The sequence below is a fragment of the Pseudomonas sp. AL03 genome (genome assembly GCF_029960815.1).
Lineage (GTDB): Bacteria > Pseudomonadota > Gammaproteobacteria > Pseudomonadales > Pseudomonadaceae > Aquipseudomonas.
Genome location: NZ_JASBRE010000001.1, coordinates 401558 through 459228 on the forward strand (window position 1 = coordinate 401558; position 57671 = coordinate 459228).

General features: G+C 59.2%; 44 protein-coding genes and 1 pseudogene (2 of these 45 running past the window's edge). 28 read left to right on the plus strand and 17 right to left on the minus strand.

The features are described 5' to 3' along the window. From ispG to QK293_RS01860, 7 genes are all read left to right on the plus strand, one after another. Positions 1 to 14, plus strand: partial view of a flavodoxin-dependent (E)-4-hydroxy-3-methylbut-2-enyl-diphosphate synthase gene (gene ispG / locus QK293_RS01830; protein WP_010457850.1) — the final stretch only. It extends 1096 nt beyond the left edge of the window; only the last 14 of its 1110 coding nucleotides appear in the window; its start codon lies off the left edge, out of view; the stop codon is at positions 12 to 14. A 23-nt stretch (positions 15 to 37) separates the two neighbouring features. Continuing rightward, complete coding sequence (gene hisS / locus QK293_RS01835) at positions 38 to 1327, plus strand: histidine--tRNA ligase (protein WP_282375262.1); 1290 nt, start codon at positions 38 to 40, stop codon at positions 1325 to 1327. A gap of 42 nt (positions 1328 to 1369) precedes the next feature. Beyond that, positions 1370 to 2011, plus strand: a complete 642-nt coding sequence (locus QK293_RS01840) for a tetratricopeptide repeat protein (protein WP_282375263.1) — start codon at positions 1370 to 1372, stop codon at positions 2009 to 2011. Beyond that, a complete protein-coding gene (gene bamB / locus QK293_RS01845; RefSeq protein WP_282375264.1) occupies positions 2004 to 3155 on the plus strand; it encodes an outer membrane protein assembly factor BamB in 1152 nt (383 codons plus the stop codon). The genes QK293_RS01840 and bamB overlap by 8 nt, the downstream gene beginning before the upstream one ends. Positions 3156 to 3295: 140 nt before the next feature. Continuing rightward, the gene (gene der / locus QK293_RS01850; protein WP_282375265.1) at positions 3296 to 4765 is read left to right on the plus strand and encodes a ribosome biogenesis GTPase Der; all 1470 of its coding nucleotides are present in this window, start codon (positions 3296 to 3298) and stop codon (positions 4763 to 4765) included. 225 nt (positions 4766 to 4990) lie between these two features. Then, entirely contained in the window at positions 4991 to 6139 is a 1149-nt protein-coding gene (locus QK293_RS01855) for a pyridoxal phosphate-dependent aminotransferase (RefSeq protein ID WP_282375266.1), read from the plus strand. Further along, entirely contained in the window at positions 6127 to 6918 is a 792-nt protein-coding gene (locus tag QK293_RS01860) for an amidohydrolase (RefSeq protein ID WP_282375267.1), read from the plus strand. The genes QK293_RS01855 and QK293_RS01860 overlap by 13 nt, the downstream gene beginning before the upstream one ends. A gap of 93 nt (positions 6919 to 7011) precedes the next feature. Here QK293_RS01860 and leuA read toward each other — a convergent pair whose 3' ends face one another. Then, a complete protein-coding gene (gene leuA / locus QK293_RS01865) occupies positions 7012 to 8691 on the minus strand; it encodes a 2-isopropylmalate synthase (RefSeq protein ID WP_282375268.1) in 1680 nt (559 codons plus the stop codon). Between the two features lie 398 nt (positions 8692 to 9089). On the opposite strand from leuA, the gene QK293_RS01870 reads away from it, so the two are divergent. Continuing rightward, positions 9090 to 9446, plus strand: a complete 357-nt coding sequence (locus QK293_RS01870) for a hypothetical protein (RefSeq protein WP_282375269.1) — start codon at positions 9090 to 9092, stop codon at positions 9444 to 9446. A 133-nt stretch (positions 9447 to 9579) separates the two neighbouring features. On the opposite strand, the gene QK293_RS01875 is transcribed toward QK293_RS01870, so the two are convergent. Together QK293_RS01875 and xseA are read right to left on the minus strand one after the other, a co-directional pair. Beyond that, complete coding sequence (locus tag QK293_RS01875) at positions 9580 to 10401, minus strand: peptidoglycan DD-metalloendopeptidase family protein (RefSeq protein ID WP_282375270.1); 822 nt, start codon at positions 10399 to 10401, stop codon at positions 9580 to 9582. 3 nt (positions 10402 to 10404) lie between these two features. Further along, complete coding sequence (gene xseA / locus QK293_RS01880) at positions 10405 to 11784, minus strand: exodeoxyribonuclease VII large subunit (protein ID WP_282375271.1); 1380 nt, start codon at positions 11782 to 11784, stop codon at positions 10405 to 10407. A gap of 94 nt (positions 11785 to 11878) precedes the next feature. Between xseA and QK293_RS01885 the strand changes: the two genes are divergently transcribed. The 4 genes from QK293_RS01885 (at position 11879) to guaA (ending at position 16612) form a co-directional block, all read left to right on the plus strand. Continuing rightward, positions 11879 to 12646 carry a sulfite exporter TauE/SafE family protein gene (locus QK293_RS01885; protein WP_282375272.1) on the plus strand — a complete coding sequence of 256 codons (768 nt, stop codon included), beginning with the start codon at positions 11879 to 11881 and terminating at the stop codon, positions 12644 to 12646. Positions 12647 to 12707: 61 nt separating this feature from the next. Then, complete coding sequence (locus tag QK293_RS01890) at positions 12708 to 13256, plus strand: sugar ABC transporter ATPase (RefSeq protein WP_282375273.1); 549 nt, start codon at positions 12708 to 12710, stop codon at positions 13254 to 13256. A gap of 208 nt (positions 13257 to 13464) precedes the next feature. Further along, positions 13465 to 14934 carry an IMP dehydrogenase gene (gene guaB / locus QK293_RS01895; RefSeq protein ID WP_282375274.1) on the plus strand — a complete coding sequence of 490 codons (1470 nt, stop codon included), beginning with the start codon at positions 13465 to 13467 and terminating at the stop codon, positions 14932 to 14934. A gap of 100 nt (positions 14935 to 15034) precedes the next feature. Beyond that, the gene (gene guaA / locus QK293_RS01900) at positions 15035 to 16612 is read left to right on the plus strand and encodes a glutamine-hydrolyzing GMP synthase (protein ID WP_201114635.1); all 1578 of its coding nucleotides are present in this window, start codon (positions 15035 to 15037) and stop codon (positions 16610 to 16612) included. Between the two features lie 75 nt (positions 16613 to 16687). Here guaA and QK293_RS01905 read toward each other — a convergent pair whose 3' ends face one another. Both QK293_RS01905 and treR read right to left on the minus strand, forming a co-directional pair. Next, positions 16688 to 21250, minus strand: coding sequence for a membrane-targeted effector domain-containing toxin (locus QK293_RS01905; protein WP_282375275.1), 4563 nt, complete (start codon positions 21248 to 21250; stop codon positions 16688 to 16690). Between the two features lie 99 nt (positions 21251 to 21349). Continuing rightward, complete coding sequence (treR, locus tag QK293_RS01910; RefSeq protein ID WP_282375276.1) at positions 21350 to 22054, minus strand: trehalose operon repressor; 705 nt, start codon at positions 22052 to 22054, stop codon at positions 21350 to 21352. A 237-nt stretch (positions 22055 to 22291) separates the two neighbouring features. On the opposite strand from treR, the gene treP reads away from it, so the two are divergent. The 7 genes from treP to tadA all read left to right on the plus strand — a co-directional run bounded on the left by treP (position 22292) and on the right by tadA (position 31636). Further along, positions 22292 to 23734: a PTS system trehalose-specific EIIBC component gene (gene treP, locus QK293_RS01915; protein WP_282375277.1), complete on the plus strand. Its 1443-nt coding sequence runs from the start codon at positions 22292 to 22294 to the stop codon at positions 23732 to 23734. A 34-nt stretch (positions 23735 to 23768) separates the two neighbouring features. Beyond that, positions 23769 to 25415: an alpha,alpha-phosphotrehalase gene (gene treC / locus QK293_RS01920; RefSeq protein WP_282375278.1), complete on the plus strand. Its 1647-nt coding sequence runs from the start codon at positions 23769 to 23771 to the stop codon at positions 25413 to 25415. Positions 25416 to 25521: 106 nt separating this feature from the next. Next, the gene (locus QK293_RS01925; protein WP_282375279.1) at positions 25522 to 26745 is read left to right on the plus strand and encodes a carbohydrate porin; all 1224 of its coding nucleotides are present in this window, start codon (positions 25522 to 25524) and stop codon (positions 26743 to 26745) included. Between the two features lie 62 nt (positions 26746 to 26807). Further along, the gene (gene ptsP / locus QK293_RS01930) at positions 26808 to 29336 is read left to right on the plus strand and encodes a phosphoenolpyruvate--protein phosphotransferase (RefSeq protein WP_282375280.1); all 2529 of its coding nucleotides are present in this window, start codon (positions 26808 to 26810) and stop codon (positions 29334 to 29336) included. A gap of 2 nt (positions 29337 to 29338) precedes the next feature. Continuing rightward, positions 29339 to 29629, plus strand: coding sequence for a PTS transporter subunit EIIB (locus QK293_RS01935; RefSeq protein ID WP_282375281.1), 291 nt, complete (start codon positions 29339 to 29341; stop codon positions 29627 to 29629). Between the two features lie 139 nt (positions 29630 to 29768). Further along, a complete protein-coding gene (locus QK293_RS01940) occupies positions 29769 to 31145 on the plus strand; it encodes a multicopper oxidase family protein (protein ID WP_282375282.1) in 1377 nt (458 codons plus the stop codon). Next, entirely contained in the window at positions 31145 to 31636 is a 492-nt protein-coding gene (gene tadA, locus QK293_RS01945) for a tRNA adenosine(34) deaminase TadA (RefSeq protein WP_282375283.1), read from the plus strand. The genes QK293_RS01940 and tadA overlap by 1 nt, the downstream gene beginning before the upstream one ends. Before the next feature lie 73 nt (positions 31637 to 31709). On the opposite strand, the gene cmoB is transcribed toward tadA, so the two are convergent. The 7 genes and pseudogenes from cmoB to QK293_RS01980 all read right to left on the minus strand — a co-directional run. Further along, complete coding sequence (gene cmoB / locus QK293_RS01950) at positions 31710 to 32666, minus strand: tRNA 5-methoxyuridine(34)/uridine 5-oxyacetic acid(34) synthase CmoB (RefSeq protein ID WP_046049261.1); 957 nt, start codon at positions 32664 to 32666, stop codon at positions 31710 to 31712. Further along, entirely contained in the window at positions 32663 to 33442 is a 780-nt protein-coding gene (cmoA, locus tag QK293_RS01955; RefSeq protein WP_282375284.1) for a carboxy-S-adenosyl-L-methionine synthase CmoA, read from the minus strand. The genes cmoB and cmoA overlap by 4 nt, the downstream gene beginning before the upstream one ends. Positions 33443 to 33533: 91 nt before the next feature. Next, positions 33534 to 34178 carry a lysoplasmalogenase gene (locus tag QK293_RS01960; RefSeq protein WP_282375285.1) on the minus strand — a complete coding sequence of 215 codons (645 nt, stop codon included), beginning with the start codon at positions 34176 to 34178 and terminating at the stop codon, positions 33534 to 33536. Positions 34179 to 34180: 2 nt separating this feature from the next. Beyond that, positions 34181 to 34573, minus strand: coding sequence for a protease inhibitor I42 family protein (locus tag QK293_RS01965; RefSeq protein ID WP_282375286.1), 393 nt, complete (start codon positions 34571 to 34573; stop codon positions 34181 to 34183). 132 nt (positions 34574 to 34705) lie between these two features. After that, the gene (lon, locus tag QK293_RS01970; RefSeq protein WP_282375287.1) at positions 34706 to 37123 is read right to left on the minus strand and encodes an endopeptidase La; all 2418 of its coding nucleotides are present in this window, start codon (positions 37121 to 37123) and stop codon (positions 34706 to 34708) included. Positions 37124 to 37815: 692 nt separating this feature from the next. Then, positions 37816 to 40227 carry a glucose/quinate/shikimate family membrane-bound PQQ-dependent dehydrogenase gene (locus QK293_RS01975; protein ID WP_282375288.1) on the minus strand — a complete coding sequence of 804 codons (2412 nt, stop codon included), beginning with the start codon at positions 40225 to 40227 and terminating at the stop codon, positions 37816 to 37818. Positions 40228 to 40408: 181 nt separating this feature from the next. Beyond that, positions 40409 to 40549 (minus strand): annotated as a pseudogene (locus tag QK293_RS01980) (porin); the annotation flags it as partial. A gap of 284 nt (positions 40550 to 40833) precedes the next feature. On the opposite strand from QK293_RS01980, the gene QK293_RS01985 reads away from it, so the two are divergent. Together QK293_RS01985 and QK293_RS01990 are read left to right on the plus strand one after the other, a co-directional pair. Next, complete coding sequence (locus tag QK293_RS01985) at positions 40834 to 41064, plus strand: VF530 family protein (RefSeq protein ID WP_282375289.1); 231 nt, start codon at positions 40834 to 40836, stop codon at positions 41062 to 41064. A gap of 2 nt (positions 41065 to 41066) precedes the next feature. Further along, positions 41067 to 41720, plus strand: a complete 654-nt coding sequence (locus tag QK293_RS01990) for a Pr6Pr family membrane protein (protein WP_282375290.1) — start codon at positions 41067 to 41069, stop codon at positions 41718 to 41720. 50 nt (positions 41721 to 41770) lie between these two features. Here the strand turns inward: QK293_RS01990 and QK293_RS01995 are convergent, their stop codons facing one another. Together QK293_RS01995 and QK293_RS02000 are read right to left on the minus strand one after the other, a co-directional pair. Continuing rightward, complete coding sequence (locus QK293_RS01995) at positions 41771 to 42556, minus strand: siderophore-interacting protein (RefSeq protein ID WP_282375291.1); 786 nt, start codon at positions 42554 to 42556, stop codon at positions 41771 to 41773. Further along, complete coding sequence (locus QK293_RS02000) at positions 42553 to 43128, minus strand: PadR family transcriptional regulator (protein WP_282375292.1); 576 nt, start codon at positions 43126 to 43128, stop codon at positions 42553 to 42555. The genes QK293_RS01995 and QK293_RS02000 overlap by 4 nt, the downstream gene beginning before the upstream one ends. A gap of 504 nt (positions 43129 to 43632) precedes the next feature. Between QK293_RS02000 and QK293_RS02005 the strand changes: the two genes are divergently transcribed. The 7 genes from QK293_RS02005 (at position 43633) to QK293_RS02035 (ending at position 51073) form a co-directional block, all read left to right on the plus strand. Continuing rightward, a complete protein-coding gene (locus tag QK293_RS02005) occupies positions 43633 to 44112 on the plus strand; it encodes a CS1 type fimbrial major subunit (protein ID WP_282375293.1) in 480 nt (159 codons plus the stop codon). Between the two features lie 110 nt (positions 44113 to 44222). Then, positions 44223 to 46745, plus strand: a complete 2523-nt coding sequence (locus tag QK293_RS02010; protein ID WP_282375294.1) for a CS1-pili formation C-terminal domain-containing protein — start codon at positions 44223 to 44225, stop codon at positions 46743 to 46745. A 2-nt stretch (positions 46746 to 46747) separates the two neighbouring features. Continuing rightward, on the plus strand, positions 46748 to 47965 hold the full coding sequence (locus QK293_RS02015; RefSeq protein WP_282375295.1) for a hypothetical protein: 1218 nt from the start codon (positions 46748 to 46750) through the stop codon (positions 47963 to 47965). Positions 47966 to 47990: 25 nt separating this feature from the next. Then, positions 47991 to 48485, plus strand: a complete 495-nt coding sequence (locus tag QK293_RS02020) for a CS1 type fimbrial major subunit (protein ID WP_282375296.1) — start codon at positions 47991 to 47993, stop codon at positions 48483 to 48485. Between the two features lie 32 nt (positions 48486 to 48517). Continuing rightward, positions 48518 to 49729: a hypothetical protein gene (locus QK293_RS02025; protein ID WP_282375297.1), complete on the plus strand. Its 1212-nt coding sequence runs from the start codon at positions 48518 to 48520 to the stop codon at positions 49727 to 49729. A 43-nt stretch (positions 49730 to 49772) separates the two neighbouring features. Continuing rightward, on the plus strand, positions 49773 to 50516 hold the full coding sequence (locus QK293_RS02030; RefSeq protein WP_282375298.1) for a molecular chaperone: 744 nt from the start codon (positions 49773 to 49775) through the stop codon (positions 50514 to 50516). 56 nt (positions 50517 to 50572) lie between these two features. Further along, positions 50573 to 51073: a CS1 type fimbrial major subunit gene (locus tag QK293_RS02035; RefSeq protein ID WP_282375299.1), complete on the plus strand. Its 501-nt coding sequence runs from the start codon at positions 50573 to 50575 to the stop codon at positions 51071 to 51073. A 153-nt stretch (positions 51074 to 51226) separates the two neighbouring features. On the opposite strand, the gene QK293_RS27565 is transcribed toward QK293_RS02035, so the two are convergent. The 3 genes from QK293_RS27565 to QK293_RS02045 all read right to left on the minus strand — a co-directional run. Continuing rightward, entirely contained in the window at positions 51227 to 52567 is a 1341-nt protein-coding gene (locus QK293_RS27565; RefSeq protein WP_348775342.1) for an NEL-type E3 ubiquitin ligase domain-containing protein, read from the minus strand. 416 nt (positions 52568 to 52983) lie between these two features. Then, positions 52984 to 56025, minus strand: coding sequence for a DUF6543 domain-containing protein (locus QK293_RS27570; protein ID WP_348775341.1), 3042 nt, complete (start codon positions 56023 to 56025; stop codon positions 52984 to 52986). A 150-nt stretch (positions 56026 to 56175) separates the two neighbouring features. Further along, positions 56176 to 57671, minus strand: partial view of a transglycosylase domain-containing protein gene (locus QK293_RS02045; protein WP_282375300.1) — the final stretch only. Its footprint extends 1624 nt past the window's final position; only the last 1496 of its 3120 coding nucleotides appear in the window; its start codon lies beyond the right edge, outside the window; the stop codon is at positions 56176 to 56178.

Consider the following 57671-nt stretch of genomic DNA (forward strand, 5'->3'; position numbering starts at 1 on the left):
TCGCTCGCGGCTGATCGAACGAATTTAAGGATTTTAAGTGAGCAAGTCTCTGCAAGCCATTCGTGGCATGAACGACATCCTGCCCGAACAGACTCCCCTGTGGCGTCATTTCGAGGGCACTGTCTCGCGTTTGCTGGATAACTACGGTTACAAGCAGATCCGCATGCCGATCGTCGAGTTCACCGAGCTGTTCAAGCGCTCCATCGGTGAAGTGACCGACATCGTCGAAAAAGAGATGTACACCTTCGACGACCGCAACGGCGATTCCCTGACCCTGCGCCCTGAAGGCACGGCGGCCTGCGTGCGTGCGGTGCTTGAGCACGGCATCACCGGCGGTGGCCAGGTGCAGAAACTCTGGTACATCGGCCCGATGTTCCGCCACGAACGTCCGCAGAAAGGCCGTTATCGCCAGTTCCACCAGATCGGTTGCGAAGTCTTCAACCTCGACGGTCCGGACATCGATGCTGAGTTGATCGTACTGACCTGGCGCCTGTGGGGCGAGCTGGGCATCCGTGATGCGGTCAAGCTCGAGCTCAATAGCCTGGGCACCGCCGAGTCCCGTGGTCGTTATCGTGAAGCGCTGGTCGAGTTCCTCTCGGCTCGCCTGGACAAGCTGGACGAAGACAGCCAGCGCCGTCTGAAGACCAACCCATTGCGGGTTCTGGATACCAAGAACGCTGACACTCAAGCCGTGCTGGTCGACGCGCCGAAAATGGCCGACTACCTCGACGAAGAGTCTCGTGTGCACTTCGAGGGCCTCAAGGCTCGCCTGGACACCGCCGGCATTCCTTACGTGATCAACCCGAAGCTGGTACGCGGGCTGGATTACTACAGCAAGACCGTTTTCGAATGGGTCACCGACCAGTTGGGCGCTCAAGGCACTGTGTGTGCCGGTGGTCGTTACGATGGTCTGGTGGAGCAGATGGGCGGCAAACCGACCCCTGGCGTTGGTTTCGCCATGGGTATCGAGCGCCTGGTGCTGCTGCTTGAAACCCTGGAGCAGATCCCGGAAGAAATCTCCCGTCAGGTCGACGTCTATCTCTGCGCCTTCGGCGAAGCCGCCGAGCTGGCCGGTCTGGCGCTGAGCGAACGTGTTCGTGATCAATTGCCCAACCTGCGCCTGCAAGTGAATGCCGGCGCCGGCAGCTTCAAAAGCCAGTTCAAGAAGGCCGACAAGAGCGGTGCGCTGTACGCGCTGATCCTCGGTGACGACGAAATGGCCCAGCAAGTGGTAGGTTTCAAACCCCTGCGTGGCCAGGGCGAACAACAAAGCATTGCCTGGGATGCGCTTGCTGCACACCTGGCCACCTGCGTCGTGCAGGGTTGAAGCTGTCATAAACAGCCGATTTAGCGATTAAGGAGTATTGGGGTGTCGAGTACCGAAGACGAAAACCTGGCGGATTTGAAGGACTGGTGGACACGCAACGGCAAGCCCCTGGTCACTGGCGGCCTGTTGGCGCTGGTCATCGTGTTCGGCTGGCAGGCTTTTCAAAAGTATCAGAGCAATCAGTCGCAAGGCGCCTCGATGCTCTATCAGCAATTGCTGGAAACCACGCTGACGCCTGACGGCAAGCCTGATGCCGCCCGTGTTTCGGACTTGGCCGGCAAGCTCAACAGCGAGTTCGGTGGCACCGCTTACGCGCAATATGGCAGCCTGTTCGTGGCGAAAGTCGCGGTCGACAGCGGCAAGCTGGATGACGCAGCCATCGAGCTGAAGGCCGTTACCGCCAAACCGGCCAACCCGGCATTGGGCGAAATCGCCCGTCAGCGCCTGGCGCAGGTGCTGGCCGCGCAGAACAAGGCCGATGAAGCCCTGAAACTGCTCGAAGGCGATGCCGACAAAGCATTCCTGGCCACTCGCGAAGAGCTCAAAGGCGACCTGTTGGTGCAATTGGGTCGTACCGACGAAGCGAACACGGCGTATCAAAAAGCCAAGGCGGCACTGTCGGATGAAGCGGCGGTCGGTGGCCTACAAATCAAGCTGGACGACCTGGCCAAAGGGGATGCGTGACGTGATTCGTTGGAAACATGCAGCATTGCTGGCTCTGGCCATATTGGCCGCGGGTTGCAGCAGCAACAGCAAAAAAGAACTGCCACCGGCCGAGTTGACCGACTTCAAAGAAGAAGTGGTTTTGCAAAAGCAGTGGAGTCGTTCGATCGGTGACGGTCAGGGCAAAACGTACAACATGCTGGTTCCGGCGATCGATGGCGATACCATCTATGCCGCCGACGTCACCGGTGTGGTGATGGCGATGGATCGCAGCAATGGCGACGTCAAATGGAAGAAAGATCTCGAGCTGCCTGTTTCCGGCGCCGTTGGCGTGAGTTACGGTCTGCTCATGATCGGTACGATCAAGGGCGAAATCGTTGCCCTTGACGCCAGCAGCGGCGAAGAGAAATGGCGCGCTCGCGTGTCCAGTGAAGTCCTCGCGCCGCCGGTCAGCAACGGTGACGTGGTGGTGGTTCAGACTCAGGATGACCGTCTGATCGGTCTGGATGCCGCTACCGGTACCCAGCGCTGGTTGTATGACAGCACTCCAGCGGTATTGACCCTGCGCGGCACCAGTGCGCCGATCGTCACCAACCGCCTCGCGGTGGCTGGCCTGTCGACCGGTAAAGTGGTCGCTCTCGATATCTCCAACGGCGTGCCGGTATGGGAACAACGTGTAGCGATTCCACAAGGTCGTTCGGAACTGGAGCGCGTTGTCGATATCGACGGTGGCTTGCTGCTGTCCGGCGGTACGCTGTATGTCGCCAGCTATCAGGGTCGCGTTGCGGCACTGGATCTGGAAAGCGGTCGTCAGCTCTGGCAGCGTGATGCTTCCAGCTACGCCGGTGTCGCCCAGGGGTTTGGCAGCGTTTACGTGAGCCTGTCTTCGGGCACCGTTGAAGGCGTCGACGAACGTTCCACCACAGCCTTGTGGAGCAACGATTCGCTGGCCCGTCGTCAACTGTCGGCTCCGGAAGTGTTCTCCAGCTATGTTGCAGTCGGTGATATGGAAGGTTACCTGCATCTGCTGAGTCAGGTTGACGGTCGTTTCGTCGGCCGCGAGCGCATTGACAGCGACGGCCTGCGTGCCCGTCCGTTGGTAGTGGGTGACACGATTTATCTGTATGGCAACAGCGGCAAACTGGAAGCCCTGACCATTAAGTAAAGGTTTGACTATGCTTGGGGTTAGTTCCCCAAGCGGCCCCGTTCTGCGGGGCTCGCAGCGCTCACAGGCGCTGCCCCGAGCACCAGCCGCTGCCTCGCAGCGGCTTTTGTATTTTCTGAAATAACGAAGTGGAGAGCCGCATGGTTCCCGTAATCGCCCTGGTGGGCCGACCGAACGTCGGCAAGTCCACCTTGTTCAACCGCCTGACCAGGACTCGCGACGCCATCGTCGGCGACTTGTCCGGTCTGACCCGTGATCGCCAATACGGTGAGGCCAAGTGGCAAGGGCGTTCCTACATTCTGGTCGACACCGGCGGTATCTCCGGTGACGAGCACGGTATGGACGAAAAAATGGCCGAGCAGTCGCTGCTGGCCATTGAAGAAGCGGATGTCGTTCTGTTTCTGGTAGATGCCAAGGCCGGTTTTACCGCCGCCGACCAGATGATCGCCGAGCATTTGCGCAAACGTAACAAGCGTTCTTACGTGGTTGCCAACAAGGTCGACAACATCGACCCTGAAATGGCCCGCGCCGAGTTCGCCCCGTTGGGCATGGGCCACGCGATTCCGATCGCCGGTGCCCACGGTCGTGGCATCACCCAGATGCTGGAAATCGCCCTGAGCACCTTCCCGAAAGACGATGACGAGCCAGAAGAAGGCGAGGAAGAGATCGTTGCCGAAGGCGAGGAAGCCAAGCGCATTCCTGGCCCAAGCGAAAAAGACGGGATCAAGATCGCCATCATCGGCCGGCCAAACGTCGGCAAGTCGACCCTCGTCAACCGCATGCTCGGTGAAGACCGTGTCATCGTTTATGACGAGCCCGGCACCACCCGCGACAGTATCTACATCCCGTTCGAGCGTAACGACGAGAAGTACACGCTGATCGACACCGCCGGTGTGCGCAAGCGCGGCAAGATCCACGAAGAAGTCGAAAAATTCTCCGTGGTCAAAACCCTGCAAGCCATCAAAGACGCCAACGTGGTGATCTTTGTGATGGACGCCCGCGAAGGCGTGGTCGACCACGACCTCAACCTGCTGGGCTTTGCCATTGAGTCGGGTCGTGCGCTGGTGATCGCGATCAACAAGTGGGACGGCATGACGCCGAGCGAGCGCGACTTCGTGAAGGTCGAGCTGCAACGTCGACTGTTCTTCGTTGACTACGCCGACATTCACTTCATCTCGGCCCTGCACGGCACGGGTGTGGGCAACCTCTACGCCTCCGTACAGAACTCGTTCAAGTCTGCGGTCACCCGCTGGCCAACCAACCGCCTGACCACGATTCTGGAAGATGCGGTTGGTGAGCACGCGCCGCCGATGGTCAACAACCGCCGGATCAAGCTGCGTTATGCCCACTTGGGTGGCGCGAACCCGCCGATCATCGTGATTCACGGTAACCAGATCGAGAAGGTGCCGAAGTCTTACGTGCGTTATCTGGAAAACACTTACCGTCGTGTCTTGAAGCTGGTCGGTACGCCGATCCGCATCGAGTTCAAGGGCGGCGAGAACCCGTACGAAGGCAACAAGAACTCGCTCACCGACCGTCAGGTCAACAAGAAGCGTCGCATGATGTCGCACCACAAGAAAGCTGACAAGAAGCGTAGAGACAAGCGCTGATTCACGGTCGACCTGGCTTCTGTAGGAGCGAGGCTTGCCCGCGAAGAACGATGACGCGGTGTACCTGATACACAGCAGTGTGGCCATCGCGGGCAAGCCTTGCTCCCACAGGACCGGGTTCAAGAAAGGGCGCTTAAGGCGCCCTTTTTTTATGGGCGCCGTTTGGGCTATCCTCGGACTCTCCCGCGCCGTCGTTAGCGCCGGGTGTAGAGCAGGGAATCAACGATGATCACCAGTAAGCTGCCGAATGTCGGCATCACTATCTTCACTCAGATGTCTCAGCTCGCGGCGCAAACCGGGGCGCTGAATCTGTCCCAGGGTTTTCCCGATTTCGATGCCCCGCAAGCCCTGTGTGATGCGGTCGGTCGGCATATTGCCAGTGGCCACAACCAATATTCACCGATGACGGGACTGCCGGCGCTGCGCCAGCAGATTTCGATGAAGATCGCTCGCCGCTACGGCGTCAATGTGGATGCCGACCATGAAGTGACCGTCACTCCCGGCGCAACCCAGGCGATCTTCTGTGCGATTCAGGCGGTTATCCACAGCGGTGACGAGGTGATTGTCTTCGATCCGGCCTACGACAGTTATGAACCCTCGGTTGAGCTGGCCGGAGGTCGTTGCGTGCATGTGCAACTCGGTTTGAATGACTTTGCCATCGACTTCCAGAAGCTTGCCGAAGCGATTACGCCGCGCACCCGGATGATCGTTCTCAACTCTCCGCATAACCCAAGTGGCGCGCTGATCAGTCGTGCCGAGCTAGATCAGTTGGCGGCGTTGATTCGGGATCGCGACATCTACATCGTCAGCGACGAAGTCTACGAACACCTGGTCTTCGACGGCGTGCCTCACGTCAGCGTGCTGAATCACGAAGAGCTGTATCAGCGCGCCTTCGTAGTCAGTTCTTTCGGCAAGACATACCACGTCACTGGCTGGAAAACCGGCTACGTGGTCGCGCCGCCGGCTCTCACCGCCGAGCTGCGCAAGGTTCACCAATACGTCAGTTTCTGCGGCGTGACGCCGCTGCAATATGCCTTGGCTGACTACATGGCCGAGCACCCGGAACACGTCGAGGAACTGCCGGCGTTCTATCAGGCCAAGCGCGACCTGTTCTGCGATCTGCTGACGCCGTCGCGCTTCAGCTTCACCCGAGTGGCCGGTACTTATTTCCAGTTAGTCGATTACTCGCAGATCCGTCCGGACCTCGACGATGTCGAGATGACGTTGTGGATGACCCGTGAACATGGTGTGGCGAGCATCCCGATCTCGGTGTTCTACCAGACTCCGCCCGAAGGCCAGCGCCTGGTGCGCCTGTGCTTCGCCAAACGCGAGGAGACCCTGCGTGAAGCAGCGGAAAAACTATGCGTGATCTGAGCGCGCTACCCAATCTGAACATTGCACTGATCCAGACCACCCTGGCCTGGCATGATCGTCAGGCCAATCTGGAGCATTTCGAGCAGTTGCTGGAACAGGCTCGCGGCGCTGACCTGATCATTCTGCCGGAGATGTTCACCACCGGTTTTTCCATGGAGTCGGAAACGCTCGCCGAGCCCGAAAATGGTCCGACCAGCAAATGGCTGCGGGTGCAGGCAGCGAAACTGGATGCGGTGATCACCGGCAGCGTGATCGTCCAGGCGGCTGACGGCAGCCATCGCAATCGCCTGTTGTGGGCGCGGCCGGACGGGGAGGTGTGGCACTACGACAAGCGCCATCTGTTTCGCATGGCCGGTGAACACAATCACTACACCCCCGGCGAGCGCCAGGTGCAGTTCGAACTCAAGGGCTGGCGAGTGCGGCCACTGATTTGCTACGACCTGCGCTTCCCGGTCTGGAGCCGCGATTCTCAGGATACCGACCTGTTGCTGTACACCGCCAACTGGCCGGGTGCACGGCGTCAGCACTGGAACCGTTTGCTGCCAGCGCGGGCGATCGAAAACCTCTGCTACGTGGCGGCGGTGAATCGGATCGGCACTGACGGTAAAGGCTTTGCGTATACCGGTGACAGTCAGGTATTGGATTTTCAGGGTGAGACATTGCTCAGCGCAGGCGAAGCGGATGGGGTGTTCAAGGTCGTTCTGAGCGCTGCGGATCTGGCGGCCTATCGCACGCGGTTTCCGGCGAATCTGGATGCGGATACCTTCGAGTTCACGTAACCGATCGTTCCCACGCTCTGCGTGGGAACGATCAGGGCAAACAAAAAGGCCCCGAGGTTCTCACCCCGGGGCCTTTTGCATTTCAGCGAAGGCTTACGCCGCTTTCGCTTCCGGCTGGCTCAGCGAGCGGTTCAGTGCGCTGAACAGGGCCTTGAAGCTGGCGGTGGTGATGTTTTCATCGATACCGACGCCATGCACCGCACGTTCACCGTTCACGCGCAGTTCAATGTAGGCCGCCGCCTTGGCATGGGTGCCCGAACCGATGGCGTGTTCGTTGTAGTCCATGATTTCAACCGGAATCGGCAGACCGGCCACCAGCGCTTCCAGGGCACCGTTGCCCTTGCCACGCCAGTGCAGGTTGGTTTCACCCTGACCTTTGCTGGAGACTTCCACTTCCACGGCGCTATGGCCGTTTTCTTCCTGCAGGCGATGGCTGACCAGCGCGTACGGGGTGTTGGCCTGCAAGTACTCGCTGTGAAGCAACGCGTGGATCTGCTTGGCGGTCATCTCCAGACCCAGGCGATCTGTTTCACGCTGCACCACTTGGCTGAACTCGATCTGCATGCGACGCGGCAAGCTGATGCCGTATTCCTGTTCCAGCAGGTAGGCGATACCGCCCTTGCCCGACTGGCTGTTGACGCGGATCACCGCCTCGTAGCTGCGGCCGATATCGGCCGGGTCGATCGGCAAGTACGGTACTTCCCACAGAGCGTCCGGTTTCTGCTGGGCGAAGCCCTTGCGGATGGCGTCCTGGTGGGAGCCGGAGAACGCAGTGTGAACCAGGTCGCCGACGTACGGGTGACGTGGGTGCACTTGAATCTGGTTGCATTCTTCGACGACTTTACGCACGCCGTCGATGTCGGAGAAGTCCAGCTCAGGGTGAATGCCCTGGGTGTAGAGGTTCAGTGCCACGGTCACGAGATCGACGTTACCGGTGCGCTCGCCGTTGCCGAACAGGCAGCCTTCGACACGGTCGGCGCCGGCCATCAGGCCCAGCTCTGTGGCGGCAACACCCGTGCCACGGTCGTTGTGGGTGTGCAGGCTGATGATCACGCTGTCACGACGGTTGATGTGACGGCCGAACCATTCGATCTGGTCAGCATAGATGTTCGGGGTCGCGCATTCGACGGTGGCCGGCAGGTTGAGGATCACCTTGTGCTCAGGCGTCGGGTTCCAGACTTCGATCACCGCGTCGCAGACTTCCTTGGCGAATTCCAGTTCGGTGGCGCTGAAGGTTTCTGGCGAGTATTCGAAGGTCCACTCGGTGTTTGGCTGCTGGGCCGCATATTTGACGAACAGCTTGGCCGCGTTCACGGCGATGGCCTTGACCCCTTCCTTGTCCTGATTGAAGACAATGCGGCGGAAAGAAGGGGAGGTGGCGTTGTACAGGTGAACGATGGCTTTCTTCGCCCCGCGCAGGGATTCGAAGGTGCGCTCGATCAAATCTTCACGGCCCTGGGTCAGCACCTGAATGGTGGTGTCGTCCGGGATGTGGTTGCCTTCGATCAAAGTACGCACGAAGTCGAAGTCGGTTTGCGAAGCCGCCGGGAACGACGCTTCGATTTCTTTTACGCCGACCTGCACCAGGGTTTTCCAGAAACGCAGCTTCTTGACCGCGTCCATTGGCTCGATCAGCGACTGGTTACCGTCACGAAGGTCGGAGCTGCACCAGATCGGCGCGGCGGTAATGGTCTTCGACGGCCAGGTGCGGTCCGGGATGTCGATGGTCGGGAACGCGCGGTATTTCGAAGACGGGTCTTTGAGCATGCTCATCGGGAAATCCTTAATTGTGTGGGCCGAAAAAAGGCGGCCTGCCGGTGGATCAAATGTTCTTGGGGAAAAGCGTAGGGCGAGGCACCGCAAATTCAGCCCGGCAGTCGTGCACTGACAAGGCACAGGCTGCGGTGCTGGCGAAGCTGAATGAGGGTGTGAGAGGTTTTCATGCCTTCAACCCTAACCGCGAGGGTGAAGGATGGCAAGCGGTCTCAAAAAATTGAGAGGAATCCTCTAAAAGTCTTCTTTATCGAGATTTAATTGCGGTGAAGGGTGTTGATTGTTTTTATGGTTGCGCGAGGTTTGAACGATGCGCAATTGAAAGTTGGCGGCCGCAGCTCGGTCAGGGCGGCTATTCTTAAACACTCAACAGGGCTACTGGCAGGCAGGAGTCGGTGATGAACGAGTCAGATTGGAAGCTTTATAGTGCACTGCGTCCGTTGGCCCATGAGCGCCTGTGTATCCGCATCATGGAGGAGGTCGAGCGTACGGTGCTGGATAAAAGTCTGGTGCCTTATGAGCGGATAGAAGCCAGCGAAGAACTGCTGAAGGCCGGGCAGAAAGAGCTGTATTGGGCGTTTGGTGTTTTCAGGTTCTCACGACATGAGGCCCGCTCTCACTTGCTCGGGCTGAGTGCCCGAGCGTTGATTACGACTGAGGAGTTGACCGGCTTCTCGGAGGACACTCAGGCCTGGATCAAAGAGTGTCTGGCGCACAGGGAAGTCCACGGGATTGAGGATCTGGAGGCTGAATAAGCCGCATCCTTGAGATCGCCTTCGCGGGCAAGCCTCGCTCCTACGGATTCGGGGTGACCACACGATTTGGGTACGACCCATATCCGTAGGAGCGAGGCTTGCCCGCGAAGAGGCCAGTAGCCATACGCAACAACTAAGGCTGAAATGCACCTATAAAGATGGCTGGATCAACCCGCGCATCATTCAGGCTGACGTTCCAGTGCATATGCGGCCCGGTCGCGCGCCCGGTGGAACCGACTTTCCCGACCACTCCACCACGGGCCAATGGCTGGCCAACCTTCACGTCGATTTTCGACAGGTGGCAGAACATGCTGATAAAGCCCTGTCCGTGATCGACAAACACCGTGTTGCCGTTGAAGAAGTAGTTACCGATCAGGATCACTTTGCCAGCGGCTGGCGTCTTGATCGGCGTGCCGGCAGGCACAGCGAAGTCCAGCCCTGCATGCGGATTGCGCTCCTCACCATTAAAGAAGCGGCGCACGCCGAACTTGCTCGACAGCGGCCCGTTGACCGGTTTGTCCAGCAGCAGGTTGCTTGGGGTGTTCGGGCTGAAGGTGCGGTAGGCCTGAATCTGCTCGGCCAGTTCGCCTTCGATGCGCTTGAGATTCTCCGGGTTCGGATTGACCTGCTGCGTATTCTTCAGGGTGATGTGCTGTTCCGGGTATTTCTTGCTGCCGACCGTGAAGCTGAGATTACGACCCCCGCTACTGACTTGCTGCGTGCCCGGTGTAACCGTCAGCGGCACGCCAACAATCGCCAGCCAATTGTTCTGTTCCTTGACCACCAATACCGGTTTGCCTTGATAACTGGCTTTCGGCGTCTGCGCGGATGTGCCGAGATCGACCACCGCCACGCCGCCCGGCACTGGTTTGTTCAGCAGACGGGTGATGTAACTGTCGGCGTGGGCGTTGAAGGTCAGGCACAGCAACAGCAACGGAGCTAAAAAACGCGGCATGGATCAATCCAGTAAAGAAAGGGTGACAGGCGTCAGGTGATTGTCTTCGACCCGAACGTGTAGCTCGCCGTTGCCGAGTCTGGCTTTCAGGCGCTGACCCGTGTGGGTTTGCTCGGCGCTGCGAATCGCGTTGCCGCGTTCATCCAACAGAATGCTGTAGCCACGAGCGAGGGTCGCAAGAGGGCTGACCACCTGCAGCGTCTGCACCTGACTTTGCAGTTGCAGACGACGGGATTTGAGCCCTTCGCGCATGGCACGGGGCAGGCGTTCGGCAAAGTTGTCGAGGCGCTGACGAAGCATCGCCAGTTGCCGACCGGGATGTTGCCCGGCGAGGCGGGTTTCCAGACGGATCAGCCGTTCGCGGCGGGTATTGAGGCTGCGTTCGAACGCGCGGCGCATGCGCATGTCCAGGTCATCAAGGCGTTGCGCTTGCTGGCGCAGACGTTCGCCGGGATGACGAAGGCGACGAGACATGCCTTCCAGGCGCAGTCGATCACGCATCAAACGGTCGCGGATGCGCATCACCAGACGTCGATGCAGGCTTTCGACCCGACGGACCAGATCGCTGGAATCTGGCGCGAGCAGTTCGGCGGCGGCGGAAGGCGTCGGGGCGCGAACGTCGGCCACGAAGTCGCTGATCGACACGTCGGTTTCATGGCCGACGGCGCTGACAATCGGCGTCACGCAAGCATCCACGGCGCGGGCCACGGCTTCTTCGTTGAAGCACCAGAGGTCTTCCAGCGAACCGCCACCACGGGCCAGAATCAGCGCGTCGAAACCGCGGGCGTCCGCCAGTTTCAGTGCGCGGACTATCTGCGCGGTGGCTTCGCGGCCCTGCACGGCAGTGGGGATCAGCGTCAGCTGCACTTGCGGCGCGCGGCGGCGGAATACGCTGATGATGTCGCGGATCACCGCGCCGGTGGGCGAGCTGATGATGCCGATGCGTTGCGGATGCGCCGGCAGCGGTACTTTGCGCTCGGCACTGAACAGGCCTTCGGCGCTGAGTTTTTCCTTCAGCGCATCGAAGGCCAGACGCAGCGCACCGTCACCGGCCGGCTCCACGGTATCGAGGATCAACTGATAGTCGCCGCGGCCCTCGAACAGCGAAACCTTGCCGCGGACCTTGACCGCCAGGCCATCCTTCAACGCCTGACGCACCCGCGCCGCGTTCTGCCGGAACAGTGCGCAACGCACCTGGGCACCGCTGTCCTTGAGGGTGAAATACACATGACCGGACGCCGGACGGGCGAGATTCGAGATTTCGCCTTCAACCCAGATGTTGCTGAACACGTCTTCGAGCAACACCCGCGCGCGGCCGTTGAGCTGGCTGACAGTCAGGACTTCACGGTCCAGGCCGAGTCTTGCAAAGGGATCTTTAATCATGGGGCGCAGTTTAAAGGCATTCGACGATCAATCTCCATGAGTCAAAAGAAATCCCCTAGGATTCAGCGCTAGGGATTTGGGAGTGACGGGGGAGATGAGCGTGCTTGAGTTGTTGAACCAATGGCCATTCGGCGCTACGAATTGGCTGGTGATCGGGTTGGGCATCGCCCTGGCCTACATCGTGTTCGGTATCGCCGGGTTTGGCACCGCGTTGGTGGCGGGGCCGATTCTGATTCTGTTCATGCCGCTGTCGAAGATCGTGCCGCTGTTAGTGCTGCTGGATTTCGTCGCGGCGTTCGGCAATCTGCTGCCGTCGCGGCGGGATGTGGCGAAGCCCGAGTTGCTGCGGCTGCTGCCCTGCATGGCGGTGGGCTGCACGCTGGGGGTGATCTTTCTGCTGAACCTCAAATCCGATCTATTGTTGCTGTTGATGGGCTTGTTCATCAGCCTCTATGCGGTTTACAGCCTGTGGGTCAAAACCCGGCCGACGCAATTGTCCGCCGCTTGGGCAGTGCCGATGGGCACGGTAGGCGGGATGTTCGGGGCGCTGTTTGGCAGTGGCGGCTTTTTATATGCGATCTATTTGAACAGTCGGTTACCCAAAGAGGCGGCGCGGGCGACCCAGAGTGCGCTGATCAGTTGCAGCACCGTGGTGCGCTTGAGCCTGTTTGCTGTCGCGGGTGTGTATGCCGAGCTACCCTTGTTGATATTGGCGCTGTGTTTGTTGCCGGCCATGGCATCAGGCTTGTGGATCGGTCGGCGGTTAACCATGAGATTGTCCCGCGAGGCATTCGTGCGGCTGGTGACCTGGTTGGTACTGGCCAGTGGGATTGCCTTGATCGGACGATATTTGAGTAGTTGACCTCTGAAGCCGGGGGCTTAAGCTGCCGGGCTTCTTTAAAGCGTTCGCAGCAGGCCGCACCATGAATTCGCAAAGCATCATCGTCCCGAAAATCTCCACACTGCCGGTGCACGAACCCCGGGCCCGGGCGGTCGTGCGTTGGCTGGTGCGCAAGAACATCATTAAAGAAGAACTGACCACCTGCGGTCGCACCGGCAACCGCATGGCTCATGCCATCGGCGACGGTGCCCGCGCTGTAGTGCTGCACCCGGAAGCGCTGCCGTTCGGCGAACCGATCAATGGCCTGGAGATCATCACCAAGCGCTGCATCTATACGCCGGCCAAGGGTTTCCTTGAAGAGGCGGGCTGCGCCGAGTGCCGCAAGGAAGTCGGCGAAGCGCTGTTCGACAGCCTGGAAGAATGGATGCCGGGGCGTACCGATAACTTCACTTGTCCGGAATGCGGGCATGAAGATGACATCAACGGCTTTCTTTTCCTGCAGGAATGCGGTTTTTCCAACCTGGGATTTATCTTCAACAACTGGGCCGAGGCCGGATTCAAGCAGAGCTTTATCGACGAATTTGCCGATTGGCTTGATCAGCCTGTGAGCTGGGTCAAGGTCGAACTGTAGGAGCGGTGCTTGCCCGCGAAGGGATCGACTCGGTGTATCTGATGTACCGCAGCGATGCCTTCGCGGGCAAGCCTCGCTCCTACGGGATTTGTGTACCCCAAACCCCCGTCGATCACTGCATCGATATTAGACAGAGTTTTACATTGAACCCGAGGGGGTGTCTGACTATAATGGCGCGCTTCCATTTTCCCGCTCGGGAGCCCCCGCGATGCTGCGTATCAGCCAAGAAGCTCTGACATTCGACGACATTCTCCTAGTGCCCGGTTATTCCGAGGTGCTTCCTAACGAAGTCAGTCTCAAGACCCGCCTAACCCGTGGCATCGAGCTGAATATTCCTCTGGTTTCTGCCGCCATGGACACCGTCACTGAAGCCCGTCTGGCAATCGCCATGGCTCAGGAAGGTGGCATCGGCATCATCCACAAGAACATGACCATCGAGCAGCAAGCTGCCGAAGTGCGCAAGGTCAAGCGTTATGAGGCCGGCGTGGTCAAGGACCCGATCACCATCGAGGCTGATGCCACGGTTCGTGAACTGTTCGAACTGACCCGCCTGCACAACATCTCCGGCGTTCCGGTACTGCACGATGGCGACCTGGTCGGCATCGTCACCTCCCGCGACGTACGTTTCGAAAACCGTCTGGACGCCACTGTCCGTGAAGTGATGACGCCTAAAGAGCGTCTGGTCACGGTCAAGGAAGGCGCCGACAAGAACGACGTCCGCGAGTTGTTGCACAAAAACCGCATTGAACGCGTGCTGATCGTCGACGACAAATTTGCCCTCAAAGGCATGATGACCGTCAACGACATCGAAAAAGCCAAGGCTTACCCACTGGCCAGCAAAGACGATCAAGGTCGTCTGCGTGTTGGCGCTGCAGTCGGTACCGGTAAAGACACCGGTGATCGCGTCGCTGCCCTGGTCAATGCCGGCGTTGACGTGGTGGTGGTCGACACCGCTCACGGTCACTCCAAAGGTGTGATCGACCGCGTTCGCTGGGTCAAGCAGAACTTCCCGGAAGTGCAGGTCATCGGCGGCAACATCGCCACCGGCGCTGCCGCCAAGGCTCTGGCTGAAGCAGGCGCCGATGCGGTCAAGGTCGGTATCGGCCCAGGCTCGATCTGCACCACCCGTATCGTTGCCGGTGTCGGTGTCCCGCAAATCAGTGCCATCGCCAACGTCGCCGCAGCCCTTGAAGGCACTGGCGTTCCGTTGATCGCCGACGGCGGCATCCGTTTCTCCGGTGACCTGTCCAAGGCCATCGTTGCCGGTGCTTCCTGCGTGATGATGGGCTCGATGTTCGCCGGTACTGAAGAAGCGCCAGGCGAGATCGAATTGTTCCAGGGTCGTTCGTACAAGGCTTACCGCGGCATGGGTTCGCTGGGCGCCATGTCCCAGGCTCAAGGCTCTTCCGACCGTTACTTCCAGGACTCCTCGGCAGGCGCCGAGAAACTGGTTCCGGAAGGTATTGAAGGGCGTGTTCCTTACAAGGGCACCTTGAGCGCCATCATCCATCAACTGATGGGCGGCCTGCGTTCCTCGATGGGTTACACCGGCAGCGCCGACATCGAAGAAATGCGCACCAAGCCAGAGTTCGTGCGGATCACCGGTGCCGGCATGGCCGAGTCCCACGTTCACGACGTACAAATCACCAAAGAAGCGCCAAACTACCGCGTAGGTTGAGGCTTCCAGCAATAAGTTAAGTAACCGGGGCTGTTTTTATTCAGCCCCGAGTTGTTTCTGAATCACGACTGTTTCTGAATTACTTAGACGAGACTGAATCATGGCCCTCGACATTCACGCTCACCGCATCCTGATCCTCGACTTCGGTTCCCAGTACACCCAGCTGATTGCCCGCCGCGTGCGTGAAATCGGCGTGTACTGCGAACTGCATCCGTTCGACATGGACGACGAAGCGATTCGCGAATTCGCGCCGAAAGGGATCATCCTCGCCGGCGGCCCCGAGTCGGTGCACGTTGCTGATAGTCCGCGCGCACCGCAAGCCGTGTTTGACCTGGGCGTACCGGTCTTCGGTATCTGCTATGGCATGCAGACCATGGCCGAGCAACTGGGCGGCAAGGTTGAAGGTTCCGAGCTGCGTGAGTTCGGTTACGCCCGTGTCGACGTGGTCGGCAAGAGCCGCCTGCTCGACGGCATCGAAGACCATATCGACGCCGACGGCCTGTTCGGTCTCGACGTGTGGATGAGCCACGGTGACAAAGTCACCAAGATGCCGCAGGAATTCCACATCCTGGCCAGCACCCCGAGCTGCCCGATTGCCGGTATGTTCGACGACGCTCGCGGCTACTACGGCGTGCAGTTCCACCCGGAAGTGACTCACACCAAGCAGGGCGGTCGCATCCTGTCGCGCTTCATCCTCGACATCTGCGGCTGCGAAGCCCTGTGGACGCCTTCGAAAATCGCTGAAGACGCCATCGCCAACATTCGCGCCCAGGTCGGTACCGACAACGTATTGCTCGGCCTGTCCGGCGGCGTTGATTCCTCGGTAGTTGCCGCGCTCCTGCACAAAGCCATTGGCGACCAGCTGACCTGCGTCTTCGTCGACAACGGCCTGCTGCGTCTGCACGAAGGCGAGCAAGTGATGGCCATGTTCGCTGAGAACATGGGCGTCAAGGTGATTCGCGCCAATGCTGCCGACCAGTTCCTCGATAACCTGGCAGGTGAGTCGGACCCCGAGAAGAAGCGCAAGATCATCGGCCGTACGTTCATCGACGTGTTTGACGCCGAATCCTGCAAGCTGGACAACATCAAGTACCTGGCCCAAGGCACCATCTACCCGGACGTGATCGAGTCGGCTGGCGCCAAAAGCGGCAAGGCCCACGTGATCAAGTCGCACCACAACGTGGGTGGCCTGCCGGAAGAAATGAACCTCAAGCTGGTTGAACCCCTGCGCGAGCTGTTCAAGGACGAAGTCCGTCGTCTGGGTCTGGAACTGGGTCTGCCGTACGACATGGTTTACCGCCACCCGTTCCCGGGACCGGGCCTGGGCGTGCGGATCCTCGGTGAAGTGAAGAAGGAGTACGCCGACCTGCTGCGTCGCGCCGACCACATCTTCATCGAAGAACTGCGCAAGGCCGACTGGTATCACAAAGTCAGCCAGGCGTTCGTGGTGTTCCAGCCGGTGAAATCGGTTGGGGTGGTAGGCGATGGCCGTCGTTACGCCTGGGTGGTTGCCCTGCGTGCGGTGGAAACCATCGACTTCATGACCGCGCGTTGGGCTCACCTGCCTTACGAACTGCTGGAAACCGTCAGCGGCCGCATCATCAATGAAATCGAAGGCATCTCCCGCGTCACTTACGACGTGTCGAGCAAGCCGCCAGCGACCATTGAGTGGGAATGAACCCATGCAGGCCGTGATGGCTTGAGCTAGAAAAGAACCGTGTGAATTCGATTTCACACGGTTTTTTTTTGCCGATTACAGCGGCTTTGACCAACCCGCCAGCCTCATGCCCGTAGTGTCGAGTGCCCGTAACAGTTCTTTGATGCTGCCATAGCGCTTGCCACTCACTGAAACCCACTGAGCACGTTCGATATAGAACTGGTCTCCATCAGCATTGATGCGGGTGAATACCAGTTCATTCGTGCGACTGCGGTGCACTACATAGGTCGAGAGCGGATCCCGCTTCAGGGTGTACATTCCCGCACGTGACAGCAATTGCTCGATTTCGGGCATCGTTTGTGACATCCAGGGGACTGCCACTCGCAGCCGCAAGTCGCCCTTTACCGAGGCACTTGCACTGCCCGGAGTGTTTTCGATAAGCATGCTTGCCCCCGGATCGATATCGATACCGGTTGCGCTGCCTTCAGCAACATCCTCAGTGCGCAGCCCGATGGCTTCCTCGAGTTCGCTGATACCGGCAATCCCCTTGTAGCTGTTGGAGTGGGTGTTGCCCACCAGCGCCACCCACTTGTGAGCACCTCGCACCGCCTGATCGGACCGGATGATGGTTCTGGCGAAGTAGTTCATCATTTTCTGGCGCACCCCGTCGGCAATGGTCTGACCTTGCGTGTCGCGCACCACCAGGCCGTCGATCCGGTAACTCGCCATGGAGTCGAGTGCCTGAACCCGGATGCCGTACTTGCCCGCCTGTTTGACCAGTACGAGAAACGTGTAGCGGCGAAGGGGATCGCTCATGTGGCCGATGTCGAGATTTTTCAGGTATTTCTCAAGCTCTGCGGATAACACTTGGGTTTCAGCAAAGGTATCCAGATCCGCTTGGTGAAAGTCGGTCAGCAAATGTTCCATGTAAAGTGTCTTCACCTTGTTTCGGGCCAGCAGTTCCATGTTGTTGATCAGGAATTGCTTGCTGCCGATATCGCTATGGCTTTCGCCAATGACCAGTCCCCGCGCATGTTCCAGCGTGGCCTCGATGATTTCTTGTGCCGAGGCATCGGGGGCGAGTTGCGGAATGGGCGGTCGCGGGGGCAGTTCGGGATTGTCGTAAAACCGCACTGCATCACGATAAAGGCGTTTTCTGCTGGCTTTGAAATCCCGGAAGGGATCATTTTCCATGAGGCTGTCGTACTCATCTCGCAGCGCATAGGTTTCATGTCCGTCGGCGCCCGCCTTCAGGGCAGCTCTCTGCGTCGGTGGAACCTCATAGGGCGAGGCGGGCAGACTTGCCAATGGCGGCACTGTCAGCTCAGGCGTCTTTCCGCCGCCCTTGAGGCCGCTGCGTGGCATGGTTTCCCATTCACCCTGTGCGTTCAGGCGTACGGGGATCGTTCCGGGGAACCGGTTGGGAAACTCGGGATTGATAATGACCCAGTGTCCGTCGCCCCCGATATCGCCCTCGAAGCGCACGTAGTACGCGGTGTCATTCATCATGATGGCGGTGGATGGGTCGGAATCGAGTCGGTAGATGCCTTGGTAGTTTCCGGGCTCGCTGACGGGCGTGAGTCCTTCGAGCAGTTCGTTGGCTTGCCAGTTGTTCGGCACCGCTGGGCCTTGTGGAGTCTGCGGCAGGGTGGGGGCGAGTTCGTCAGCCAATTCAGACCAGCCCATTGGCCTCATGCCCCTGGCGATCAATCGCTGTTTGAGTGCACTGAGGTTATCCACAGTCATGGACTTGTAGGCGGGCGCCAAAGGGGTATCAAGATTGAGCCTGCCACCGGGTGTCGAGCGGATGACGCTGTCGGCCATCCGAAAATTGGCGTCACGATAAACCACCAAAACGCTGCTTCTGTAACGCTGAAAGGTAAACATCCCAGGTTCCGACAATAACGATTTTAATGCTTGCGGGGATCGGTAGACCCAAGGTGTTTGCATCTGCACACGCCAGTCGCCTTTGATCAGCGCCTGGATGCCGTCGGGATCAGTCAGTCCTACCGCCTCATCGACAGGAGAGTCCGGATAATCCGCATACTCCACCGCGAGTCCCGGGTCGACGCTGATGGGTTGTGCCTGACCCGGCGTCACGTCGTCGATACGAATGCTCAGCGCGTCAGTCTGTTCGCTGATGCCCCGATAGCCTCTGAATGTCGTCATGTTTTCCTGGTTGACCAAGGCTAACCATTTCGCCGGCCCCTTGAAATTTTCATTGGCGTGGATGACTTCGCTGGCGAAAAAACTACGCGCCATCTGGTTACCAGGCGGCCGGGAAAAAGGGTCTCTACCGATGTTGTAAGTCATCGACATATCGATGGCTTGAACCCGGATACGCTGGGCATTGGCGGCTTTTACCAGCGCCAGCAGATTGAATGTGCCATCGGGATCATTGCCCGCTTTGATGTCGAGTTTCTTCAGGTAATTTTCCAGCTCTTCAGGCATTTCGCCGGTTCGTGCGAAGGCGTCCAGATCAAGCTGATTAAGGTTTGCCAGTAATTTCTGCAAATACAATGTCTTCACTCCGCGTTGCGCGAGGGCGGGCATGTTTTCGATCAGGAATTGTTTGCTGCCGATACTCCCGTAACTTTCGCCGATGATCAGCCCCGGCGTATTCGCGAATGCCGAATCAAGCAGCTCGGCCGGTGTTTCGATCAACTGGGCGGCCGATACCGGCATTCGGGGAGCCGGTGGATGAAGTTCGTACCAAGCCCTGGCGTCGCGAACCAGGATTGTGCGAGGTTCCCGGTGAGCCCATTCGAACTCGCGCAACGCGTCTGTTTCGCCACCGCGCAAGTCTGCCCCTCCGAGTGCCAATTCCCTCATTTCAGAGGCTTCCAGCCCGGGGACATGAACGCCGGGCAATCGCGCCCATTCCTCGACGACAGTTTCAGTTGTCGCACCACCGGCAGAAACAGGCGGTACTTCCATGCCACCCCTCAGACCCAACCTGGGAACGATCTCCCATTTTCCTTCGCTCAACCGTACGGGAATTGACCCTGTGAAGGCATCAGGGTTGGCCGGATCGATGATTGCCCAATGACCACGCCCGTTGGGATCGTTTTCAAAGCGCACGTTATAGGCTGTGTCGTTGAGTTTGATTGCCCTTGAAGGATTGGACGCGAGCCGGTAAGTGCCTTGAAATTTACCCGGTTCATGCTCCAGAGCATCTTCGCTGAGTGGCTCATCGATTACCCAGACCTTGGGCACCTTCGTGCTTGACGGCGTAGTGCGTGGTTCCGCAACCTCGAGGTCGGTCGCCGGGCCAGTCACTTTGGCCGGTTGCGTGGACTCAATCAGATCCGCCATTTCCGCCGCTTCGGCAGCGTCGACCTCGGGGCCGACTTCTGCCAGCGTACCGGGGCCTTTCAGGACGAGCAGGTTGAACAGCAAATCAATGCCACTGAGCACGGCGCCCAGGATGCCGGCCTTGCGCTCTTCGGCAGTTTTTGCATTGACCGCCTGGTCGATGTTCAAGCCCATGCTGGCGACGCTGGCGCCGACCAAGGGCAGTGCGATGGGCCAACCAAGGACAGCCATCGGACCGAATGCTTTGATGCCGGCGCTGAGGAAACCGATCCAGAGTTTTTTGCGCAGATCGCCATTAGAGGTCAACGATAGCTCGGCCTCGGCGAACATTGCCTTTTTGGTGGTGTCGCGCAACCAACTGAATGCATCACCCTGAACGATCTGGTTTTTCTGGTTGATCATGTGATGGTCGTACTTGCCCCACGTTCTGACCAACCGATTCATGATATCGGTGAGGTTTTCGGCGATGGTCTGTCGGTCGGAGAGGGAGAAGTGGGTCATGAAAGTCTGACGTGCCTCCTCCGCGTTCATCCTTTGAAACATCCAGACGTGCATGTCTGTGATGGTTTCCAGCACCTGGAAGGCATTGGTTTCGCCGGGCAGGTAAACGATCTGTCGACCTTTGGGGGCGACGATCCGCAGAATATTGGTAGCGACGTAGCCATCGATGTCCAGGGAGCGGACGCGCAATTGCGTATCGGGGTGTTCCGATTGCAACTGTTGCAGGCTGATCGGCCAGGTGATCGGGCCCATGACGGCGTTTACCGCGAGATTGAAATCTTCGTCGCTCAGCTGGCGTTTGTCCCGTGCCTGCACGGCGTTAATCAGGAAGTTGCATTTGGCCAACGTGCGGAAGTCGTTGGAACTGTTATTCCAGAATTCGCTCAGTTGCTGGCGGTAGAGCGAACTGATATCGACGCTCCAGAAGTCTTTCAGCACCTCGTTGCCATGCAGGCGCACTTCGTTGGTTTCATCGAAAGTGCCGGCTTCCGGGCCGACGTTGTAGAAACCCGCGTACAGGTCGAGCAGGTCAGCGTTGTCCTGGTCGGTGGCGCGAAAACGGTGGATCACCAACTGTGTCAGGGTCATGGAGGAGGTTGGCGTGTCATCGACATGCTCCCAACCGGTGAAGGCTTTCGAGCTGCTTTGGGCCGCCGTGAAGCGATGGAAGTACACCCGATCCGGATCGAGGCCGACGATGCCGTATTTTTTCAGCAGGTCACTGGCAACTTCGTGGGCCGTGTCTTGCAGACTGGGGCACGTCTGGATAACGGTGGTTGCAATCGCCCTGAGCGCCGCCTTGTCGGCGGCATTGGGCAGTGGACGGGTTTGGGTCAGGTTCATGCTCTCTATCCTTGAGAAATGGGCGTCGAGGATGAGCCGCTAACTCAAGGAATGTGCACTACATAGTTATGCCTATTTGCGATTCAGTACCGTGTAGTGTCACCGCCGGGCCACGTCCGAAAAGTAGAACTTGTCCAGGGTATGCCGCGATTCGGTGTATTCAAACTGGCGGCCGTCCTGCAGGAAAGTCTGATTGCTGACCACGATCACATGGCTTTGACCGTCGAGGTCCAGGTGTTGCTGGTCGTCTTTGCTGCGGGGCACGGCTTCGATGGTGCGCTGGGCGTAGGCGATTTGCAGTTGCAGGGTCTGCTCGATGAAGGCGTAGATCGATTGTTCGGCGATGTCGCGGGACAGGCCGGGAATCACGTCGCTGACGAAATGGTTGATGTCGAGGATCACCCGTTTGCCATCGATCCGCCGCACGCGCTTGATCCGCGTGATCAGGCTGCCTTTTTCAGCCTTGATGTGTTCGAGCAGCGGGCCTTCGAGGGGGATCTGGGTGAATTCGACCACCTCGGTGCTGACGTTGTTGCCCAGCCGCGGGTAAGTCTCCTGGAAGCTGACGATGCCGCCCAGCTGGAATTCGATCGGGTTGGTCGACAGCACGAACGTGCCTTTACCGTGGACTTTCTGGGCGAAACCGCGCTCCTGAAGTTGCTCGATGGCTTTGCGCACGGTGCCGCGACTGGCCTGGTAGCTGTCCATCAATTCGGTTTCGGAGGGCAATCGTGCGCCGCGTTCCAGACGTTCGGTCGTGATGCTGGCAAGCAGATCGCTGTAGATCTGGTTGTATTTACTCATTGGGATGGCTCTGTGCCGCGATGTGCTCAAGGTTTCGAACCTTAAGGGCAGGGTAGGGGTTTGTCCATGTGGCTTTGGGTTTCATCGACTTCAAAGGTAGGAAATGTCGCCGCCGGTCGGGCTCAGAATAAACAAAATCAAACTCGTCTGTACGAGTTGTTGCTTTAACTCGTACAGACGAGTACTTTTCGTTTCGGCGTGCTGCCAATAACAAAAAACTACAGCGGAAGATCAAGCATGAGCCACGACTATCCGAACATCGCCAGCGAGCTGCTGCACAGCCTCGGTGGCAGCGACAACCTCGAGCAGGCCGCGCACTGCGTCACACGGCTGCGCCTGGCCCTCAAGGACCCGAGCCTGGTCAACAGCGCCACGCTGAACCAGATCGATCTGGTCAAAGGCTCGTTCTTCACCGGCGGCCTGTTCCAAGTCGTTATCGGCCCTGGTGAAGTCGAAAAGGTCTACGCAGAACTGCGCCGTCAAACCGGTCTCGCGGCTTCAACCATCGCCGACGTTAAACAAAAAAGCGCCGACAAGATCAACGCCATGCAGCGTCTGGTGCGGGTGTTTTCCGACGTCTTCATGCCCATCCTCCCGGCGCTGATCATTGCCGGCCTGCTGATGGGCATCAACAACCTGATCGGCGCCAGAGGCATGTTCATCGAGGGCAAGACCCTGTTGGACGCCTACCCTAAGCTTGACGGGCTCTGGAGCCTGATCAACCTCATGGCCAACACCTCGTTTGTGTTCCTCCCTGCGTTGGTGGGTTGGTCGGCAGCCAAACGGTTTGGCGGCAGCGAAATCCTCGGCATCGTGCTCGGCTTAATGCTCGTTCACCCCGATCTGCTCAACGCCTGGAACTACGGCAAGGCAGTTGCGGGTCTCGACGGCCAGAGCCTGCCGTACTTCGACATCCTCGGGTTGTTCCAGATCGAGAAGGTGGGTTACCAAGGGCAGATCCTGCCGATCCTGATGGCGGCCTACGTGATGAGCGTCATCGAAAAATGGCTGCGGGCACGGGTGCCGAACGCGGTGCAATTGCTGGTGGTGCCGATCACCACCATCGTCGTCACCGGCGTGTTGGCGCTGGCGGTGATTGGCCCGGTGACCCGGCATCTGGGGATTCTCATCACCGAAGGCGTGGTCATGCTGTTCGACCTGGCACCGATGGTCGGCGGCGCGATCTTCGGTTTGCTCTATGCACCGTTGGTGATCACCGGCATGCACCACATGTTTCTTGCGGTCGACTTGCAACTGATCTCCACCCAGGGCGGCACCTTCATCTGGCCGATGATTGTCATGTCCAACCTCGCCCAAGGCAGCGCGGCACTGGCGGTGTTCTACATGACCCGTAACGTGCGGGATAAAAGCATGGCCTCGACCTCGGCGATTTCTGCGTACTTCGGCATCACCGAGCCGGCCATGTTCGGGGTCAACCTGCGCTACAAATTCCCGTTCTACGCGGCCCTGATCGGCTCGGCCCTGGGCTGCATCTTCCTGTCGCTGAACAAGGTCCAGGCCTCGGCCATCGGCGTCGGCGGCTTGCCCGGTTTCATCTCGATCATTCCGCAGTTCATTCCGATGTTCGTGATCGGGATGGTCATTGCCATGGTCGTGCCGTTTGTTCTGACCTGCGGGTTGAGCATGAAGATTGTTAGGCCTGGGTATCGGGTCGCCTGAGGGGCGCCACATCAATTTGTTGAAGGAGTCCGCGATGCAAGACTGGCAACGTTCGGTGATCTACCAGATCTACCCGAAGAGTTTTCACAGCCACGCCGGCAACCCCACGGGTGATTTGCTTGGCGTTGTGGCCAAGCTCGATTACCTGCATTGGTTGGGTGTCGATTGCCTGTGGATCACGCCGTTCCTGCGTTCGCCCCAGCGCGACAACGGTTACGACATCAGCGATTACTACGCCATCGACCCGAGTTACGGGACCATGGCCGATTGCGAATTGCTGATCGCCGAGGCCGGCAAGCGCGGGATCAAGCTGATGCTCGATATCGTGGTCAACCACACGTCCATTGAGCACACCTGGTTCCAGCAGGCCCGCAGCAGCCTCGACAATCCTTACCGCGATTTCTACATCTGGCGCGATCAGCCGAACAACTGGGAATCCAAGTTCGGCGGTTCGGCCTGGGAATACGAGGCGCAGACCGGTCAGTACTTCCTGCACCTGTTCGATCACACACAGGCCGACCTGAACTGGGACAACCCCAAGGTGCGCGCCGAAGTGTTCAAGATGATGCGCTTCTGGCGCGACAAGGGCGTAGGCGGGTTCCGTCTGGACGTCATCAACCTGATCTCCAAACCGGCGGACTTCCCCGAGGACAACACCGACGGTCGACGTTTCTACACCGACGGCCCGAACGTCCACGAATATTTGCAGCAGATGCACCGTGAAGTGTTCGAGGGTCATGACCTGATCAACGTCGGCGAGATGTCGTCAACCAACTTGGAACACTGCATTCGCTACTCGCGGCCGGAGTCGAAAGAGCTCTCGATGACCTTCAACTTCCATCATCTAAAGGTCGATTACCCGAACCTGCAGAAGTGGATTCGTGCCGATTTCGATTTCCTCGAACTTAAGCGCATCCTCTCCGATTGGCAAACCGGCATGCAGGCCGGCGGTGGCTGGAACGCGCTGTTCTGGTGTAACCACGATCAGCCACGGGTGGTCTCGCGGTTTGGTCATGACGGCGAGCATCGGGTGGTGTCGGCGAAGATGCTCGGTACGGCGCTGCATTTTCTGCAGGGCACGCCGTTCGTATATCAAGGTGAAGAACTGGGCATGACCAATCCGGGGTTCGATCACATTGATCAGTACCGCGATGTCGAAACCCTGAACATCTTTCGGCTCAAGCGCGAGGCCGGTGCGAGTGACGTCGACAACATGGCGGCGATCATGCAGAAGTCCCGGGACAACGGTCGCACGCCCATGCACTGGAACGCCGAGCCGAACGCCGGTTTCAGCGCTGTCGAGCCGTGGATCGGGGTGCCAGCCAACGCCGCGCAGATCAACGTCGCCACCCAACTCGACGACCCGGATTCCGTGTTGCATCACTACCGTCAGTTGATCGCGCTGCGTCGCACTGAGGCGCTGATGTCCGACGGCGTGTATCGGCAATTATTGCCTGAGCACACACAAATCTGGGCGTATGTGCGTGAGGGCAGTGGCGAACGGTTGCTGGTGCTGAACAACTTCTACGGCACGCCATGCGAATTCGTGTTGCCGGATGAAGTGATCAGCGAAGCGATGGCCCAACGTCTGGTCATCAGCAATTACCCGGACTGTCCGGCGCGAAACTGGCAGGTCCTCTTACGGCCTTTTGAGTCATTCGTGCTGCATATGACCGACTGACCGACCGCAAAAAAACACCGACTTAAAAAAACACGCAGAACGCTGCGCGGGGGAGTTTTGCGCGCCGATTTTGCCGCTGCACACAATAAAAATAATGGGGTAGCTCTTGAAAACAACAATAAATCGCAGCCTTGCAGCCGCGAGCATATGCCTGGCGTTGCCACTGACGGCACAAGCCCTGGAATTCGGGGGGTACTTGCGTAGCGGCGTCGGCACCTCGGTCAACAGCAGCTCCCAGTCATGCTTCCAATTGCCTGGCGCGCAGACGAAATATCGGTTGGGCAACGAATGCGAGCAATACGGGGAGCTGGAGTTGCGACAGGACTTGTACACGCTGGATGACGGTTCGGTATTCAGCGTCGACGGCATGGCTTCGTTGTACAACCAGTACGACAAGGACCTGACCTTCAACGGTGACAACGGCTCGGTGCGCCTGCCGCAGCTTTACGCGCAATGGTCGAACGTGCCCGCCCTCAACGGCGGTTCACTGTGGGCCGGCCGGCGTTACTACAAACGGAACGATATCCATATTTCCGACTTCTACTACTGGAACCAAAGCGCTACCGGCGGCGGTATCGAAGATGTGCTGATCGGCGATCTGAAATACAGCTACGCCTTCTCGCGCAAGGACAACCTGTACCAGAAGGACTACATCAACCGTCACGATTTCAACGTCGCCGGCTTCAACACCAACCCCGGCGGTGCGCTGGAGTTCGGCCTGAGCTACATCGACAAGCCCGACAGCCGCGACGCTCATCGAGGCTGGGCGATCACCACTCAGCATGTGCAGAAAGGTTTTCTGGGCGGCAAGAACAAACTGGCCTTCCAGTACGGCGAAGGTCCCGGCACCGGGTTGGGCTATACCGGTAACGTGAAGCTCGACGACAGCAACAAAAGTTACCGGGTGGTGGAATTCTTCGACTGGCAAGTGACGCCGCGATTTGGCGGGCAAGTCGAGGCGGTTTACCAGAAAGACATTCGACCGGACGGTACCGATCAGAACTGGATTTCCCTGGGTGTTCGCCCGGCTTATGCGATCACCGAGCAGTTCAAACTGGTGACCGAACTGGGCCACGATCAGGTTGAGGCCCCAGGCGGGACGCGCAAGCTGAGCAAATTCACTTTCGCTCCGACGTGGTCGCCCAAGGGCCCTGAATTCTGGGAACGCCCCGAGGTGCGTCTGTATTACACCTATGCGAGCTGGAACGAGGCGGCCAAACGGGCCGCCAATGAACTGGCGGCGGGTTCGGCGTTGTCCGACACCGGTGCCTTCGGCACGGCGCGACACGGTGCGAACGTCGGATTGCAGGTCGAGTACTGGTGGAAATAAGCGATGCTGTCGGAGCCTCGCGCTCCATCGGCACTTCAAAGAACAAAACAGCAGGTGACGTCATGGCCACATCTCAACAATTGCAACTGCTGGCTCCTTTGTCCGGCGTGCTGATGCCGCTGAATCAGGTGCCGGACCCAGCGTTCTCCAGCCGGGTGATCGGCGATGGTTTGTGCATCGATCCGACTACGCAAACCCTGTGCGCACCGCTGGCCGGAGTTGTCAGCAATGTGCAGGCCAGTGGGCACGCGGTCAGCATCACCGACGACCACGGCGTTCAGGTGTTGATGCACATCGGACTCGACACCGTGAACCTGGCCGGTCAGGGCTTCACCCGGTTGGTGGAGGAAGGCCAGCGGGTTGAAGCGGGACAGGCCCTGATCGAGTTCGATGCCGATTTTGTTGCATTGAATGCCCGCAGCCTGCTGACGTTGATGCTGGTGGTCAGCGGTGAGCCGTTCACTTGGCTGACGCCGGAAACAGGTTTGGTAGAAAGTGGTCAGCCGCTCCTGAGCTTGAATCCCGTCGAGCAGGCAACAGATGAGCCGGTGCCGGAAGAGGGCGAAGCACTGTTTTCAAAACCGGTGACACTGGCCAACCCGAACGGCTTGCACGCCCGTCCGGCAGCGGTGTTTGCCCAGGCGGCGAAAGGTTTTTCGGCGAGCATTTACCTGCATAAACAGCAGGTGAGTGCTAACGCGAAATCCTTGGTGGCAATCATGGCGTTGCAGACGGCCCACGGTGACGTTGTGCAAGTCAGCGCGGCCGGCCCGGACGCTGAAGCGGCGATCAAGGCACTGGTCGAATTGCTGACCGCCGGGTGTGGCGAGACGGTCGCCGTGATGGCAGAGGTTGAGACGATTGAAGCGTCATCGCTGAGCGTTTTGCGCGGAGTCTGTGCCTCGGCGGGTTCGGCGTTTGGCCAGGTTATGCAGATCGCCGAGCAGACGCTTGAAGTGAGCGAGTTCGGCGTCGGTCCGCAGGTTGAGCGAGAGCATTTGTCTCGGGCCTTGGCCGAAGCGGTGCTGGCCTTGCAGCCGTTGCGCGACAACGCCACAGGGGATGCCCAGGCAGAGATTTTCAAGGCGCACCAGGAACTGCTTGAAGACCCGAGTCTGCTGGATCAGGCCGAGGCGCTGATCATCGAAGGCAAAAGTGCCGGCTTCGCCTGGCGGGCGGCCACCGAGTCGACGGCAACCTTGTTCAAAAGCCTGGGCAATGCCTTGCTGGCAGAGCGGGCGGCGGATCTGGCCGATGTCGGCCAGCGCGTGCTCAAGTTGATCCTCGGGGTACAGGATCAGGCGATGGAGCTGCCTGAAGGGGCGATCCTGATCGCCGAACAACTGACGCCGTCACAGACCGCCGGGCTCGATACCCGCAAGGTGCTGGGTTTCGCCACGGTCGGTGGCGGCGCTACCAGCCACGTCGCGATTCTCGCGCGTGCGTTCGGTTTGCCGGCGATCTGCGGGCTGCCCGTTCAGGTGCTGGCGCTGGCCAACGGCACCCAAGTGTTGCTCGACGCCGACAAGGGCGAGCTGCACCTGGACCCGGATTTGGCGGCCATCGAGCAGCTGCAAACCAATCGTCAGCATCAACAGAAGCGCCATCAACATGAGCTGGCGCACGCTGCGCAGGCGGCGTGTACCCGCGATGGTCATCATTTTGAAGTGACGGCCAACATCGCCTCGCTCGCTGAAGCGGAGCAGGCCATGGCACTGGGAGGTGCGGGCGTCGGATTGTTGCGTTCGGAGTTTCTTTATCTGGGTCGCAATCATGCGCCGAGCCATGACGAGCAAACATCAACCTATAGCGCCATCGCCAGGACGCTCGGGCCGGCGCGTAATCTGGTGGTGCGCACACTGGATGTCGGCGGCGACAAACCCCTGGCCTATGTGCCGATGGCCAGCGAAACCAATCCATTCCTGGGCATGCGCGGGATTCGTTTGTGTCTGGAGCGCCCGCAGCTGTTGCGCGATCAGTTCAAAGCGATCCTGAGCTGCGCCAGGCTGGCCCGTCTGCACATCATGCTGCCCATGGTCACGCAGCTGTCGGAGTTGCGACTGGCCCGGCAGCTGCTTGAGGAAGAGGCGCTGGCATTGGGCCTTACTGAACTGCCGAAACTGGGGATCATGATCGAAGTGCCGGCAGCGGCATTGATGGCGGATCTGTTTGCGCCCGAGGTGGATTTCTTCTCCATCGGCACCAACGACCTGACCCAATACACCCTGGCCATGGACCGCGATCATCCGCGCCTGGCCAGTCAGGCCGACAGCTTTCATCCGTCGGTGCTGCGTTTGATTGCCAGCACCGTGAAGGCTGCCCACGCCCATGGCAAATGGGCCGGTGTGTGCGGCGCCATGGCTTCCGAGACGTTGGCGGTACCGTTGCTGCTGGGACTTGGCGTGGATGAACTGTCGGTGAGTGTGCCGTTGATTCCGGCGATCAAAGCGGCGGTCCGCGAAGTGGATCTGCTGGACTGCCAGGCCATCGCTCAGCAAGTGCTGGGCCTGGAAAGCGCCGAGCAAGTGCGCGAGGCATTGCGGCTGTATCACGAGGCGACGGTCGATACTTCACGGGTACTGGAGAACTGAGCATGTTCGAGAAAATGCAGCGGGCGTTCTGGAAAGCGTTGACCCCGGATCTGATAGCGGATGAGCCGAAGGGGGTTGTTCAGCCTGTTTTTGGTCTGGCCCAGGAAATCATCGCCGCGCTGGGCGGAGTGGATAACCTCAAGTCGCAGCAGCCCGTGGCGCTGACCCGGGTTCGGGTGGAGTTGCGGGATGTGGGGCGGGTGGATCGGCAGGCTTTAAATAGGGCAGGTGTACCGGGAGTCATGACGCTGGATGACGGGGTGGTGCATCTGATCACCGGTCTCCCGCACTGATCGTTCCCACTCTGCGTGGGAATGCTCGCCTCCTGCGGCCATCCGCCGCGCTGCCCTTACTGTTTCTCAACCGCAGGTGTATCGTATTCGCCTTTTACAGGCCCCACGCCTGTCGCTGATACGTGAGGTAGTTGAGTTCATGTCCTTTACCCGTCGCCAAATCCTCGGTGGCCTGGCCGGTCTTGTTGTCGTTGGTGTCGGAGCGGGGGGCGCGTCGCGGTACTGGTTGGGCAAGATGGCCGACGCCGATGCGGGCCACGACTATGAGCTGATCGCCGCACCATTGGACGTTGAGCTGGTGGCCGGGCACAAGACTGAGGCCTGGGCGTTCGGCCCCTCGGCGCCGGGCACTGAGTTGCGCGTGCGTCAGGGTGAATGGCTGCGGGTGCGTTTCATAAATCACCTGCCGGTCGCCACCACCATTCACTGGCACGGCATCCGCTTGCCGCTGGAAATGGACGGCGTGCCTTACGTGTCGCAGCTTCCGGTATTGCCGGGCGAATATTTCGACTACAGGTTTCGCGTGCCCGACGCTGGAAGCTATTGGTATCACCCGCATGTCAACAGCAGCGAGGAGCTCGGTCGCGGGCTGGTCGGCCCGCTGATCGTCGAAGAGCGCGACCCCACCGGGTTTAACTATGAGAAAACCTTGAGCCTCAAGAGCTGGCACGTGGATGAGGAAGGCGCGTTTGTCGCGTTCAGCATTCCGCGCGAAGCCGCGCGTGGCGGCACGGCGGGGCGCCTGTCGACGATCAACGGGGTCTCGCAAGCGGTGATCGATTTGCCCGCCGGGCAGATCACCCGCGTACGTTTGCTCAACCTCGACAATACGCTGACTTACCGCCTGAACATCCCCGGCGTCGAAGCGCAAATCTACGCGCTGGATGGCAATCCCATTGAGCCACGACCGCTCGGCAAGGAGTACTGGCTCGGCCCGGGCATGCGTATTTGTCTGGCAATCAAGGCTCCGCCGGTCGGCGAAGAGCTGTCCCTGCGCAACGGCCCGGTTCGGTTGGGCACATTGCGCTCGGTGGCGAACACCGATGCACCGACCCAGTGGCCGCCCGCGCTGCCCGCCAACCCGGTGGCAGAGCCGGACCTGGCCAATGCCGAGAAACTCAACTTCAATTTCGAATGGGTAGGCTCGGTGTCGGTGAACGTCGACAACGGCAGGCCGCCGAGCCTGTGGCAGATCAACGGCAAGGCCTGGGACATCACGGACAAGACCTGTGCCGACCGCCCGATTGCCAAGCTCGAAAAGGGCAAGAGCTACATTTTCGAATTGAAGAACATGACTCAATACCAGCACCCGATTCACCTGCACGGCATGAGTTTCAAGGTCATCGCCTCGAACCGGCACAAGGTCATTCCGTACTTCACCGACACTTACCTGTTGGGCAAGAACGAACGCGCGCAAGTGGCGCTGGTGGCGGATAACCCGGGGATCTGGATGTTTCACTGCCATGTGATCGACCACATGGAAACCGGCCTGATGGCCGCCATTGAGGTGGCGTAATGCGTCAGATACGTCCCGCCGCAATCATCGACCGCAGCCGCGATCGTGACTTCATGCGCGAAGCGTTGGCGCTCGCCGCTCAGGGCGCGGCGCTGGGTGAAGTGCCGGTGGGTGCGGTGCTGGTGCAGGACGGTGAAATCATCGGCCGGGGTTTTAATTGCCCGATCAGCGGCAATGACCCGAGTGCTCACGCCGAGATGGTTGCAATCCGAGCTGCCGCGTTGGCGGCCAGCAACTATCGTCTGCCCGGCAGCACGCTCTACGTGACGCTTGAACCGTGCAGCATGTGCGCCGGGCTGATCGTTCATTCGCGGATTGCGCGGGTGGTGTATGGGGCGCTAGAGCCCAAGGCCGGGATTGTGCAGAGTCAGGGGCAGTTTTTTACCCAGGGCTTTTTGAATCACCGGGTGCTCTATGAAGGCGGGGTGTTGGCGGAGGAATGTGGGGCGGTGTTGAGTGAGTTCTTCAAGGCCCGGCGGGCAACCCGTTAGATCGCTTTCGCGGGCAAGCCTCGCTCCTACAGATTTCGGTGAACCGTAGGAGCGAGGCTTGCCCGCGAAGCTTTTATTTACGGGCCACGATCACCGCACGCATCGGCGCCGGCAGTCCTTCAACCGTCTTGCTGTGATCTTCCGGATCAAGGAAATCGCTCAGCGACTGATACTTCATCCATTCCGTCCCGCGCTGTTCCTCGACCGTGGTCACGCTCACGTCCACACAGCGAACATCCGTGAACCCGGCGCGACGCAGCCACAGTTCCAGCGCCGGCACCGACGGCAGGAACCACACGTTACGCATCTGCGCATAACGGTCTTCCGGCACCAGCACCTGCTGCTGATCGCCTTCAATCACCAGCGTCTCCAGCACCAATTCACCACCCTTGACCAGGCAATCCTTCAGCGCCAGCAAATGCTCGATCGGCGAGCGGCGGTGATAGAACACACCCATGGAAAACACCGTGTCGAAGCCTTCCATGTTCGGCGGCAGGTCTTCGAACGGGAACGGCAGGTGCCAGGCATTGGGTTCGGACAAATAACGCTGCACCGCCTGGAACTGACAGAAGAACAGCCAGTTCGGGTCAACGCCAATCACGCTGTCGGCCCCGGCACCGAGCATGCGCCACATGTAGTAGCCATTGCCGCAGCCGACATCGAGGATGCGTTTGCCCTTCAGATCAAGATGCGGTGCGACCCGCGACCACTTCCAGTCCGAACGCCATTCGGTGTCGACATGCACGCCAAACAAATCGAACGGCCCTTTGCGCCACGGCGACAGGCCCATCAGCGCGGTACGCATTTGCGCGCGGGTTTCATCATCGCAATCGGTGTCCAGCGTCAGACCATTGAGCAGGTCGACTTCGCTGGGCTGAATCTTCGGCAAGGCGTCCAGCGCACTCTGCCAGCGCTCCAGGTCGCCATGACCCTTTTCCATTTTCTTGTCGAGTTGCGCTTGCAGGGTGTTGGCCCAGTCGGCCAGCGGCGTGCCGGCCAGACGGCGGGCGAGGGGGGACAGATCAATCATGGCAAGGCAATCAACGAGGCAAAGTTAAGACACTGGAACCACGGCACGACTTTCGAGAACCCGGCGGCCAGCAGGCGCTCGCGGTGTTCTTCGAGGCTGTCGGGCTTCATGACGTTTTCGATGGCGCTACGTTTCTGGGCAATTTCCAGTTCGCTGTAGCCGTTGGCGCGTTTGAACGCGACGTGCAGGTCGGTGAGCAGCGCGTGTTCTTCGAGGTCGTTGAAGCGCAGTTTCTCCGACAGGATCAGCGCGCCGCCGGGCAACAGCGATTGGCGGATGCGCGCGAGCAACGCGGTGCGCTGCTCCGGGACGATGAATTGCAGGGTGAAGTTCAGCGCCACCACCGAGGCTGGCTGGAATTGCAGGGCGAGGATGTCGCCTTCGATCACTTCCACCGGCAGCAGCTCCTGGAACATCGAGTCCTGACCGTTGAGGTATTCGCGGCAACGCTCGACCATCGCCGCGGAGTTATCCACAGCGATCACCCGGCAGCCGTCGGTACGCACGTGCCGGCGCAAGGCTTGAGTCACGGCGCCGAGCGACGAGCCCAGGTCGTAGAGCACGCTGTTGGGCTGGGCGAATTGCGCGGCGAGCACGCCGAGGTTTTCAACGATGGTCGGATAACCCGGCACCGAGCGCTTGATCATGTCCGGGAACACCCGCACCACATCCTCGTTAAAGGCGAAGTCAGGCACCTGGGCCAAAGGCTGGGCGAAAAGGCGATCGGGGTCTTTGCTCACGGCGGTTCCAGCGGCTTCGGTTGAAAAGGCCGGCATTTTAGCCAAATTGACGGGGGGATGCGCGGGTTGTCTGATAAAGCGCTGGGCCCATGCAATTGATCGTTCCCACGCAGAGCGTGGGAACGATCTATTGGGGGCGGTGAGCGGATTGAGAAAAGGCCGACGCCGTAATCCCCCATTGCCCCAGCCAGTAGCTGAGGATTATCACGTAAGGTGCGGCATGAAACGGCGCGAAAAATCGATTGATGCCAATCACGCTGTCAGAAAACCCAAACGCCAGCGCGCCCGCCGCCGCCAGCAGCGCCGAACGTTTAGGTACATCGGTGCCCAAGCGAGCCAGCGCCCGCCAAAGCATGGCGCTGATGGCCAGGCCGTAGACGATGACCGGGATCAGCAACGGACCCAGCCCATTGGAAATCAAGATCCCCAGCAATACCGCGCCGACGCACAAAGCGATGATCAGCGGCAACAACGCCAACCGCCGACAATCGCTCAAGTAGGCTTTCAAATACGCCAAGTGGGCGACCAAAAACGCCCCAAGGCCAAACACAAACAAATCCCCCGGCCACGCCAGCAACACATCGCCGAGCAGGGAGAAAATCAGTCCTAGGCTGATCCAGCGTCGATACTCGCTGGGCGGTGCGTCGTGCAACCAACCGAGCAGCGCCAATACTGGCAGCGGTTTGACCAGCAGGCAGAGCAGCGTGGCGTGCACGCTCACGCCGTAGAGAAAGGTCACCGCGCCCATCAGCGCCAGAATCAGCCAGCCCACGATCAGTTAACCGAGATGGCGCAGTCGAAGCTTTCCACCGCCGGTATTTCCGGTGCCCATGGCTGTGAGTAGGTCAGGCGCAAACGGCCCGTGCCAGCGGTGAAGGACTGAAAGCGCCAGGTCGAGATCCCGGCGCTGCCGACGACCCCTGCATCTTCCGGGTTGCTGTAAACCTCGGGGCTGAGCGCGCGCAATACGCCACCGGCCGAATCCTGGATTGCCCAGCGGTAACCCGTGGTCGGGTTGCTTGGCAGGGTCAGGATCAGGTTCTGCCCGCTGTGCAGTTTCACCGGGCAGTCGCTTTGTTTTTCCACGGTCACGTTCTGTTTCGGTTGCGTGGCGCAAGCGGTCAGCAAAGAGAGGGCGAGCGGGACAAACAGGCGGGTGGGGGACATAAGGTCAGTGGCTCCGGCATTCACGACGAACGGCGAGCATAACTGAAGATGAGACAAATTGTGACGAGGAGGAGAGATCGTTCCCACGCGGACGGTTCGACGCCTCGACGTGGGAACGATCAGGTTAGGCCGTCAGAACAATATCTTCGCCACATCCGCAAAGCGTTTGGCGAAGTGCACGGTAATCCCTTCCTTCAGATAATCCGGCAACTCTTCAAAGCTTCCACGGTTTGGCTCTGGCAGGATCAACTCAAAAATTTTCTGCCGCCGCGCTGCAATCACCTTCTCGCGCACGCCGCCAATCGGTAGTACATGCCCGGTCAGCGTCAGCTCACCGGTCATCGCCACGCCTTTTTTCGGCGCCTGATTACGTGCGAGCGACAGCAGGGCGCTGGCCATGGTCACGCCAGCGCTCGGGCCGTCTTTCGGGGTGGCGCCTTCCGGTACGTGCAAGTGAACGAAGGCTTCGTCGAAGAACTTCGGGTCACCGCCAAACGACTTCAGATTGGAACTGACGTAGCTGTAGGCAATTTCCGCCGACTCTTTCATCACGTCGCCCAATTGCCCGGTGAGTTTGAAGCCCCGGTTGAGTGTGTGAATCCGCGTGGCTTCGATCGGCAGGGTCGCGCCACCCATGCTGGTCCAGGCCAGGCCGGTGATGACACCGGTGCCGGACAGTACCTGCTCGTTGCGGAATACCGGATGGCCGAGTGAGGCTTCGAGGTCTTTCGGGCCGATTTTGATCACCGCTTTTGGCTCGTCGATCAATTTCACGACGGCCTTGCGCACCAGTTTGCCCAGCTGTTTTTCCAGCTGCCGCACGCCGGCTTCACGGGCGTAACCGTCGATCAAGGCTTTTAACGCGGTGTCGCTGATGGCCAGGCTACCTTTCGATACGCCGGCCTTTTCCAGTTGCTTCGGCCACAGATGACGCTTGGCGATGGCGATTTTTTCTTCGGTGATGTAACCCGACAGGCGAATCACTTCCATCCGGTCCAATAATGGGCCGGGAATCGAATCCAGGGTGTTGGCGGTGCAGATGAACAGCACTTTCGACAGGTCCAGACGCAAGTCCAGGTAGTGGTCGAGGAATTCGACGTTCTGTTCCGGGTCGAGGGTTTCCAGCAGCGCCGAGGCCGGGTCGCCCTGGTAGCTCTGGCCCATTTTGTCGATCTCGTCGAGCATGATCACCGGGTTCATCACTTCGACGTCTTTCAACGCCTGCACGAGTTTGCCCGGTTGCGCACCGATGTAGGTGCGGCGGTGACCCTTGATCTCGGCTTCATCGCGCATGCCACCGAGGCTGAAGCGGTAGAACGGCCTGCCGAGGGATTCGGCGATGGATTTGCCGACACTGGTTTTACCCACGCCCGGTGGACCGACCAACAGCACAATGGAGCCGCTGATCTCGCCTTTGTAGGCACCGACCGCGAGGAACTCGAGGATGCGTTCCTTGATGTCGTCGAGGCCAGCATGGTGTTTGTCCAACACTTTGCGTGCGTGCTTGAGGTCGAGTTTGTCCTCGCCGAACACGCCCCACGGCACCGATGTCGCCCAGTCGAGGTAGTTGCGGGTGACCGCGTACTCCGGCGAACCGGTCTCGAGGATCGACAGCTTGTTCATTTCCTCTTCGATGCGTTTTTGCGCCTGAGCCGGCAGGACCTTGCCTTCCAGGCGCTGCTCGAATTGCTCGATGTCGGCGCTGCGGTCGTCCTTGGTCAGCCCCAGCTCTTGCTGAATGACCTTGAGTTGTTCCTTGAGGAAGAACTCGCGCTGATGCTCGCCGATCTTACGGTTAACTTCGGCGGAAATTTCTTTTTGCAGGCGCGCGACTTCAACTTCCTTGCGCAGCATCGGCAGCACTTTTTCCATGCGCTTGAGCATCGGCACACAGTCGAGCACTTCTTGCAGATCGTTGCCGGTGGCCGAGGTCAGGGCCGCAGCAAAGTCGGTCAGCGGCGACGGGTCGTTGGGGCTGAAGCGGTTGAGGTAATTCTTCAGCTCTTCGCTGTACAGCGGGTTGAGCGGCAGCAATTCTTTGATCGCGTTGATCAGCGCCATGCCGTAGGCCTTGACCTCGTCGGTCGGCTCGGTGGGCTGGTGCGGGTATTCGACTTCGACCAGATACGGCGGGCGATGGTGTTTGAGCCAACTGCGAATGCGTACGCGAGTCAGGCCTTGGGCGACGAATTGCAGTTTGCCGTTTTCGCGACTGGCGTGATGCACCTTGACCAGGGTGCCGTAGAGCGGCAGGACCGAGGTGTCGAAATGACGCGGATCTTCCTGGGGCGTGTCCATGTAGAACAGGGCCAGGGAGTGGTGATCGGATTTGCTCACCAGATCGAGGGTTTCAGCCCACGGTTCTTCATTGACGATGACCGGCAGCACTTGGGCCGGGAAGAACGGGCGGTTGTGGATCGGGATGATGTAGACCTTGTCCGGCAGGTTCTGGCCTGGCAGGGCGAGGTCTTTGCCGGTGGAGTGGTGTTCGGCGTTCTCTGGGTCGGCGTATTCGCTCGGGTCTTCGGGGAATTCTTGCTGGTCGCTCATGGGGCACCTGCGCAATTGGGTATGGGTGTTAGATGGGGCGGGTGGGGGGTGGTTTCAATGGCGGGGGATATTTCTGGTGTGTGTTCAGGGTTTGGACAGGTGCTTTTGACTTGGCGGCCTTTGGGCCGACCATGTTCCTGTTGACGGTGTACATATCCGTTCCTGCGGTAACGGCGGCTGGCGGTTTCGTCCTTACGACGAGTCCCTTTGGCAAACGCCCCAAAGGAACCAAAGGTCTTGCCCCAAGCGTCCGGCCCCTCGCCTAGGCTCGGCGTTCCTTCGCTCCGGCATTCATCTGGGGGCATCGCCTCCGGTCGGCTTCGCTTCGACCTCCTCTCGATGTGTTCGACTGCGTCGAACGGCGCTACGCGCCTACCCCCAGATGAACGCCTCCACTCAGCCTCCCGAAGGGGCGGGTGGATCAAGATCAAGAGCTGCAGGCGAGCTAACGCTCGGCCTGTTGAGTGGTGGAGGGCGGTGGGTGTATGCCGCTTCATTGTGGGAGCGAGCTTGCTCCGGGCGGCGTTCCGACGAAGGCTGTTTAACATTCAACATCAATGCTGCCTGATATACCGCATTCGCGAGCAAGCTCGCTCCCACAGGGGATGCGTGGTGTGGCGGGAAATCCAGCGGCCACAAAAAAAGGGCGACCCCCTCACAGGAGTCGCCTTTCCTTTAACCGCCGCTAAAACTTACTCGGACAGTTTGTACGCAATCACATAGTCACCCTGCTTGGTGCCCAGCGAACCATGACCACCCGCAACGACGAGCACGTATTGCTTGCCGTCCTTGCCGGTGTAGGTCATCGGCGTGGTTTGTGCGCCGGCTGGCAGGCGGCCTTCCCACAGCTGCTTGCCGTTTTTCACGTCGTAGGCGCGCAGGTACTGGTCGAGGGTGCCGCTCAGGAAGCCAACGCCACCGGCGGTGGTGAAGGTGCCGCCCAGGCTAGGCACGCCCATGCTCAGCGGGATCGGAACCGGTGAGCTGTCGCGCACGGTGCCGTTCTTGTGTTTCCAGATGATTTTGCTGGTGGTCAGGTCGATCGCAGCCACGTAGCCCCATGCTGGCGCCTGGCACGGCAGGCCCATTGGCGAGAGCAGGGGTTCGAGGACGACGCCGTAGGGCGCGCCTTTGTTTGGCTGCACGCCTTCGGTTTCGCTTTTACGCGGGCCTTGGGCGGCGATTTCGGCGGCCGGGATCAGTTTCGATTTGAACGCCATGTAGTCCGGGTTCATGAAAGCAATCTGACGCACCGGGTCAACCGAGATACCGCCCCAGTCGAACACGCCGAAGTTGCCTGGATACACGATCGAACCTTGCAACGATGGTGGGGTGAACGGGCCGTCGTAACGCAGGGATTTGAAGTCGATCCGGCAGATCAGTTGGTCGAACGGAGTCACGCCCCACATGTCGCGTTCTTTCAACGGCGGCGGCATGAGGTTGAGGTCGGATTTCGGTTGGGTCGGCGAGGTGTGATCACCGGCGACCGCGCCTTGCGGCACTGGCACTTCGTTGATCGGCACGATCGCCTGGCCGGTGCTGCGGTCCAGCACGTAGATGCTGCCTTGCTTGGTCGACACGAGTACCGCTGGCTTCACGCCGTCTGCGGTTTTCAGGTCCATCAGGGTTGGCTGGCCGCCGATATCCATGTCCCACAGGTCGTGGTGGGTGAGCTGGAAGTGCCAGCGCACCTTGCCGGTGCCGATGTCCAGCGCGGTCAGGCCGGCGGCGTGCAGCTCTGATTCAGGGGTACGCGCGCCACCGAACTGGTCCGGGGTCTGGTTGCCCATCGGCAGGTAAAGCATGCCGAGTTTTTCGTCCACGGCGAACATGGACCACATGTTCGGTGAGTTGCGGGTGTAGACCTTGCCTTCGGCAATCGGCGTGGTGTCGTCCGGGTTGCCGCTGTCCCAGTTCCACACCAGTTTGCCGGTGTGCACGTCGAACGCGCGAATCACGCCGCTTGGCTCGTCGATGGAAACGTTGTCGGTGACGTGGCCGCCAATTACCACCAGGTCTTTGGTGACTGCAGGAGGCGAGGTGGAGTAGTAACCGCCGGCGTTAAAGCCGCCGATGTTGGCGCTCAGGTCGACCTGACCACCGTTACCGAAGTCTTCGCACATCTTGCCGGTGTCGGCGTTCAGGGCGATCAGACGGGTGTCGGCAGTCGGCAGGAAGATCCGGCGCGGGCAGACGTTGCTGACCGGAGCAGGGCTGGCGGTGCCTGTCGGGCTCTGCTCGGACGCGTAAGCGGCGTCATCGTGATAGGTCACGCCACGACAAGTCATGTGCGCCCAGCCCTTGAAGTTCGCCGCGTTTTGCGTGGAGAGCTTCGGATCGAAACGCCAGAGTTCCTTGCCGGTGTCCGGGTCCAGCGCGATCACCTGGCTGTGCGGCGTGCAGACGTAAAGCATGCCGTTGACTTTCAGCGGAGTGTTTTCGGCAGTGGTTTCGCCTGGGTCGTTAGGGCCCGGGATGTCACCGGTGCGGTAGGTCCAGGCTGGTACCAGTTTGTTGACGTTTTGCGGCGTGATCTGCGCCAGTGGCGAGTAACGATCGCCGTGCGCACTGCGGCCGTAGGAGTTCCAGTCACCGTCGGGCATGGCCGGGGCGGTGTTGGTCATGCCCGGCACGCTGTCGCGGTCCAGTTGGCCTTTGATTTCACCGGGGTTGGTGAATTGGCTGGCCAGCGCAGCAACGGCGGCCAGCACCACGGCGACGCTCAGTGCGCCGGTGCCCATCGGCGCAGGGCCGGTAATCAGCAGCGGATGGCGGAACCACGGCAGCAGCATGACGATGCCCAGCGCAAACAACATCGCCAGACGCGGCACCAGTTGCCACCAATCGAGGCCGACTTCCCACAAGGCCCAAACGGTGCTGGCGAACAGCACCGCCGCGTAAAGGCCCAGCGCAGCGCGGCGTGCCAAGATCATCAACACGCCGGTCAGCGCCAGGCCGATACCGGCCAGTAGGTAATACAGCGAGCCGCCGAGCATGCTCAGCTTGATCCCCCCGGCCAGCATGGCCAGGCCCATTAGCAGAAGCAGGATACCGAGCAGGCTCGGCAGCAGACGGCTTCGACTCAAAGCACCATCAGTGCTCATAGTGTGGTTCTCCGTGACGTTTTAAATAGCCCGCGCAAGTTCACTGTAGATGACGATCCTGTGCGGGCAGGGTTCAGTTGAAAGTGTGCGGACGCCGCATTCCCTGTGGGAGCGAGCTAGCTCGCGATAGCGGTGGGTCAGGCAATATCAATGTTGGCTGTGATGGCCTCTTCGTGAATAAGCTCTCGCTATCAAAGGCCAGGGCCGCCTGGGTGCAGGTGGCGAGGCCCAACGCGGTGAATCCGCCGATCAGGTTCAGGGCTTTTCGCCGAGCAATAGCGTTGCAGACAGCGCTGTCTCGCGGAGTTTGAAAATAAGGCATAGGAGAAGTAATTCTGGGTCTTTTTCTGGGAAGTGAACTGAAGCGGCGATATGACGCGGGCAGCGGAAGCGTTTCAGCTTGACGGGCGCAAGGATAATGTCCTGTTACAAATAGAGAAAGCGCTTTTAACGAGATGAATTCTTTCGTATTCGGTAACAGTGCCGGGAGGCGATCTTTGAGGGTTCACCTACATTTAACGGACAGCACACAGATCGCTTTCCACCAACGAAGCCCTCGGCTAAGGTGCGCGGCTTCTTTACCCTTTCTACGCTTGAAGGCCCGGCATGACCGAACAGAACAACAACCCACTGCACGGCGTGACGCTGGAGCAAATCCTCAACGCGCTGGTTGAACACTACGAATGGTCGGGGTTGGCCGAGCGCATCGACATCCGCTGCTTCAAGAGTGACCCGAGCATCAAGTCGAGCCTGACATTCCTGCGCAAAACCCCGTGGGCACGGGAGAAGGTCGAGCACTTGTACGTGAAGTTGATGCGCACCAAGCGCCCGGTCTGAATATGGTCAACCCACCGACGCCAGGTTCTGCCGTGAGGCGTCGTGTTGTTGCCGTGGCGGCTGTGCTGGGCTGGACCGGTCTGGCCATTCAGCTGTACCTGATTTTCTACTCACGCTGGACCCTGGCGGCCAGTCTGCTGGGTGGACTGGTCAGCTTCTTCAGCTATTTCACTGTGCTGACCAATACGCTGGTAGCGACCGTGCTGACCTGTGAACTGACGTCCCGCGAGTCGGCAGCGCGACGCTGGTTCTTGCAGTCGTGGGTGAGTAGCGGGATTGCCGTGAGCATCGCCGTGGTCGGCCTGGCGTACAACGTTTTGTTGCGCCATTTATGGCATCCGCAAGGCTGGCAATGGCTGGCCGATGAACTGATGCATGACGTCATGCCACTGCTGTTTCTGGCTTATTGGTGGTTCTGTGTGCCGAAAGGCACGTTGCGACTGCGGCATATCGCTGTGTGGGTGATCTATCCATTGGTGTACTTCGCCTATTCGCTGCTGCGTGGGCACGAGTTGGCGGTTTATCCCTATCCGTTCATTGACGTCGGCACGCTGGGTTATCCACAGGTGTTTGTGAATGCGGGGGGGGTATTGGTGGGGTTTATAGTGATCGCGTTGTTATTGATCGCTCTTGATAGATGGCGCGCCCCAAAATGAACACAGGAGCCCCCTCACCACAGGAAACCTGGCAGGCACAAAAGCAGCGGTCATTCTTCGTCGCTGTCATCCAGCCGCCAGTAACCCACGGCTTTGACGAATTGCTCATTCAAACCATGCACATCCAGCAACACCCGGCGTATCTGCCGCGACACTTTGCTCTCGGTCGCCACCCACGCATACAGATTGCCGCTCGGCACTTGCAGCTGCTTCACCGTCGTCAGCAGGTTGTCCTTGCCACCCTCGCGCAGTACCCAGATCACATTGACCTGCGCGGCGCTTTCCAGACGTTGCTGCTCGGCGCCGTTTTCCACTTCAACAATCACCAGTGCACGACGATTCGCGGCAAGGCCTTCGAGACGACGGGCGATGGCGGGCAGGGCGGTTTCGTCGCCGATCAGCAAGTAGCTGTCGAACATGTCCGGCACGATCATCGAGCCGCGTGGCCCGCCGATGTGCAGGAACTGGCCGGGCTTGGCCTGCTCTGCCCACGTCGAGGCAGGGCCGTCGCCGTGCAGTACGAAGTCGATGTCCAGTTCCAGCGTGTTCAGGTCGTAACGGCGCGGCGTGTAGTCACGCATCGCCGGCATCGGGCCGTTGTCTTTACCGGCACCGAGCACCAGGGTTTCCAGCGCTGCCTGTTCCGCCGCGGTTTGTGGGAAAAGCAGTTTGACGTGGTCGTCCGTACCGAGGCTGATGAAGCCGGCCAGTTCAGGACCGCCCAGCGTGAGGCGGCGCATGCGCGGCGTCAGGTCGACCACCCGCAACACTTCCAGACGACGGCGTTTGATTTCATGCATGACACGGTGAATGGATTGCACGATCACTTCAGTCATTCGGCTTGCTCCTGAACGGGTTGAACGACAGGGCCATCGACGATGGCTTTGGCGGTGTTGTTGAGCAGGTCGCGCACCCGCAGGATTTCTTCCGGGCTCCAGCGGCCGTGATGCATCTGCAAGGCGTGACGCAAGTTGTGCACAGCCTCGTGGATCTCGGCTGGACGATCATGGCCGCGCAATGACCGCTTGCTGACCTCGATGCGCATTCGCACGCCGTCCAGCGCAATGGCCTGATCGGTCAACGACAGACGTCCGGCGTCGGTGATGCTGTAGCGTTTTTTGCCGCCCTCGGCGTCGCCCAGAATCATTTCGCTTTCTTCAAGAAAGGTCAGGGTCGGGTAGATCACGCCGGGGCTGGGGCTGTAGGCGCCGTCGAACATGCTTTCGATCTGGCGGATCAGGTCATAGCCGTGGCACGGCTGCTCGGCGATCAGCGCCAGCAGCAGCAATTTCAGATCGCCAGGGGCGAAGACACGGGGGCCGCGACCGCCGCGTTCCCGGCCGGGGCGTTTCTCGAAGCCGTCGCGACCGTCGCCGTGCTCGCGGTGGGGGGCATGAGGGTCTCTCATTTTTCTAACCTCTGTCGTGTTTAGATACAACTTAAGATATATCTTAAGGCGTGGGCAAGACCTTTTTGTGGGACTCGTCTTTCAGTCGACGAGTGGTAGGTTGCTTCGAACCATGGAAATTTACGCATACGCCAGGCAAATTCTATTTATAGGGGATGGCTCGATAAATTAAAGTCATTGCTCTATTTTTTAATTGAGTTCAAGTTCTAAAACCTAAAAAGTCCCATGGTGCCTAGTGGGAACTGCTGTATGGTTTTTTTGTTAAATCTGTATGTAGGTCGGAACTTACAGCTGCTATTTTGTATTTTGATTTTTTGTTCTTTTTTCTTTCCGGTCATGGGGTTATTTAACTACGTGATCATAGGAAGTTGCCTGCTTACATTCCAGAACGAACAGTCGATCATGCCCCGGCGTTGAAAGTTCACATCAACACAACCCGTCACCGGTATGCGTTGTTTGAACTTTCAATGAACCGATCCTCTTCTAAAAAACAGGTACTGAACGATGTTCAAGAAATTCGCGATTGCTGCTCCATTGGCTGTTCTGGCACTGGGTTCCTCCATGGCTTTCGGCGCGGGCGAAGCTCGTCACTCCATCAGCCTCATCGCCCACGTACCCACCAACGGCTTCTACGTGGTGCCGACTGACCCTGACCTGGTCAACAAGGACCAGGACATGAGCTATCTGCCGACCACCGGTAAGATGGGCGAAGTCAACGGCTTCTTCGACGTGCGCAACAACAACGGTTCGGTTCACGCCAGCCTGGAAAGTCTGCCGAAGCTGATTGCTGGTGCCACAGCGATTGATCTGCAAGTCTCGTTCAACAACAAGGTCCTGACCACGACACCGCAAATGGTCGTGGGTGAGGCTGAGTCCGACGTGAACTTCCGCGCACCACTCAATATCAAGGCGTTGGGGGCTACCTTCGAACCGGGCGATTACACCGGTGCCGTGGCAATGATCTTCGATGCTGTCACCCCTTGATCGAACGATCAGGCACTAAGCGCTAACTTCTATAAGTAGCGTTACCCGGCGGACAACCTGCACGGCTTGTCTGCCGGACTCCAACGTGTTCGTAATCAGAGTAAGAGTTCATGTTCCCGATGACACCCATCGCGGCCGCGCTTGCGCTGTTGTTTTGTGCCAGCGCAATGGCGGCTCCTGTTTTCGCCGGTACGACACCGCGAAGTTTGTTGGCGCAGGCCAAGGGTTTGCCGGCGGATTTCGAGGAGCATTTTTTTGATGTGCCTCTGGCTGTTCGGGTCGAACTCGATCAGCAGCCGCTGGGGGAGGCCATGGTGGTGTTGTCCCGTGATGATCGCATCACCCTCCTCGAATTCACCGACACCAGCGAAAACCGTTACGGCCCGGCCGAGCGGGAAAAGTGGGCCAGCTTTCTGAAACCTGGCGTGCCGCTGGGCACGTGCACCGGTTCCTGCCCCGATCAGGTGCTGGCCGTGCATTACAACCTGGAAAACTCGCTGGTTTCGATCCTCACCGAAAACGCTGAGCGCAACGTGGAGGCTAAGCGTTATTTCGAGCAACCCGAGGGCGGCAGCAGCGGTCTGATGGTGCGCAACCAGCTCAATCTCAACGGCGGTCAACAACAGGATCTGGGCGGACGCTTCGGCCTTGAGGCCAGTGGCAGCCTGGGCAACTGGAGCCAGGCGTTCAACATGCAAATGGCCCGCCTCGGCGGCCCGGACGACAAGCTTTACCACGCGGTGCACGAGCTTTACACCCAGCGCGAGCTGCAAGGCAGTTTCCTGCGCCTGGGCTATTTCACCCCCAATTCCGAAGGGCTGACCCGCCAACCGCGCACGTTTGGCACCAGCCCCGACACGGCAGTCGGCGTCATGTACGGCAGCTCCGACAGCCTGGCGATCAACAGTCCCATGCCGAGTGTCTATCCGATCTATGTCACGGCCAATCGCCAAGGCTCGGTGGAGATCTATCGCGATGGCCTGTTGATCAACACTCAGTCGGTGCCCGCCGGTTTGCAGACGCTCGACACCCGACCGCTGGCAGGCGGGATCTATGAAGTGGAAGTGCGCCTGATCGAAGACGGCCAGATCACCTCGACCACCCGTGAGTTGGTGTACAAGCCCAACAACTGGCGCAACCTCGACGAGCGCTGGCGCTACAACCTGTTTGCCGGTGAAGAAAGCAAACTGCTCAGCAACTGGGATCAACAGGCCAGCGGCAGTGCGACGGCGGGGGCCTCGGTCAATTACTTGATGCACCCACGGGTGATTGTCGGCGCGTCGGCGCGGCAGATTCGCGAAAAAATGCAGTACGGCACCTCCATCGACTGGACGCTGGCCAACCAGATCAGCCTGTACGCCAACGTTTACCAGACGCAGGATCATGGCACCGGCCTGGACCTGCAAAGCCTCTACAACTATGGCGCCGGCAGCCTGGTCGTCAGCCACAACCGCAGCTGGCTCGACACCACCCATATTTACGACACCCTGCCGGACGGCACGCGGGTACGGCAACGCAATGTCTTCGTCGGCGAGACCAGCAACTCATCCCTGGCGCTCAATCATCGGATCAGCAGCAAAACCTCGATCAACGCCCGCGTATCCCACAGCGAAGGTAACACCGAGGGCGTCGGCCTGGACCTGGGCTGGAACCAGCGCACCGTGCTGTTCGGCAGCGATGCCAACTGGCGCTTGTCGCTGTTCGATCGGCCGGGCAGCTTCAGCAGCGGCGATGCGCGCAATCGCGGCGTCGATTTGAGCATCAATGTCGCGCTGGGCGCGCCGGGTCAGCAGATTACCGGCAGCATCGGCTCGCGCACCGACCGCGACGGCGGCCGCGACAACAACGCCTCCATCGGCTGGCGCAAGGACTTGAAGGATCACGTGCTGCAGAACGTCTCGGTGACCGCGCTCACTGATACTTACGGCGTCGGCGTGTCCAGCCTGGCCAACTTTCGCACCGACGCAATCAATGGCGATGGCTTTATCCAGCGTTCCTCCTACAACGGCAACTTCACCGGCGGCCTGAACGTGGACAGCACCCTGGTTGTGGGCGGGGAAAAAATGGTGTTGACCAGCCAGCATGAAATGCGCGGTGCCGGGCTGATTGTCGACGTGGAATCGGACATTGATGACATCGCACTGCGCGCGGACGATTACAGCGGCGGCAGTGCTGCACTGCGGCCGGGGCGCAATTTCATCCCGATCACCGCCTACCAGAACAGCTCGGTGAGTTTCGACTTCGAAGGCAACAACGTGCCTGCCGCCACCATCGAGCCGGCACGCACCCGTTATCACCTGAATAAGGGCGGTGTCGAGTACCGCAAGATCCGCGTGATGAAAACCCTGACCGTGCTCGGTCGACTGGTCGACTCGCAAGGGCAGCCGCTCAAGGGCCACCACGTGATCAACCACGCCAGTCGCGGGGTGACGGAAGTTGACGGCTTCTTCTCGATGGAAATGAACGCCGGCTCGCCGACCCTGGAAGTGCGCCAGGGCAACCAGTTGCGCTGCCAGTTCCGCCTCGATGCGAACCGTCACCGCAGTGAAAACAACGTGTTGATGATTGGGGACCTGCGCTGCACGCCGGACACCCTGGCCGATGTCGCGACCACCGAACAAAAGGCGGGTTGAGCATGAAACGGTTCACCGATTGGCTGGGGCTGGGGCTGTGCCTGTCGTTGGCAGGGCCTCCAGCAGCGGCCATCAATCAGGAGATCAAAGCGTCATTCGCGCCGGATCCGTCGCAGCCGGGCAAAAATGTTTTTATCAACAAGACGCCGAACAGTGGTTATTGCGCGACCTATCCAGAGCAATGTGTTCAACACAGCATGTTTAGTATTCAACTGCCTGTGCGTTTCGATTCCCGGCGCGCCATTGAGCCTGGCGAATCTATTGCGTTGAAGGTACCGGCCAACTGGCGACAGCTGACGGTGACTAACAGCGAAACTCATGAAACAGAAACCGTTGAAGTACGCATTATCGGCATTGGTTCCATGTTCATTCTGAGTGAATCCGTCACCACGCTGACCGGAGAGCCGGTAATAACCAAGGCCCATGACAAGCTGTGGACCAGTAATGGCTGGGTTTATCCGCCATCCCCTTGTCAGTACAGTGGTGTAGCGAGCTATGCCCCCAGAAGTTATCGATTTTTCTGGAAGGCCCCCGTGGAGGCGCCCTGCACCAAGGTGGCTGCTTTCACGATTCCGTCGATTTACTTCAACACGTTCGATTTTGCCTATGAGCTACGTACCCCCAATCCTTTGGGGATGTCTTCCGGGGTGTTTACCGGCTCGTTTTCCTACTCCATAGGCACGGGTGCGGATTTCGACTTCGGGCCGTTGATGCAGCCGAATGACAACATCCTGACCCTGGACTTTGTGCTGGATGTGCAGCACGTGCTGAAAGTCGACATTCCCCCGGGCGGCGACAAGGTTCTGCTCGTGCCCGCCGGGGGCTGGCAAAGCTGGCTGCAGGCCGGACGCAAGCCGGTGCGATTGTTTCGCGACCAGACCTTCACTCTTTCCGCCTCGTCTCGATTCAAGATGTATCTGGAGTGTTCTTCAATCCTCGGAACGGGCTGCAGTGTAAGCGATGCCGACAGCCTCATATTCGCCCCGTTGAAGGTCAGCGTGACCATGCCGCATGGAGTAACCGATGTGTACGGCAAACCGGTCGAGCACCGGGAACTGAGCACCGTCGCAAGCCCCGTCATGCTCCAGGCCAGCCAGTTTGTAGAGCGAAAACCGGGCAAGTTGCATTTCGAACTGGAGGCGTTCGATCCGATTTTCAGCCCAACAGCGCCCAAGCGTTATTCGGGCAACGTGGTGGTGGTTTGGGATTCGGAAGTGTGATGGGCCGCGTATGGAGGATCCTCAAATGAGCAGGCAAACATCCCTGGCCCTGGGCACGGGCATTCTGATGTTGATGAGTGCGTCGGCGTTCGCGACGCGTGAAGAACATACCTTCGAAGTCCTGGTGGAGATTCCGACCCCGAGTTTTTATGTGATACCGAGCGAGCCCGACTGGATTCACCGCGATCAAGTGTTGCCGTGGAATCTGAACACCGCAACGTTGGGCGGGTTACGCAAGAATTTCGACGTCAAGCATGACACCAGCGCCATCCAGGCCCGGCTGGAAAGCGAGCCGTATCTGTCAAACGGCAATGACGAGCAGAACATCTCTTTGCAGGTCAGTTTCAACGGCCAGCTACTCAGCCATGAGTCGCCGCCCCGCAGAGTGGTGTCGGCTACCGAGGCGATGATGGGGGGGCGTTTTGCGCTGGAGATCCAGCCCAAGGTGCCCGTCGGAGGTTTCCAACCGGGAAGCTACTACGGAGCGGTGCAGCTGATTTTCAGTGCCGAGGCGCCGTGAGGGGCCATGCAATGCAAAGGTGGAATCAAATAATGCAAAAGTGTTTGTGGTTCCTGGGGCTGTTGGCGGCGCTGAGCGCCCCCTCGGCGCAGGCGGCGAGTCAGGAGATCCAGGCGTTGTTTCAGCCGGATCCTGCGCAGCCGAACAAAAATGTGTTCATCAACAAAACGCCGAACACCGGGTATTGCGCGCTTTATCCAGCGCAATGCACCGATAACGGCATGTTCAGCATCCAGATCCCGGTCCGGTTCAATTCTCAGCGGGCCATGAACCCAGGCGAAGTTCTCCAGTTGCGGGCGCCGGCCAATTGGCGAAAGCTGACCGTCACCAATGCCCAAACCCTGGAAACGGAAACCGTCGAGGTGCGCATCATCGGCCTGGGCTCCCAGTACGTTCTCAGTCACCCTGCCGCCGAGTTGACCGGGGAAACCAGCGCGCTCAAAGGTCATGAGCAGCTGTGGAGGGAAGGTCTTTGGGTTAATGCATCGCCGCCATGCCAATACAGCGGCGTGGGGTCTTACACCGCTGACCGGTTCCGTTTTTTCTGGAAAACGCCGCAGGAGGAGAGTTGTACGAAGACCACACAGTTCCACATTCCGTCGATCTCGTTCGACACCATGGATATCGCCTATGAATTGCGCACACCCAATCCGCTGGGGATGTCGACCGGGCTGTACACCGGATCGTTGACCTACACGCTCGGCCCACAGCGCGACTTTACGTTTGGGCCATTGATGTTTGCGGATGACAACGTGCTGACCCTGGACTTCGTACTGGACGTACAACACACCCTGAAAGTCGATGTGCCGCCGGGCGGCAACAAGGTCTCGCTTGAACCAGAGGGCGGTTGGCAGCAGTGGATCGACGGTGGCCGCAAGCCCGACAGAATCTTCCGCGAACAGATCTTCTACATCTCTGCCTCGTCGCGCTTCAAGGTGATGATGGTGTGCGACGATTCGAACGCTAGAGACCACTGCCGAATGTATGGAGGGGGAAATGTCACCAAGGTGACAACCGACATGACGCTGCCTGCCGGAATCACTTCCAACGGGAATCCGGTGAGTCGCTTCCGGTTACTGCACAACGTCTGGAGCGAGCCATTCCAGCCGAGTCAGTATGTGGATCGCCAGGTCGGTACGCTGCTTTTCGAAATCCCCCGCGAGTCGATCGAGCAGTTGCTGCAGCCAGGCACGAGCGCTTCGCTTTCCACCGCCATCACCATCATCTGGGATTCGGAAGTCTGAGTTGCCAGTGCTGATCAATTTAATTTTTACAGGATTGAAGACGATGAATCGTGTGTTCTTACTGTGGGCGCTCAGCCTGTTTTGCAGCGTTGTGCAGGCCGGGCCGCAAATCAATGTCGGCACTGTGTATGACTATCTGGATGCGGACAAAAGTACTTACTTGAAACGGGTGTTCAACAGCGGCGACGCCACCGCTTTCGTCAAGGTCAATGTGCTGGAAATTGTCTATGACGCCGACGGCACAACCCGGGAAATTCCGGTCGAAAACGCCGCCGATGGCGCCTCGCGCAACGGCGTGATGGCCAGCCCGGCACGGCTGATCGTGCCGGCCCAGGGCATGCAGGGCACGCGCTTGCTGTACATGGGCGAACGTGACCGCGAGCGTTACTTCCGGGTGCGCTTCGTGCCGGTGGTGCCAGAAAAGGAAGATGACTTTGTGGTGACCCAGGACGAGCGCGAAGACTACAAAAAGAGCCTGTCGGCCGGGGTCAACCTGATGACCGGGTTCGGCACGATCTTTTTCGTGCGGCCCAAGGACGCCCGTTTCGAGACCGCCGTCAACGAAACCGACAGCCGCTACGAACTGCGCAACAACGGCAACACGGTGGTGATCGTCGATGAATTCAAAAGCTGCTCATTGACCGAGGAAGCCGACTGCGGTGCAACCACCAAGCACCATGTAATGGCTGGCAAGACGTTTGGTTTCGACAAGGAAAAAGATCGCGAATACCGATTTTTCCTGATTGAAGGTGACAGCAAAAAGAACCTGAAAATCACCAGCCGCTGAGCTGACAGGCATTCACCAATAATCTGCTTTCCATTGACGCAACAGGTAACGAAAACATGATCAAGCAATGTGTTGTCGCCGCGTTGGTGGCGGTCAGCGGGCTAACGAGTTCACTGGTCGAGGCGGCTCGTGAATCGCAGATCTTTTGGGTATCTCTGGAAGTCCCTACCCGTGCCTTTTACATCTTGCCAACGGAGCCCGGCTGGTTACATCAGCCCCAGGAACTCGAATGGAATCCCGTCGCCGAAGAACTGAGCAGCGTGCGCAAATATTTCGATGTGCGGCATGCTTCCAGCGCCATTCAGGCACGTATGGAAACACTCCCGTATCTGTCGAACGGCAGGCCCAGCGAGGACATCCCGTTACAGGTCAGCTTCAATGGCGTCGTATTGCGTTCCGACATTAATGTGCAGGAGGTGGTGTCACAGGCTGAAGCGGCGGCGGGCGCTCGGGTGTTGCTCGAAATTGCCCCCGTGAAACCGGAGGGTGGCTACCGGCCGGGGGATTACAGCGGCAGCGTCGTGCTGATGTTCAGCGCCAAAACACCGGGGGCATGAATGTCTGCATCAGCGGGTACCCCTGATGCCCAGGCATCAGGGGTGTTTGCGTTTGAACCTTATGACGAGGTTTTTTGCAGTGCCTCGCGCGTCAGCCGCCTGCTCAGCTCTTTTTCCTGATAACCAATGTCGTTCAGCAATTGGCCATAAACCTCATCGCTCATCGCTCATCGCTTGATCGACGAGCACGCTACTGTCGGCGATATCCAGTTGCCTGGCCAGGTTTTGAAGATGCCGTTTGAGGTTTTGTCTGTGCACCGTCGGCCCTCCCTTGGCGCTTACCCAGGCCTGTTGGCTTTCGCGCAGTTGATCCAGCAGTTCGGTCTTCTCTTCGTACAGTCGGGTGTTGTGGGTGAACTCATTCGGATACGTATCACGCAGGTATTTTTCCCAGAACGGCTGCTCGATCATGTCGTTGATCAAGCCATCGCCGACTTCCATCGACATCACCGTGTCGAAGGCCGTATTGAGGGTTTTGCCGCTGACGCCCGCTATCGGGCGGAACAACATCGACTCCGACTGCCAGGGTAAACCGAGGCGTTGGGCGAGCCCGGTTTCATAGGCGAGAAATACCTCCACTTCATCAGGATTGCCTTCGCGACTGGAGAAATCAGCGCGTGCGATGTCTTCCACCCGCGCCAGGCGAGCTGCGCCTTTTGCCAGGGTGGCCAAGCTCTTTTCAAGGTCCTCGGTCGAAGTCGAAAAGGCATACGCTTCGGACACCAGCACCTTGATGCCCATGTGGTTGAACACCTGCGCACCGGCATCGGCGCAGGTGGTGGGCGCCGTCGCCATTTCAAACAGGTCCTTGCGCAACCCGGTGTCGAGGTCAATGGCCTCGATCATCCGCCAGACCCGACTGCTGAGCTGGTCGCGCCTTTCAGCGCCGGCCCGGTAATCGGCGCCGAGTGTTTGTTTCTGGATCAGCTCAAAAAAGCCCTCCGAGCCAGGCTCGTTCATCAGGTCGTGCCAGGCTTCTTCCCGGAAGGTGCCCAGCCCGGAGACGTTGTTACTCCACCATTCGGAGTCGTCCTTCATGGGCCATTGGGCGATCGCGTCCAGGGCCCCTTGGGCATAGGCTTGTTCGGGCGCAAGGCCGACTGAGCGCCGATATTCCTGGTAAATAACCCGATTGGTCTCAGAGAGATCCCATGGGTACAGGCGGGTACGCGCCACGATCAAGGCATCGTGGGAGCCCGGCACCACTGTCGGGATTTCATTGATCGGGTTGTGCTGCAGATCCAGAAAAAAGCCCCGGGGCCGCGGCTTGTTGAATGGCCCGAGGACGCCCTGGGGCCATGTGGTGGCGCCCGTGTTGCTCAGGCACAGCACTTTGAGCCTGGGCATGCGCTCTACATTCGGCAACAGACCCAACCGCGGGTTGTCATCGAGCCTGATGGTTTCCATACGGGTCAGATGCTTCAGGCGCACGGCGTCCGCCGCGGTCAGGGTGATCTCGTTATCCATCAGGCGCAGGGTTTTAAGGAAATGCATCTGGCCGATGCCTTCGGGCAGTTGCTTCAACTCACAGGCCCTGGCACTCAGCTGCCGAAGATGCGGGAAGTCCTTGAGCAGGCCGGTGGCCTTTGCGGAAAAACGTGTGCGGTCAAGATTCAGGGTGTCGATCTGATCGAGGTACGGTTTGAGATTCGGCAGCTTTTTCCACCACCGCTCAAGGCTGACGGGAAGCAGCTCCACCGACAGGTCCAGCGCGTACCCGCCCTCGGCAGTGATACTGCGCTCACCGAAGACCGTCGCCTGTCGTTGGAAACACTCGATGAGTCGCTGGAAAATGTGCAGTCCGCCCTTGTCGCGAAAGGACTGGCTGCCCGGCCCCCAGCCTTCAGGTTGCTGGAATCGCCACTGATTGAGCAGCACCTTGAGATCATCCAGCTCGCGTTCAAGTCGTGTCAGTGTCTGATGCCCTTGTTCTTCCGATCCAAGAGAGCGGACAAAGGTGCGGGTCTCGCGCTGGTTGAAATGCGGATACAAATCCTCGACCCGTTCTGTGAGTGTGGTCGCCGATCTGGACAAGGTCGGGCCGCTTCGTAAAAGTCCTGCGCTTCACTGAGTGGGTAGTTGTCGCCGTCCCTGATTTCATACCTGCCCCTTTCATCCCTGATCAGCACGCGGACCGTTGACGCTTGCTGCGAGCCGACACTGCACCGCAGCGGCCCGATGTCTGAGGTATCACGCACCTCGATCCGCAGATCATGGAAGGTGTCGGTATGAATTCTCAGCGCGTTCAACATCAGGTTTTCGGTTTCCGGAACCCACTGCACTGCGTCCTTGAACCCGGCGTAGGCATGGTTGGTTCGTGCCTCGAATGCGGCTTCGCGGGCGCGGCTTTTGATGCTCAACGGCAGTCGATGCTCCTGGGCCATGCGCTCGAGGTCAGCACCTTTGGCATTGCTCAACAGGGTTGTGACCGCACGGGTGGGCAACTCGGGAAAGGCTTCGCGAATCAGCCGGACGTGAGGATCGACGGTGGCCTGTGCGCCTTGATACAGGTAATTGAAGACATCTGCATAACGGCGTTGTGCTTCACCAGCCAGACGATTGCGCAGGGCTTGCACCTGTTCGGTTTGGGGCAATGGCCCACCGAGCAAAGCCTCGCGCTGCGGGGCATCGAGAAAGTCGACCAGGGTTTGCGCAAACTGCTTGCTCAAAATGTGAGAAAGGCTGGTGGACAGTGTCTGATCGCTGGTCGCGGTGGCATTGCCATACTGGCGGAAAGGCCCGGTCAGATCGGCATTCTGATAAACCTTGATTGCTTTGTCCGCAGGCCAGCCATCCAGGTAAGTCGCCATCGGCTCGAACCAGTAGGAGGAGGGGGCGAGCGCCTGACCGGTTCGAATCCGTTGAAGGGTTTGGTGAGTCAGCCACTGGATTTCCAGGCGTTTGAGGCTGTCTTCCAGAAGCGGCGGCGGGGGCATGTGGTCGACGTACATCTTGCGCAACGCGCCCTCTTCAGTGCCGCTGATGATGCGCGCGTTTTCCAGCTCGGCGTCGCTGAAAGCATCGACACTGTGGCCCAGACGCCGCAACAGTGTCAGCCTATCCCAGGTCCGCGGGTTCTCCGCTTCGTGGGTCCAGGCGCCGAGGCCGTTGTGTTGCAACTCGGGCCTGTAGGCATTCGGACGTTGCGGATGGGTGACGCGGTAACCGTCGGTTTGTGCGTCTTTGTGCACGGCGAAATGTTTGTCATCCAGCGGCAGAATTGTTTGCCCTTCGTGGGCATGCAGGCCGAGTTCGTCAGGCCTGGAGTCGGTCGCCAAGGTTAGACCTGATAGTTCGTAAGCTTTAAGGTCGGGATGCCACAGCCGTCGTTCACCGTTGGCCCGTTTCACCGGTTTCATGCCTTCGACTAGCGGCGACAGTTTCAGGCGAGCGAGGTCGCCGATCTTCGCGCCTGCGGCAAACAGGGCCAGTTGAACGATGTCCGTGACCACGCCGACGACATGCTCGGCGGCTTCAATCCGCAGCCCTTCGGCCAGGTCGACAATACCTTCGATAACGTCGCTGGTGATCTGATACGCGGTGTACACCATCATCAATTCCCCCACGCCGGGGACGAACGGTGTGACGACCAGCAACGCCACATTGAAGATGTCCGAGACTATTTTCTTGAAGTTGTCCCACCACGCCCAACGTGCATTGCGGTCGGTATCGGCAGTTGACACGGCAATGTGCTGGGCGTCGTTGAGAATTTTGTTCAGTTTTGCCTGGTACAGGTGTTCACAAAGATCGCCTCTGATCGGCGTTGCGCTGAATTGCAGATTGACAGCGTTTTTCGGGACTTCCCTCCAGTTCGGTAGCGGGTCCGTGGTTGCTCTGTCATGCCATTTCACCTCGAACAGGCGTTGTTGCAGCTCGCCGAAAAAATGCCCTCGTTGCGTCTGATCAACGAACCGGCTGAAGTACTGGCGATAGCTCATGCCGGAGGAAGAGATGACGGCATTGTCGCGCAGCTGTCGGGTCAGTTCGTTCATGAAAGCGCTGGTCGAGGGGTATTCCTTGAGCGGATGCTCCGGGTCTTGCGGCACGTAAGCGATGACGGGCACGACACCGCGATGCTGCTCCAGATCCGGGGCGATCAGCACGATGCCTGTCAGCCGGCTGTCCAGAATGTACAGTTCAGCGAATTGCATTGCCCTGCCGTTACGCAGCAGCTTGCGCTGGCCGTCGAGCATGTTGAGGATCAGGACGCGGGCGCCGAAGTCGATATCTCCGGTCATTACCGCCTGTTGAGCCGCCGCCTTGAAAGCCGCTTTTTCGGTATCAGTGATCCAGCGCTGCAACACATACTGCGCAACGCCATCCCGGGGTCGCAGCTGTTCTTCCAGGTATTGGCTGTAGTGCGCGCCGATGTCCAGTTCGCGGCACAAATTCTGAAACCCGGGGATAGACATCTTGCGTTTGATCGGCAACACGGTGAAGTGCCCACGGGAATCGGGCTGGCTGATGAATTCCGAGTCCGGTTCACACGTTTCGTCTCGGGCGAAGTTGTGCAGCGCGGCATCGAGCAGCGATACGGTTCGCGTGACGAACCCGTCGTTCGAATCGATGAGGTACCAAGGATTTTTTTTGGGTAAATAAAGATGCAAGTAGGTAGTTTTTACATCGACCTCAACACCGAATTGTTTCTTCAGCGCGTCGGTAAGTAACGGCTCGGCGAACGGGTAAACGTTTTGCAACGTGTCGAGGAAACGGTCGATCTTGTTGCGAGAGGACCAGAGCTCGAGGTTGGCATTTTGCAAGTGCGCGTGATCGCGGTCCGTGGCTGTCTTGATCCATGGCGCAGGCGTTGTTTTCGTTAGGGCCAGCTCTCTGAGGCTTCGCAACGGAGTGTTCTTGAATGTGGGGTGAATCCGGCTCTCGATGAACGCGTAATGACGACCTTTATTGTCGGCTTGCGACAGTTCAGACGTACTTCCTTGTAAGTCAGGCATGCTGTTGATAAACCTTGGGCATTAATGGGAGTCATCAGCCTAACGCCCGAGGCTCAAAGTAAAAGTTCGAATTACAGCTGCTTAATAAGCGTTCGTCCCCACAACGCATTGGAATTATCAATGCCAAAAATAATTAATTACCGCCCTTTTTTATCCGCGGCGAGCTACCTCGACCGGCAGGCATTGCGTATGAGTACCCGGTTGCAGATACGGCGTCAGAATCGGCGCCATGCCCTTGAGCACCTGGACCGGCAACGCCGAAGTGAACTTGAAGGCCTCCGCCGTGCGCCCCGGCACGAACGCGGTCAAGGTGCCGAAATGGCTATCGCCGATGAAGAACACGAAAGTCGCAGTCCGGTTGATGGATTTCGAGCTCAGAATCCGTCCGCCCGAACCGATGGCTTCAATGCGGTTATCCCCGGTCCCGGTTTTGCCGCCCATGGCCAACGGTTTGCCATCCGGCGTTATGAAACTGCCAGAAACACGTTTGGCCGTACCGGCATCCACCACTTGCGACAAGGCTTCGCGCATGGCCGTGGCGACCTCGGACGGCATCACCCGTTTACCGACATCCGGGTCATTGATCAGTTTGGTTTCATACGGCGTGTTCGCCGCAAAGTGCAGGCTGTCGATACGCAGGGTCGGCATGCGCACGCCGTCGTTGAGAATGGTGCCGATCAGCTCCGCCAATGCTGCCGGACGGTCGCCGGAGCTGCCAATGGCGGTGGCCAGCGACGGCACCAGGTGGTCGAACGGATAGCCGACTTTTTGCCAGCGCTGGTGAATGTCGAGGAACGCTTCGATCTCCAGCATGGTGCGAATGCGGCTGTCGCGCGCACCTTTGTGACGGCTTTTGAACAGCCAACTGTAGACTTCCTGACGTTCGAACTGGCTGGCTTTGACGATCTGGCTCCACTTGGCATCCGGGTTGTTCAGCAGGTAGCCCATCAGCCACAGATCCAGTGGGTGAACCTTGGCGATGAAGCCCTGATCCGGCAAGTCGTAGGCGCCGGGGCTGTAATTTTCGTAGAGCCGTTGGAGGCGCTCGTCCGTCAGTTTTTCGGTGAGCTTGTCGCTTGTGAGGTGTGAACGCACGAAGGTGTTGAAGCTTTCCTGACTGGCCTGTGGCAGCAGATAACGATGCACGGCGGCCATGCGAATCGGTGTCGGGCGCATGCTGTCGAGGAAGGTTTCGAGCCGCGCCTGGGTGTCCTTGTTTTTGTACTTCTTCCAGAATTTCAGCAGGAACGACGTGCCTTCGCGGTCGGCAAAAGAGGCCAGGTATTCCTGACGCCGAGGGTCGCGATCGTCCTTGAGCAACTCGGCACTGCTGTTGGGGCCGGAGTAGGTGGTGTAGCGCACAAGGTCACGCATCAGCCGAATGAATGGCAGGTTGATCGATTCGCGCAGGGCATCGCGCAGAGTAGGCAGGCGGCCGTTGTCTTCTTTGCGGAAGTTCACGAATGTGTGTAATCCACCGCCGGTAAAAAAGGCTTCGCCGGGGCTGGCGGAGTATTTGCGGTCCAGCGCGGCACCCAGCATTGCCGGCAGGTTGCGGTCTGTATTCTGGATCAGGTAATCGACGGCCCAGCGGCTCAGGCGATCCTGATCCGGGACGTCGACTTTCTTCAATTCCGGTACGGTCA

Excerpts from the sequence above, each read along its gene's own strand:
- bamB (WP_282375264.1), top strand. The coding sequence starts at position 2,004 with ATGCGTGACGTGATTCGTTGGAAACATGCAGCATTGCTGGCTCTGGCC.
- der (WP_282375265.1), top strand. The coding sequence starts at position 3,296 with ATGGTTCCCGTAATCGCCCTGGTGGGCCGACCGAACGTCGGCAAGTCC.
- QK293_RS01855 (WP_282375266.1), top strand. The coding sequence starts at position 4,991 with ATGATCACCAGTAAGCTGCCGAATGTCGGCATCACTATCTTCACTCAG.
- QK293_RS01860 (WP_282375267.1), top strand. The coding sequence starts at position 6,127 with ATGCGTGATCTGAGCGCGCTACCCAATCTGAACATTGCACTGATCCAG.
- leuA (WP_282375268.1), bottom strand. The coding sequence starts at position 8,691 with ATGAGCATGCTCAAAGACCCGTCTTCGAAATACCGCGCGTTCCCGACC.
- QK293_RS01870 (WP_282375269.1), top strand. The coding sequence starts at position 9,090 with ATGAACGAGTCAGATTGGAAGCTTTATAGTGCACTGCGTCCGTTGGCC.
- QK293_RS01875 (WP_282375270.1), bottom strand. The coding sequence starts at position 10,401 with ATGCCGCGTTTTTTAGCTCCGTTGCTGTTGCTGTGCCTGACCTTCAAC.
- xseA (WP_282375271.1), bottom strand. The coding sequence starts at position 11,784 with ATGATTAAAGATCCCTTTGCAAGACTCGGCCTGGACCGTGAAGTCCTG.
- QK293_RS01885 (WP_282375272.1), top strand. The coding sequence starts at position 11,879 with ATGAGCGTGCTTGAGTTGTTGAACCAATGGCCATTCGGCGCTACGAAT.
- QK293_RS01890 (WP_282375273.1), top strand. The coding sequence starts at position 12,708 with ATGAATTCGCAAAGCATCATCGTCCCGAAAATCTCCACACTGCCGGTG.
- guaB (WP_282375274.1), top strand. The coding sequence starts at position 13,465 with ATGCTGCGTATCAGCCAAGAAGCTCTGACATTCGACGACATTCTCCTA.
- guaA (WP_201114635.1), top strand. The coding sequence starts at position 15,035 with ATGGCCCTCGACATTCACGCTCACCGCATCCTGATCCTCGACTTCGGT.
- QK293_RS01905 (WP_282375275.1), bottom strand. The coding sequence starts at position 21,250 with ATGAACCTGACCCAAACCCGTCCACTGCCCAATGCCGCCGACAAGGCG.
- treR (WP_282375276.1), bottom strand. The coding sequence starts at position 22,054 with ATGAGTAAATACAACCAGATCTACAGCGATCTGCTTGCCAGCATCACG.
- treP (WP_282375277.1), top strand. The coding sequence starts at position 22,292 with ATGAGCCACGACTATCCGAACATCGCCAGCGAGCTGCTGCACAGCCTC.
- treC (WP_282375278.1), top strand. The coding sequence starts at position 23,769 with ATGCAAGACTGGCAACGTTCGGTGATCTACCAGATCTACCCGAAGAGT.
- ptsP (WP_282375280.1), top strand. The coding sequence starts at position 26,808 with ATGGCCACATCTCAACAATTGCAACTGCTGGCTCCTTTGTCCGGCGTG.
- QK293_RS01935 (WP_282375281.1), top strand. The coding sequence starts at position 29,339 with ATGTTCGAGAAAATGCAGCGGGCGTTCTGGAAAGCGTTGACCCCGGAT.
- QK293_RS01940 (WP_282375282.1), top strand. The coding sequence starts at position 29,769 with ATGTCCTTTACCCGTCGCCAAATCCTCGGTGGCCTGGCCGGTCTTGTT.
- tadA (WP_282375283.1), top strand. The coding sequence starts at position 31,145 with ATGCGTCAGATACGTCCCGCCGCAATCATCGACCGCAGCCGCGATCGT.
- cmoB (WP_046049261.1), bottom strand. The coding sequence starts at position 32,666 with ATGATTGATCTGTCCCCCCTCGCCCGCCGTCTGGCCGGCACGCCGCTG.
- cmoA (WP_282375284.1), bottom strand. The coding sequence starts at position 33,442 with ATGCCGGCCTTTTCAACCGAAGCCGCTGGAACCGCCGTGAGCAAAGAC.
- QK293_RS01965 (WP_282375286.1), bottom strand. The coding sequence starts at position 34,573 with ATGTCCCCCACCCGCCTGTTTGTCCCGCTCGCCCTCTCTTTGCTGACC.
- lon (WP_282375287.1), bottom strand. The coding sequence starts at position 37,123 with ATGAGCGACCAGCAAGAATTCCCCGAAGACCCGAGCGAATACGCCGAC.
- QK293_RS01975 (WP_282375288.1), bottom strand. The coding sequence starts at position 40,227 with ATGAGCACTGATGGTGCTTTGAGTCGAAGCCGTCTGCTGCCGAGCCTG.
- QK293_RS01985 (WP_282375289.1), top strand. The coding sequence starts at position 40,834 with ATGACCGAACAGAACAACAACCCACTGCACGGCGTGACGCTGGAGCAA.
- QK293_RS01990 (WP_282375290.1), top strand. The coding sequence starts at position 41,067 with ATGGTCAACCCACCGACGCCAGGTTCTGCCGTGAGGCGTCGTGTTGTT.
- QK293_RS01995 (WP_282375291.1), bottom strand. The coding sequence starts at position 42,556 with ATGACTGAAGTGATCGTGCAATCCATTCACCGTGTCATGCATGAAATC.
- QK293_RS02000 (WP_282375292.1), bottom strand. The coding sequence starts at position 43,128 with ATGAGAGACCCTCATGCCCCCCACCGCGAGCACGGCGACGGTCGCGAC.
- QK293_RS02005 (WP_282375293.1), top strand. The coding sequence starts at position 43,633 with ATGTTCAAGAAATTCGCGATTGCTGCTCCATTGGCTGTTCTGGCACTG.
- QK293_RS02010 (WP_282375294.1), top strand. The coding sequence starts at position 44,223 with ATGTTCCCGATGACACCCATCGCGGCCGCGCTTGCGCTGTTGTTTTGT.
- QK293_RS02015 (WP_282375295.1), top strand. The coding sequence starts at position 46,748 with ATGAAACGGTTCACCGATTGGCTGGGGCTGGGGCTGTGCCTGTCGTTG.
- QK293_RS02020 (WP_282375296.1), top strand. The coding sequence starts at position 47,991 with ATGAGCAGGCAAACATCCCTGGCCCTGGGCACGGGCATTCTGATGTTG.
- QK293_RS02025 (WP_282375297.1), top strand. The coding sequence starts at position 48,518 with ATGCAAAAGTGTTTGTGGTTCCTGGGGCTGTTGGCGGCGCTGAGCGCC.
- QK293_RS02030 (WP_282375298.1), top strand. The coding sequence starts at position 49,773 with ATGAATCGTGTGTTCTTACTGTGGGCGCTCAGCCTGTTTTGCAGCGTT.
- QK293_RS02035 (WP_282375299.1), top strand. The coding sequence starts at position 50,573 with ATGATCAAGCAATGTGTTGTCGCCGCGTTGGTGGCGGTCAGCGGGCTA.
- QK293_RS27565 (WP_348775342.1), bottom strand. The coding sequence starts at position 52,567 with ATGCATTTCCTTAAAACCCTGCGCCTGATGGATAACGAGATCACCCTG.
- QK293_RS27570 (WP_348775341.1), bottom strand. The coding sequence starts at position 56,025 with ATGCCTGACTTACAAGGAAGTACGTCTGAACTGTCGCAAGCCGACAAT.